Consider the following 54,946-nt stretch of genomic DNA (forward strand, 5'->3'; position numbering starts at 1 on the left):
ACAAACAATTATCGTCGCTGATGATCACCCCCTGTTTCGCGCAGCACTCAAGCAGGCGGTCAATCAGGCAGTGCCGGGTGCGGAGACCGTGGAGGTCGACAGCATCAAGTCACTGCAGGCGGCGGTGGAGTCGCACCCCGATGCGGACCTGATCCTGCTGGATCTGAACATGCCGGGGGCCCACGGTTTTTCGGGGCTGGTGTTCATGCGTGGACAGTACCCCGGTCTGCCCGTGGTGGTTGTGTCGGGCTCCGAGGACTTGCAGGTGATGCGGCGTTCGATCGATTACGGGGCATCCGGCTTCATTCCGAAGTCGGCTCCCCTGCCGACCATTACCGAAGCGATCCAGGCGGTCCTGGAAGGGGATGTCTGGCTGCCGGAGGGCGTGGCCGAAAAAATCGAGCGCATGCAGTCTGAGGCCACCGACTTCTCCGAACGGCTGGCGTCGCTGACGCCCCAGCAGTTCCGGGTGTTGGGCATGCTGGCGGAGGGACTGCTGAACAAGCAGATCGCTTACGACCTGGATGTCTCCGAGGCGACCATCAAGGCGCACATCACCGCGGTGTTCCGGAAACTGGGGGTCCGCAACCGGACCCAGGCCGTCATCGCCATCAAGCAAATGGAAATCGACCCGTCGGGGCAGTCGCTGTCCGGTGGCTGAAAAGGCCGGTGCGGCATGGATTGAACGAACAGGGGCAGCTCTCGGGCTGCCCCTGTTCGTATCCGTGACCGGCCTCAACGCTCGCCTGCATATCCGAGCCGTTTGTCCACGACGTTAAACAGGGGGCGACCCCGGTGCCAGTGGTCGAAGTTGTCCAGGAACTGATCGGTCAGTGCCCGTCGCCAGCCAATGACATCGCCGGCCATGTGTGCGGTCATGATGACGGTGTCCAGGTCCCACAGGGGGTGATCCGCCGGCAGGGGTTCCTCCTCGAATACATCCAGGGCGGCTCCGGCGATCTCGCCGGCTTCCAAGGCGGCCACCAGGGCCTGGGTATCGACGATGGGGCCCCGGCCAATGTTGATCAAACGCGCGCTCCGGCGCATGGCCCGGAAGGCATCGGCGTTGAACAGGCCCCGGGTCTGGGGGGTAAGGGGCGCGGCGATCACCACATAGTCGAAGTGACCAAGCAGGTCCAGTAACTGATCGTTGCCATGAACCGCGACGAAGTCCGGATCGTCCCGGCGCGGGGTCCGGGCCACGCCGTGGGGCTCCATGCCGATGGCCCGGACCAGACGGGCGATTTCCCGGCCAATGGAGCCGGCGCCCACCACCAGAACCTGTCGGCCCTCGACGCGCTCGGTCTCCCGGTGGCGCCACTCGTGGCGCTGCTGCAGGCGGATCGATGTCGGAAAATCCTTGGCAAACATCAGCAGCGTGCAGAGCACGTATTCGGCAATGGCACGATCGAAGATGCCCTTGGCATTGGTGACCACCACGTCGCTTTCGATGAGGGCGGGAAACATCAGGGCGTCCACGCCGGCACTGGTGGCGTGAATCCACTGCAGCCGATCCGCCGCCGGCCAGGCCGCTGCCAGGGCTTCGGTCCGGAAATCGGTCACCATCAAAACGTCGGTGCCGGGCAGGGTGGCGCGCAGGGTCTGCTCGTCGCAGGCAAAGCGCACCTGGGCGCGGGCCCTCAGGCTGTCAATGCCGGGCGGCTCGGGCTCCCCCGGCGCGGTCAGTACCGTGACGACGGGCTGGGTGTTCTCGGTCATGGCTCCTCCGCTGGGTGGTGACTGACAACCGGCCCCGGCCGGTTGGCGCTTGTTACAGTCTGGTGGGCGGCGATGACCGGGTCAACCCGGAGGGGTTTACCTTGTAGCCCCGGTTTTTCGTGTCTACCCTGCAAGGGAGGTCCTTGTCATCCAGACCCGAAGGAGGGATTTATGGCCGATGTTCCCAACCGCGACAGCACGCCTGAAAAGCCCCGCAAGGTGAAGTACCGCAAGGCCAAGGCGAGCTGGAATCCGGCGATGCAGGCGGTTCCGGTCTCGGGAATTCGCCGGCTGGTGAATATGGCGGCCACCATGAAGGATGTGATCCATCTGTCCATTGGCCAGCCGGATCAGCCGACCCCCAGGCACATCGTCGACGCCTACATCGATGCCCTCAACGCCGGCCAGACCGGCTATACCATGGACGCCGGGCTGCCGGAGCTGCTGGTGGCCCTGCGCGACTACTACGGGCGCCGTTACAACCGCAAGCTCACCCGGGACAATATTCTGATCACCAGCGGCGCCACCGAAGCCATGTACCTGGCGCTGTCGGCGACCTCGGCGCCGGGCCGGCAGTTCATTGTCACCGACCCGTCGTTCCTGCTGTATGCGCCCCTGATCCGCATGAACGGCGGCGAGGTGAAGTATGTGCCCACCCGGGCCGAGAATCAGCATCAGTTGGACCCGGACGAGGTGATCCGGGCCATGGGGCCACGCACGTTCGCGCTGGTGCTGAACAACCCCAACAACCCCACCGGCGCCGTGTACCCCCGCAGCACGGTGGAAACCATTCTGGAGGAATGCGCCTACCGTGGCATCCAGGTGTACGCGGACGAGGTTTACGACCACCTTATTTTCGATGACGACGATTTTGCCAGTGTCCTGAACTGCTCGGTCGACCTGGACAACATCATGTGTATCAGCAGCTTCTCCAAGACCTACAGCATGGCCGGGCTGCGGGTGGGCTGGGTCATCTCCAGCCAGGCGGCGATCAAGTCACTGCGCCGCTATCACATGTTTACCACATCGGTGGCCAATACCCCGGCCCAGTATGCCGGCGTCGCCGCGCTCACCGGCGATCAGCAGTGCGTGCGGGACATGGTGAATGTGTATCGGGAGCGGCGGGACAAGGTGGTGGAGCTGATTGACCAGACACCGTACCTGACCGGCTACAAACCCGGGGGCGCCTTCTTCGCGTTTCCGGATCTGCCGCCGAACGTGGACGGCTCCGACCTGGCCCTGCGCATGCTCAAGGAAACGGGCGTGTGTGTGGTGCCCGGCGATGCCTTCGGGGAAGCCTGTACCAACGCCCTGCGGATCAGTTTTTCAACCACCTGCGAGCGGCTGGAAGACGCGTTTGACCGCATCATTCCCTGGATGGCCAAGCAGCCCTTCTGACGGCGAATCCTGTCCATTCCGTAACCCCGGGCAGGCTTGTTCGCCGGCGCCGGCTGGCGCAGGATAGGGGTGTCCCCAGAAGGAATCGACCGACTATGAAACGACTTCAGCCCCTTGGCCTGTGGCTGCTGCTGGCGTGCCTGTCCGCGCTGGCCGGCGGCTGTGCCAGCTTCTCCCCCTACAGCATTTCCGAACGCGAACTGGAGCGCCATCTGCAGGATGTGGTGGCGGATTTCGACCGGCAGCAGCTGCAAAGCGGCTCGCCCCTTAGCGTCAGCCTGGACGATGCCGACATCACCCTGGGCCCCGATGGTCGTGAGGTGGCGGTGATCGAGGTCCGCGGTCAGGTGGCGCTCAACGCCCTGATGACCCGGTTGCCGGTGGATATCGAGCTGAAAGTGGAGGGGGCTCCGGTGTACGACCGGGAGCAGAAAGCCATTTACATCCGCCGCCTGCGGTTGCTCAACAGCCGCGTCGATTCGCCGCTGTTCTCCGGTGACTTGGCGCCGGTCACCGACAATGTCATGCGACTGGTGGCGCAGATGCTGGAGACCATGCCCGTGTACCGGCTGGATGACAGCAGTCTGGCGCAGCGGATGCTGGGCATGGCTCCGGTGGCGGTCCGGGTGGCGCCCGGTCGCCTGGAGCTGGTGATGGACGACCAATGACGGCAGGCCCGGTGGGGCCTGCCCCGGGGCCTCATCAGGCGGTGGCTTTCAGCGCCTCTTCGAAAATGCCGGTGGCCTCGTCGATCTGTTGCTGGTTGACGATCAGCGGCGGCAGCCAGCGGATGATTTCCTGGTAGGCACCGCAGCGCAGCATCAGCAGTCCCCGTTGTTCGCATGCCTTGAGGATCCTGCCGGCCCGGTCGCCATCGGGATGGCCATCCCGGTGCATGACCACCCCCTGCATCAGTCCCTTGCCCCGAACGTCCGCCATTTCCGGGTAGTCTTTCTTCAGGGCATGCAGGTTATCCCGCAGCCGCCGGCCCATGGTCTCGGCGTTTGCCACCAGGCCTTCCTCCCGGATCACCTCGATGGTGGCGATGGCCGCGGCCGCCGCCACTGCGTTGCCACCGTAGGTGCCACCCTGGGAGCCGGGCCAGCCTTTCGCCATGGTCTCTTCGGCGGCGGCCAGGGCTGAGATCGGGAAGCCGCTGGCGAGCCCCTTGGCGATCATGATGGCGTCCGGGGTCACGCCGAAATGCTGGTGGGCCCAGAATTTGCCAGAGCGGCCGAAGCCCGCCTGGACCTCATCGAACACCAGAAGAATGCCATGGGCGTCGCAGCGCTCCCGCAGCCCCTGCATGAACCGGGTGTTCGCGGGCACATAGCCGCCTTCGCCTTGGATCGGTTCGATCAGCATGGCGGCGGTTTCCTTGGGCGCGGAGTAGGTTACGAAAATCCGGTCCAGTTCCTTCAGGCAGAAATCGGTCGCCTCGTCCTCGCTCCAGCCGTAATGGAATGCATTGGGAAAGGGGGCCACCACCACCCCGCCCATCATCGGGCTGACACCGGCGCGCAGGCCGACACTGGAGGTGGTCAGGGACAGCGAGCCCATGGTACGGCCGTGGAAGCCGCCGTGGAACACGATCAGATTGGGCCGCCCGGTGGCTTGACGCACCAGCCGGATGGCGGCTTCCGCCACCTCGGTGCCGGCATTGGAGAAAAAGAAGGCGTCCAGCGGGTCAGGGGTCAGTTCTCCCAGTTTTTCGGCCAGCTCCGGCAGGCGCGGGTTCATCACCGTGGTGGCCTGGGCATGGATCATGGTGGCCACCTGTTTCTGGGCGGCGGCCACCACTTTCGGATGACAATGGCCAGTACTGGTCACGCCGATGCCGGAGGTGAAATCCAGATAACGGTTGCCCTGGGGGTCGAGAATGTAGGCACCTTCGCCTTTGGCGGCGGTAATGCCGGTGGCCTGCTTGAGCAGGGGGGACAGTTTTCCCTTGTGGTCGGTCACGATGCACCTCCCGAGGTGAGTGAATGGCTCCTCCCCAGCCTAGTCATGGCTGCAGGCGTTTACAAATGGCCTCGCCGATGTCGTGGGTGCCCCGGGGGGTGCCGCCGTGTTGTTCCAGATCGGCCGCTACGGCATCGAACAGCTCTCGGCCGGCACTGGCGAGGGCCGGGTCCTTGCGGGCAAGCCATTCCAGCATGCGGGCGGTGGTCAGCAGCATGGCGGTGGGATCGGCGATGCCCTGTCCGGCAATGTCCGGCGCGCTGCCGTGCGTGGGTTCGAACATGGAGGGGACGGTCGGATCGGTGGGATTGAGATTGCAGGACGGCGCGACGCCCATGCCGCCGGACAACACCGCCGCCAGGTCGGTCAGGATATCGCCCTGAAGATTGCTGGCCACCACCACGTCGAAACGCCACGGACTCTGAACGAATTTCATGCAGGCGGCATCCACCAGCTCATGGTGCGTGGCGACGTCCGGATACTCCCGGGCCACCGTTTCGAACACCTCGGTGTACAGGTCGCCCCAGTGGCCCAGGGCATTGCGTTTGGTGATCAGGCAGACCTGGCTTTCACACACCCGGCCGTCGTGGGTCTGGAAGGTCCGGGTCCGCGACTGCCGAACCCGGTCCTCGGCGCGCAGGCGAGCCTGCTCGAAGCCATAGCGAATGATCCGCTCGGTGGCCCGGTAGGTGAACACTTCCACCTGGGTCGCCACTTCATCGGGCGTCCCCTTGCGCAGGCGGCCACCCTGGCCGACGTACTCGCCCTCGCTGTTCTCGCGAATCACCAGCATGTCGACGTCCCGGGCCCGGTCATCGGCCAAGTACTGGCGAGCGCCCTTGAGCAGCCGGGCCGGGCGTTCGCACACCCACTGGTCGAAGCCCTTACGCAGCGCCAGCAGCGGCGCCAGGGACTCACTGTCCGGCAACAGATAACGTTCCGGATCATCCGCCGGTCCGGGGTCACCGAGGGCGCCGAGCAGGATGGCGTCGAACTCACGGAGCTGGTCGAGGGCATCCTGGGGCCAGCAGACTCCGTGTTCCTGATGCCAGGCATGGGACGGCCAGGGAAAGCGGGTCCATTCCAGATTCAGCCGATGCTTTGCCCGCAGGACTTCGAGGCAACGGATGGCTTCGGCCATCACTTCCGGGCCGATGCCGTCGCCTGGGGTAACCGCGATGCGGGTGGGGTGCGCCATGGCGGGGACTCCTCTTTCAGTGAAACAGCCGGTCAACAACACACCCAGTGTAGTTGCGTGTCCGTGAGTTGCCAGCCGGGCCGGTGCCCCGTGCCGGGTATTTTACCGGCGCCTCCCGGGCAGCTATAGTCAGGGGCAGACGGCCGGCCTTGCCCGGGGGCCCGTATGTGTTGACGACCTGTTGGAGGAACGCGTGAGTCGACCCACCGCACTGTTCGATGAGTCCCACTGCGACAGCTGCGCCTGTGGTGACGGGCTCGATTTTTCCTTCAGCTTTGCGTTCCAGCCGATCGTCGATGTCTCCACCGCTTCGGTGTATGCCTATGAAGCCCTGGTTCGGGGGCCGGCGGGGGAGCCGGCGTCGACGGTTCTGGCCCGGGTCGACGATGGCAACCGCTATGCCTTCGATCAGGTTTGCCGGGTCAAGGCCGTCAAACTGGCCGCTCGGCTGGGAATGTCAGCGAAACTCAGCATCAACTTCATGCCGAACGCGGTGTACCGGGCCGAGTACTGCATTCGTACCACACTGGCCGCAGCCAGAACCTACCACTTTGATACCCGGCAGATTATTTTCGAAATCGTCGAGAGCGAGGAGCTGTCGTCCGTTGACCATTTGGTGGACATCGTAGAAACCTACCAGAACATGGGGTTCCTGACGGCGATCGACGATTTTGGCGCGGGATACTCCCGTTTCAACCTTCTGGTTGCCCGGCCCCCGGACCTAGTGAAGCTGGACATGGCGCTGATTCGTAACATCGACCGTGACCCGAATAAGCAAGCGGTGGTTGCGGGCATGATCACGATGATGACGGCGCTGGGGGGTGATATCATCGCCGAAGGCGTGGAAACCCGGGAAGAGTATGCTTGGCTGCGTGCCCGGGGGATCCACCTGTTCCAGGGATACCTGTTCGCCAAGCCGGGCTTTGAGTCGCTGCCGGAACCGGTCATCCCCGACCAACCCTCCATTTGACCTGCACAGGACATTGCCTTGCTGTACCGCATCATCACCGTTATCGGTGCCCTGGTTTTCGTCATTGCGCTGTTTGCGCTGATCTGGTTCTTCTGCCGAAAATTCCTGGAGCATCACGGCGTCACCGACCAGGTGTCCGACCGGGCCACGGTGCTGGCAACCTGGACGTTCGCCGGCGTCAGTGTCGGTTTGGTGTTCGCAGTGGTGGGGGCCTTCGTGCTCGGCCCTTGGGCGTTCTACCGGACCCTGCGAGGGCATGACGTGGACGTATCCGATGGCGCGGCGATCTGGTGGGGCTTCGGCATTGTCGCCGCCGCCCTGGGACTCACGGCCGCCGGTTTCCTGGGATTCCTGAAGCTGGTGGGTGCTTACTGACTGATGGCCTTGAGCTGGTCCCGGAACCAGACCAGCGCCGGTTCCCGCTCATAGGCCATGTGCCAGTAGAGATGAACGTCGATGGCCGGCAGTTCCGCCGGGGGCGCCATGATGGCGATCCGGGCGTGTTCCGACAGCAGGCGGGCGTAGGTTTCCGGCATGGTCAGCAGCAGGTCGGTTTCCTCGATGACCCGACAGGCGGCGAAATAGTGCTGGCAGCGCAGCCGGATGTCACGGTGTACTCCGAGCCGTGACAGCTCGAAGTCCTCAAGGCCCGGCCCTTCGGTACGTGACGACACCAGCACGTGGCGGGCGGCCAGATACCCTTCCATATCCAGCCCCTGCCTGGCCAGGGGGTGATCCTGTCGCGCCAGCACCACCAGCCGGTCCCGGCGCAGCCGTTCATGACCGGTCTGGCTGCTGACCGGCAACAGCACATCCACCGCGAAATCCAACTTGCCGGCCGCCAGTTGGGTTTCCATCTCGCGACGGGCAACGCGCTGGGAAACGATGTCCAGTTCCGGGTAGGGCGCCAGCCGCTTCATCAGCTGGGGCAGGAACGTGGATTCCAGAATGTCACGCAGCCCCAGCGAATAGGTCTTGCGCTGGGTGGCCGGATCGAAGGCATGAAACTGGTTCACCGCGCTCTGGATCTGGGTCAGTCCCGGGCGCATGGACTCCAGAAACCGCCGCGCCAGCGGTGTCGGAACCATGCGGTTGCCCTGGCGGGTGAACAGTGGGTCGTTGAAATGCTCGCGCAGCCGGGCCAGCGAGTGGCTGACTGCCGGCTGGGTCAGGTGCAGTGCCTTGGCGGCCCGGGTCAGGCTGCCTTCCCGGTAAATGGTGTCGAATACGTGCAGCAGGTTCAGGTCCAGGCGGTTCGTAGCCATGGCATTGCACCTCTATGGATAAGTACAGCTTATGATAAACGATAAGAATAATTCAGTCGCGTAATAACTGTGTCCCCCCTAGACTGGGACCATTCTTGTGGCGGTTCACGATCAGCGAGGTTCGGTATGGATTTCAACATGTCTGACAGGGGGCAGGACTACCTGGGACGGGTCAAACGGTTCATGAAGGAGGAAATCCTTCCGGTGGAGGAGGCGTATCACCGGGAACTGGCGTCCCTCGAGAACCGCTGGGTGGTGCTTCCGGTTATTCGCGAACTCAAGGCAAAAGCCAAGGCCCAGGGCCTTTGGAACCTGTTCTTCCCGGACGACACCTACGGCTGCGGTCTGCTCAATTCCGATTACGCCCTGATTGCCGAGGAAACCGGACGCAGCTTCATCGCCCCGGAAATCTTCAACTGCAACGCGCCGGACACCGGCAACATGGAAGTGCTGATCCACTACGGCTCCGAGCAGCAGAAAGAACAGTGGCTCAAACCGCTGCTGGCCGGCGAGATTCGATCCGCCTTTTGCATGACTGAACCGGAGGTGGCGTCCTCCGACGCCACCAACATGAAAGCCACCGCTCTCATCGACGGCGACGAGGTCGTCCTCAACGGCCGCAAGTGGTGGAGTACCGGTATCGGCCATCCGGACTGCAAGGTGGCGATCTTCATGGGCCTGACCGACCCTGACGCCCCCAAGCATCGCCGCCATTCCATGGTTCTGGTACCGCTGGACACCCCGGGCGTCAGGATTGAACGCATGTTGCCGGTGTTTGGTGCCTACGATGAACCTTACGGCCACGGCGTGGTGTCGTTCGAAGACGTCCGTCTGCCCAAGAGCGCCATCATTGCCGGCCCCGGCCGCGGGTTCGAAATCGCCCAGGGCCGCCTCGGCCCGGGGCGGGTGCACCATTGCATGCGGGCGATCGGCGCGGCGGAGCGCGCCTTGGAACTGATGATCAAACGCGGCAACAGCCGCGAGGCGTTTGGCCGTCCGATCGCCAAACTGGGCGGCAATCCCGACATCATCGCCAACGCCCGGATGAGCATCGAGCAGGCGCGCCTGCTGACCCTCAAGTGCGCCTGGCTGTTGGACACCCAAGGCATCATGGGCGCGCTGCAGGAGGTTTCCATGATCAAGGCGGTGATCCCGCAGATGCTGCAAACCATTGTCGATCAAGCCATCCAGATCCACGGCGGGGGCGGTGTCAGCGACGACGATTTCCCGCTGACAGCCTTGTTTGCCTATGCTCGGGTATTGCGGCTGGCGGATGGCCCGGATGAAGTGCACCGGGCGATGGTGGCGCGGCTGGAGCTTCGTAAGTACCAAAATTGAGTGGAAGTGGATGGCGCTTCCGGCGTCCGCTCTTGCACAAAAATGACGTGACACGAAACGGTGACCACACGATGACACAACGAATCTTTATCACGGGCGGCGCCTCAGGGCTCGGACGTGCCCTGGCGCTGCGCTACGCCAAAGACGGCGCGAAGGTCTGCATCGGCGACATTAACCCGGAGCAGGGCGCAGCGGTCGCGCAGGAAATCGGCAACGCCGGTGGTGAAGGCTATTTTGTCGAATGCGACGTTCGCCGCCTGACCGACTTTGAACGGGTGAGGGACGACCTCGTTCAGAAATGGGGCGGCGTGGATGTCGTGGTCAACAACGCCGGCGTTGCCTCCGCCGGTGCCATTGAAGACACCACCATGGCCGACTGGGAGTGGATTCTGGACATCAACGTTCTGGGGGTCGTCCGGGGCTGCAAAGCCTTTACCCCCTTGTTTAAGGCCCAGGGGGCAGGCAGTTTCGTGAACATCGCCTCCATGGCCGGCCTGATGTTGGCCCCGCTGATGGCCAGCTATAACGTGTCCAAGGCCGGTGTGATCGCTCTGTCCGAGACCCTGAGCCAGGAGCTTCGGGATAACGGCATCCACGTCTGCTGCGTCTGCCCGGCGTTTTTCCAGACCAACCTGACCCGCTCCATGCGCTCGGACATCCCCGGTGTCCAGCAGAACGTCAACAAACTGATGAAGCGCTCCAGCATCACCGCCGACGACGTCGCCGAGGACATTTATCGGGCCGTGCGGGATCGGGCTTTCTGGGTGCTGCCCCACGCCCGGGAGCGGCGCCTGTGGCGACTCAAGCGCCACGCGCCCCGGGCATTTGACTGGTTGATGCACCAGGAAAGCAAACGCTGGATGAGCAAAATGGGCAAGGCGCGGGCCTGAGCACCGGACTGACCACAGGAGACAGACCATGACGCACATCGATCAGGCCACCGACATCCGCGATGGCGAGGCGCTGGACTTGGCGGCGGTTGACCGGTTCATGAAACAGGCCGTTCCTGGCCTGAAGGGTCAGCCCACCCTGCGCCAGTACCCCGGGGGTGCTTCTAACCTCACCTACCAGGTGGACTACGGTGAGCGCTCGTTCGTGCTGCGCCGGCCGCCGTTCGGACAGATTGCCCGGTCCGCCCATGACATGCTGCGGGAGGCTCGGGTGATGCAGGCCCTCAAGCCGGTTTATCCCTACGTGCCCACCATCGTCGCCACCTGCGATGATCCGGCGGTGCTGGGCTGCGACTTCTATGTCATGGAACGGCTCGAGGGCATCATCCTGCGTCAGGACTTTCCCGAGGGCTTCAACCTGGACGAGGCGGGCACCCGCACGCTGTGCCTGAACGTGATCGACAAGCTGGTGGACCTGCACACCGTGGATGCCCGAGCCGCCGGCCTGGACACCCTGGGCAAGGGGCCCGGCTACGTGCAGCGCCAGATCCGTGGCTGGAGCGACCGCTTCCGTCGTGCCCGTACCGAGGATGTGGGAGATTTCGACGCGGTGATGGGCTGGCTGGCGGACAAAATGCCCGAGGACAGGGCCCAAGTGATCATCCACAACGACTACCGTTTCGACAACGTGGTGCTGAATCCGGACAACCCGCTTGAGGTGATCGGCGTGCTGGACTGGGAAATGGCCACCATCGGCGACCCGCTGATGGACTTGGGCAACAGCCTGGCGTACTGGGTCCAGGCCGATGACGAGCCGCCGTTCCAGATGCTCCGGCGCCAGCCCACCCATCGCCCGGGCATGCTCACCCGACAGCAGGTGGTGGACTACTACATGGAGCGCTCCGGTTTTCACGCCGACAATTTCGATTTCTACGAAATCTACGGCCTGTTCCGGTTGGCGGTGATCATTCAACAGATTTACTACCGCTACTACCATGGCCAGACCCGGGACAAACGGTTCGCCATCTTTGGTCAGGCCGCGAACTATCTGGAGCAGCGCTGTCAGCGGCGGATCCGGGAGAGCCGGCTGTAATGGCCACGTTGTATCTGATCCGTCACGGCCAGGCCAGCTTCGGCCAGCACAACTATGATCAGCTGTCGCCCCTTGGTTGGAAGCAGGGCCGGATTCTGGGGCGCTGGCTGGCAGACCGGGTGCGGCCGGGGCTGGTGGTGGGGGGCGGCCTACGGCGTCACCGGGAAACGGTGGAAGCCATCGCCACCGGTTACGGTCAGGCCCTGCCGGATATGCAGGTGCTGGCCGGGCTGGACGAGTTCGATCATCTGGAAGTCGTGGAACGGCTGCGCCCGGCGTGGGCGGACCGGGCCGTCATGGCCCGCGACCTGGCCAGTTTCCCGAAGCCGGCCCGGGCGTTCCAGCAGACCTTCGAGCAGGCCATGGCGCGCTGGCTGGGCGGTGACCACGACCACGAGTACCGGGAAACCTGGCCAGCCTTCCGGGCCCGGGTGTTGGCGGCGCTGGATACCCTGATCGAGCGGGCGGATGGCGCCGATGTGCTGGTGTCCACCTCCGGTGGACCCATCGCGGTGATCGCCCAGCACCTGCTGGCCCTGTCCGATGCCAAGACCCTGGAGGTGAACAACGTCATCGCCAACACCAGCGTCTCGCGGGTGCTTTACTCCGGCCCCCGGCGTACCCTGGCGGTGTTCAACAACTACAGTCACCTGGAAGCGGAAGACCCCGCCCTGGTGACCTACCGATAAGCAGCGAGGGATCTATGAGCAACAAAAACCTGTTCGACCTGTCCGGTAAGGTGGCCCTGATCACCGGGGCCAGCCGGGGCATCGGCGAGAGCATCGCCCGCCTGCTGGCCCAGTACGGGGCTCATGTCATCGTCAGCAGCCGCAAGATCGACGGCTGCGAGCGGGTTGCCGCCAGCATCCGCGACGCCGGCGGCCGTGCCGAGGCCGTGGCCTGCCACATTGGCGAGATGGACCAGATCGACGCGCTCTGGGCTCACATCGACCGGGTGCACGGCCGGATCGACATCCTGGTCAACAACGCCGCCGCCAACCCCTACTTCGGGCCGGTGGAGGACACGGACCCCGGCGCTTTCCAGAAGACCGTCGATGTGAATATCCGGGGGTACTTCTTCATGTCCGCCCAGGCGGCGCGGCGTATGAAGCCGACCGGAGGCGGTGCCATCGTCAACGTGGCCTCGGTCAACGGCGTGAACCCGGGTCATTTCCAGGGCATCTATTCGGTGACCAAGGCTGCGGTCATTGCCATGACCAAGTCCTTTGCCATGGAGCTGGGGCCCCGGAACATCCGGGTCAACGCACTGCTGCCGGGATTGACTGACACCAAGTTTGCCAGTGCACTGACCACCAACGAGTCCATCAAAAAGCAGGCGCTCGCGCACATTCCGATGAAACGGGTGGCGGACCCGGATGAAATGGCCGGTACCGTGCTGTACCTGGTGTCCGATGCCTCCAGCTACACCACCGGTGCCTGCATCAACGCCGACGGCGGCTACCTCACGGTGTGATGACCGGGAGACGGTATGTCCAAGCAGCGTCGGGCGCGTGTGCGCCAGTTCATTTTTGCGTTTTACATGTCGGGCATCATGTCGATGATGATGTCGGGGGTGATCACGGTGATCAACACCGGCCTGGCCGCCGGTTTTTTCGCGCGTTGGGGGTCCGCTTTTCTGGTGGCTTGGGGCGTGGCCTTTCCGCTGGTGATCTTCGTGGCGCCCCTGGCGGGCCGGCTTACGGAAAAGACCCTGGCCCGTCTGCTGGGTGACGGCTAGACGGCCCCGGCGCCGTCACTGGATAGCGCGGTCCGGGCCGGACTCCGGGCTCGCCTTGGATATGGCGGTGCCGGTGGGCGGCCGGAAGTGCAGGGAGTACAGGACCCGGTCAAGTACCGCCTGGCCATTCCAGGCCGGGTCATTGTTGACCATGCCCACCACGGCCCAGGTGGTGTCGTTCTCGTCCCGGGTGAAACCGGCGATGGAACGGACGTTCTCCAGGTAGCCGGTCTTGATACGCCCCAGGCCGTCCAGGCCGGTATTCCTCAACCGGCGAGCCATGGTGCCGTCCATGGCGATGATCGGCATGGAGGCCATCAGGTCCGCCGCGTAGGGACTGTTCCAGGCGTGCTGCAGGATCTGGATGCCCTGGCGCGCGGTCAGACGGCCGTGGCGGCTCAGACCGGCACCGTTGTCGATGACCATGCCGGCGGTGTTGATCCCCTTCCGTTCCAGCCACTGGTAGATGACCCGGATGCCGGTGACCCGGTCATCGTGTTCCCCCTCCTCGCGATGTTCCGCGCCCAGGGTCAGCAGCAGCTGCCGGGCCATCACATTGCTGCTCCACTTGTTGATGTCACGCACCATGGTCACCAGGTCCGGCGAGGTGGTCCGGGTCAGCAGCCGAGCATCCTCGGGGGTCGGACCGGTCATGCCGGCTCCGGTCAGGGTGATGCCGATCTCCGACAGCACCGAGCGGATCAGCGAGGTGCTGTACTGTTCATGGGGCAGCAAGGACAGGTAGGTGGTGGTACGACAGCCTTGGGGCAGCTCTCCGGTCACCCGCACCGTGACATTCTGATCGCCATGGAACAGCGGGGTCCATTCAAACCGGCTGCGGCCAGGGCAGGGACCTTCGGGCAGGGCGGTGACCCGGTTGTCGATCCGGATCTCCGGCAGCGCCGGGGTGACCCAGGCCTGGGTGCCCCGCTCATCGGCCCGCACCTGGAAGTGCAACAGGTTCAGATTGGTCAGGTAGGCGGAGGGCTCCACCAGAAAGGGGGCGTAGGGATTGTCGCCGTTGTCCTCGAACGGCGGAAAGCCCTCCAGCTGAAAATAGCGGCCATCCAGAACCAGGTGACCGTCGACCCGGGTAATGCCCATGCCGCGCAGTTCCCGCAGGGTGGACCAGAGTCGTTCCAGGGTCAGCTTGGGATCGCCGCCAAAGCGTACGTAAAGGTTGCCCTTGAGGGTGTCGCCGAGAATCTGGCCGTCGGTCAGGACGTCGGTGTCCCAGCGGTGGGTCGGGCCGAGAATCTCCAGGGCGGCGTAGGTGGTGACCAGTTTCATGATGGAGCCGGGGCTCATGGGCTGGTCGGCGTTGACGTACTGTTCGATCCCTGGTCCGTTCAGGGGAACGGCCGCCACGCTCAGGGCATGGTCGTCCTTGAGGGACCGGGCGGCGTAGTCGCGCATCTCATGGCTCCAAGGACGGCCCGGGTTGTCGGCCGCCAGCGCGCCGGGGGCGAGCAGGCACGCCAGCATCGTCGTGCCAAGGGCACGGGCCAGCTGGCCGAAGGTCCGGTGTCGATTGCGGTCGTGTGTCGCCCCGAAAGTCATGATGCCCGCCCCTGTGAGTCCATGGGATAAAACATAGCCTATCTGCGCCGGATGTACTATGCAGAATAGCTCTACATGACGTTAAAAAAAGCCAGTAGTTTCCTGGTTTCTCTTGACTTTTTGTGACGCGATGTAAGTGCCCTTTGGAATCAGCTGGTTATCGGGGCAGGGCCGGGCCGGGGCTGTCAATGACTCCAGACACTTTTTTTGCGGGACCGTGCCGGCATTTCGGTCATGGCATCGGCGGGCAAATCGGCGTCTCCTAGAAAGGTGAGCTGACGGACAACAACAACAGGAGGTCGCCATGATCGGTATTCCGCTGGGGCTCATCACCGCCAACGCCGTGGAATGGGTGTTTCACAAGCAGATCCTGCACGGGCTGGGGCGCAACCGCGACAGCTTTTGGGCGTTCCACTGGCATGACCATCACCGGAATGTTCGCAGGAACGGCTTTCTCGACGAGGACTACCGCAACGCGTTGCTGGCGTGGAACGCCCAGTCCAAGGAAGTGCTGGCGCTGGTGGCCGGCGCGGCGGTGGTGACCCCGTTGCTGCCGGTGGCGCCGTTTTTCGTCGGTACCCTCTATTACAGTGCCTGGAACTACTATCGCGTACACAAGCGTGCGCATCTGGATCCGGAGTGGGCCCGGACGCACCTGCCATGGCACTATGACCACCACATGGGCGCGAATCCCAACGCCAACTGGTGCGTGACCCGCCCCTGGTTCGACCACATCATGGGCACGCGGGAGGCCATGGCCGACCGCACGTTGTCCGGATCGTCCCGCCAGGCTCCTTCGTCAACAAAGGATATGCCATGTTCAAAGCCCTGAAGCACAACGTCCACGTGCTGGAATCGGTTGCCACCTCCTCGCTCGCTGCCTGGCGGGGCTGTCTCGTGGTTGCGGTGGCGACGCCCCCGGCCAAGCCGCTGGTGCTCTACGAATTCGAGGCCTGCCCCTATTGCCGACGGGTGCGGGAGGCACTTACGGCCTTGCACCTGGATGTGGAGATCCGGCCCTGCCCCAAGGGCGGGCGGGTCTTTCGTCCGGAGGCCGAAGCCCTGGGAGGCAAAGCCCAGTTCCCGCTGCTGGTGGACCCGAATACCAATCAGACCCTGTACGAGTCGGCGGCCATTGTCGAACATCTGTTCCGGCATTATGCCGGCCAGCCGGTGCCTGCCTCCTACCGCGCCCGGGCCTGGCAGATACCCATGGGCGTGCTGGCGACCGGTGCCAGTGGCATGCGGGGCATGACAGCGCGGCCGTCCCGGCGCCCGGAGCAGCCGTTGCATCTCTGGAGTTTCGAAGGCAGCCCCTTCTCGCGCCTGGTGCGGGAAACCCTGTGCGAGCTGGAGCTTCCCTATACCCTGCATAACCTCGGCAAGGAACACTGGAGCGAGATCGGGCCTGCCCGGCAACGGCTCAAACCCGGGCCGTACCGACCCCGGCCGGGCGGCAAACGGGAGGCGTTCTTCCTCAAGCATGGGCGGGTCCAGGTCCCCTATCTGGAGGACCCGAACACCGGTACTGCCCTGTTCGAGTCCGCCGCGATCGTAGCGTACCTGGAATCCCGCTACGCCGGCTGAGTCAGTCCCAATCCGGGGCGAACCCCGGGTTGGCCAGCCGTTCGCCCCGGTCGAGGGCGTCGATGGCCCGGATGTCCTCTTCCGACAGGGTGAGGTTCAACGCTTCCAGATTGGCCTTCTGGTGCGAGGGACGGGTTGAGGAGGGAATCGGCACCACCCCTCGGGCCACTGACCAGGCAATGGCGATCTGGGCCGGCGTAGCGTTGTGCTCGAGGGCAATACGCTGGAGAGTCGGGTCGTCCATCACTTTGCCGACCGCCAGGGGCATGTAGCCGGTGACCGTCATGCCCAGCCGTTGGGCGTGGGCCACCACCTGGCGGTTGGCCAGGAACGGGTGGACTTCCACCTGGTTCGTGAGGATCGGCGCGTCACCGAGGATCGCCTTTGCCCGCTCCATCTGGGCGCAGGTGAAGTTGGATAGGCCGATGTGTTCGGTGAGCCCTTCCCGCTGGGCGTCCCGGAGGGCCCCCAGGTATTCTTCCATGGGCACCTCGTCGCCGGGCGACGGCCAGTGGATCAGAGCCAGGTTCACGTGGTCGGTTTTGAGCCGCGCCAGACTGTCGTGCAGGCTGTGGATCAGATCATCCGCCCGCAGCCGATCGTGCCAGATCTTGGTGGTCAGGAAGATTTCCCGGCGGGGGATACCGCTGGAGGTGATGCCATCGCCCACTTCCGCCTCATTGTTGTACATCTGGGCGGTATCGATGTGGCGATAGCCCAGCGACAGGGCGCTTTTGACGGCGTCTCGGGCATCGTCTCCCCTGAGGCGAAACGTTCCCATCCCGATGCGTGGCAATGTGGTAAACGACATAAGCTCCTCCTGTGAATCAGGGTGTAGGGGGACGGTAGTCCCCGGGCACTGGTTCTTCAAGAGGGGCGTCGGTATTATCGCCCCGTGCCCGTCCCCACGTGTTGAATGTGCCCATCAGTGAATGTGAGACAGTTCATGTATACCGGTCAGTGCCTTTGCGGCGACATCACCTTCCAGTACGACGGCCCGCTCGGCCCCATTGCCCTGTGTCATTGCAGCCAGTGTCGGCTCGGGCACGGCAGCGCTTTCTCGGCCAGTGCGCCGGTGCAGCGTGTCCGGTTCCGGTTCCTTACCGGCGAGGACAAGGTCAGCGAGTACCAGACCAGCCCCGGCAGGCACCGGGCCTTTTGCAGTCATTGCGGCAGCCCCCTCTACAACCGCTCCGATGCCATTCCGGGCATCCTGAGGCTGCGGGTAAGCCTGATTCGCGAGCCGCTGGATAAGGGGCCCGCGCAGCACATCCATGTGGCTTCCAAGGCGGATTGGTACGAGATTACCGACGATCTGCCCCGGTTCGACAAAACCGAGCGGACCCACGACCCTCACTGAACCGGCTGTAGTCGGTAGACCTTGCCCCGGGGCGCGTCGGTGAGCAGCCAGAGCGCGCCGTCCGGCCCCATGCGGACATCCCGGATGCGCGCTCCCAACCCGGTCAGCAGATCCTCCTGCTCAAGCACCCGGCCGTCGCGGATGTCCAGGCGCACCAGTTTGCGCATTTTCAGAGCACCGACGAACAACTGGCCCCGCCACAACGGGAAGGCGTCGCTGCTGTAAAAGGCCATGCCGGACGGCGCGATGGATGGGTCCCAGTAATGCAAGGGTTGGGCCATGCCTTCCTTTTCCGTGACCAGGGAAATGGGCAGGCCGGAGTAGTCGATGCCGTAAGTGATCTCCGGCCAGCCGTAATTGGTGCCGGCGCGGAGGATGTTGATTTCGTCGCCGCCCCGGGGGCCGTGTTCGTGGCTCCAGATCTCACCGGTGTCGGGGTGCCGGGTCATGCCTTGGATGTTGCGGTTGCCGTAGGTAAAGAACGTCTCGCGGGCTCCGGTGTCGGCCAGGAACGGGTTACCGGGCGCCGGGTCGCCGTTGACGGTGATGCGATGCACGCCGCCGGCATCGTCGCTCAGGTCCTGGGCGCGCGCCATGTCACCCCGGTCGCCCACGGCCACGTACAGATAACCCTCCCGGTCGAACGCCATGCGCCCCGCGAAGTGGCGGTGGGTGTCGGAACGGGGCAGAGCCTCGAAAATGACCGCCACGTCGCGCAGCCGTTCGCCATCGAAGTGGGCCCGGGCGACCCGGGTGGTCAATCCGTGCGCGTTACCGTGAGCGTAGCTCAGGAACAGCTGCCGGTTACGTTCAAAATCCGGGTGCAGCACCACGTCCAGCAGTCCGCCCTGGCCCGATACCGTCAGCTCGGGTACGCCCGGAATGGGAGCTGGCAGCAACCGTCCATCCCGGATCAGGCGCAACCGGCCCGCCCGTTCCGTCACCAGTTGCTCACCGTTTGGCAGAAAGGCCAGGCTCCAGGGGTGTTCAAGGTCCTCGGCCACCGTCACCAGCTGGAATCGGGCCAGACGGGATGTATGGACCGGACTGGCGGCCAGCGGTATGGCCAAGGCAAGCAGCCAGAAAGTCAGTCCTATCCGGAAATGGTGATGGTTCATCGGGGAATCCTCCGTTCTCTAGGGTAGCAGGTGACCGGAAGGTTCGCCGTTGAAATTCCTGTTTTAAATGATAATGATTTGCATTAGTATAAATGGAGACGCCATTAACGACATCGGGGAGGCACAGAATCATGACACCGGAACAGGAAATGATCGAGGGGTTGAAGCTGGCGGCGGGCGCAGGGGCGTTTATTGGCCTGGTTGCCATTGCCCTGGTGCTCGGCTCCGCGTTTGGCGGCTGAGTGCAGCCAGCCGATCCTTACGGTAAATGCCGCAGGTGCCGCAGTAACCGCCCTCGGGCAGCAGGTATTTCAGGCAACAGCCCCGGCGCTGGGGGATGGCGCAGGACTGTCCGTTGAAGGTGAGCGGTATCCAGTCGAGGTGGCGGCCGACCTCGTTCCCGAAACCGGCCAGCCAGGCATTGGCCTGCTCGCATAGCGGGGCCGGCTCAGCCAGATTCCATACCGCCGAAAAGGGGGCGCCCAGCCCCAGGCCCATGCTGCTCCAGTAGGCACCCGGGCTGATGCCCAACCGGTGCCGAAAGACGGCGTACCACTCCTCCAACCGTTTCCCCGTTTCCTGAACGAAGGTGGCCACTGTCACCGTGGGCTGATCCGGAGCCAGAAACCAGCGGGCTTGCATCGGTGGGGTGCCGGCTTCCGGCCGTGGGGGCGCCAGGAAGATCCGGTCCGGCTCCGGCAGCGGCGCCTGGCCGTCCCGAAACAGCCTCAGTGTCAGTGGTGCGATGACCTGCAGGGCCAAGTCCTGCTGCAGTACCGAGAGATAGGCCCGCTGCAGTCTGGGGGTGGTGGCATCGGGCTGCTCTTCCCGAAGCTGCTGGTGCAACTGCTCCGGTTGCGCCAGGTACTGTGCCAGCGATCGCAGGGCGGGGCGAGGCGCCTCGAAGGGCGCCAGGGCTCCGGACAGCACCTGCCGGGCATCCAGTCCGGTGGACCGGAGCAGCTGGTGGTAGCGCTCGGGCCCGTCAGTCCCGGCCATGACGGCTCAGCCCCCAGAGGAAATACACGCCTCCGACCAAGGCCGCCAGGAGTCCGGCGGGCAGCTGGCTCGGATAGATCACGATGCGGGCCAGGTAGTCCGCCACCGCCAGCAGTGCCGCCCCGACCATCGCCGCGACCAGCAGCTGCCGCCCCACGGTCTGCTGACCGAGCACCCGGGCCAGGTGCGGAGCCACCAGGCCGATGAAGCTCAGGGGGCCGATCACCACGGTGGCCGCCGCTGTCAGCAGGGCGGCCAGCAGCAGCAGGGCAAGCCGCGCCGGCGCCACCGCCAGACCGAGCGCGGAGGCGGCGGTTTCGCCCAGCGGCAAAATCGTCAGTGGCCGAAGAATGGCCAGCAGCGCCAGGCCGACCGCCAGCAGCACCAGCAACAGGGCCACCGCCTCGGTTTCGGACACCAGCCAGGTGGCGCCGTACATCCAGGTCAGTAGCTTGGTTGCCTGGGTGCCGCCGGAGGCCACGACCAGGCGCAGGCCGGCATCCATGAATACATACAGTGCCAGACCGCCCAGCAGCAGCTGATTGCCCGCGAACCGGTGCCGGCGGGCCAGCAGGATCAGCAGGCCCAGCGCTACCGCGGCCCCGAGGGTGGCCGCAGCCAGCTGGCCGCCACGGCCGACGTCCAGCCCGGCCAGGGTCACCACCACCATGGCCAGGGCGGCGCCGCCGCTGACCCCCAGCATTTCCGGGCTGCCCATGGGGTTGCGGGTCATTCTCTGGACCAGGGTGCCGGCAAGGCCGAGGGCGACCCCCGCCAGGCAGGCCGCCAGCAGTCTCGGCCCCCGCCAGACCCAGGCCTCGCCCCACTGCGCCACCGGTGTCCAGTGCCAGCCCGACAGGCCCGGTGACCAGCCCATGGCCAGGGCCAGCAGCGCGATCAGCAACGCGCCCAGTCCAACCGCGGTCCCGGTCAGTGACCGGCGCGCGGGCAGGAAGCCGGACGGACCGGAGTCCTGGCCCGGCATGTGGTGAGTGTTGCGGATGCGCTGCAGCGCCAGCAGGATCACCGGACCGCCGATCAGGGCGGTGGTGGTTCCGGTGGGCACCAGGGAGCCGTCACCCAGGTCGGATACCCAGGCGGCCAGGGCATCGGCAAGCAGCAGCAGACCGCTGCCGATCAGTGTGCTCCAGATCAGCCGCTGGCGCAGGGTCCGGGCGCCCAGGAGGCGAGCGAGCACCGGCGCCGCGAGGCCGGTGAAGCCGATCACACCGACGCGGCTGACCACGTTGGCACACAGCAGGACCACCAGCAGCAAAGCCGCGCCCCGCAGCCAAGTGACCCGGGCGCCGAGGGCACTGGCGGAGGCATCGCCCAGTTGCAACAGCTGCAGTGGCCGGATCAACGCCACCATCAGCAGGCTCAGTACCAGCACCCGAGGCCAGAGTTCCGAGAACGGCTGCCAGTTGCTTTGTACCAGCGAGCCGGCGCCCCAGATGTAGAGGTTGCCCAGCCACTCCCCCTTGAGCAGCAGAAAGGCCATGTTGACCGCGCCCAGGAAGAAGCTGATCACCAGGCCCGCCAGGATGACCGTGACCGGGGAAAAGCCCAGGCGCCAGGTCAGCAATGCCACCAGGCCGATGGCCAGAAGACCGCCGGCGATGGCGGGCAGGTCCGGGCTCAGTGCCAGCAGCCCCGGCAGGAACAGGGACGCGAGGGTAATGCCAAACTGGCTACCAGCCGCGACCCCGAGGGTGGTGGGGGAGGCCAGGGGGTTGCCCAGAATCTGCTGGGTGACCGCACCGGCCACGCCAAAGGCCGCGCCGATCAGTACCGCCATGGCAACCCGGGGGGCCCAGCTGAAGTGGGCGAGCACCGAGGCGTAGATCTCCGGGTCGTAGGTCCAGAACGCGGAAAGCAAATGTGTCAGCGGCAGTTCCCCGGCCCAGGGCAGGGTCGTGGCCAGCAGCGCTGTCAGCCAGAGCACCACGGTGGCGGTGGCAAGGCGCGCCGGCAGAGCCGGGCGAGCCCGGGATGGCGCGGTGGATTCAGCGTACACGGTCGGATCCCCCCGCCAGCAGGTTGTCGGTGATTAGCGTGGCCAACCGTTTGATCGGGTAGACGCCGCCAAATGGCCAGACCGTGTCGATCTGGTAGACCTGCTGCCGACGCACCGCCGGAAGATGGGTCCAGAACGGGCTGTCGGCCAGGCGCTCCGCCAGCCCCGGCGGTGTCGGGGAGAGTACGATCAGGCGAGCGTCCGGATATTCGGCAATGGCCTCCAGCCCCACCAGCGAAAAGCCCCAGAAACTGCCCGGGGTCGGCCAGGCATTGCTCAGGCCCAGGCCGTCCAGGGCCTTCTGAAACAGGCCGTTCGGGGTGTAGAGGCGGACATGCCGGTCATCCATGAAGCTGACCAGAAGCACCGGGCGATCGGTCAGGCCCGCACGCTCCAGGCGGGCTCGCTGGCTGGCCAGGGTCTGCTCGATATCGTCCAGCACCGCTTGGGCCCGGTCCTCGCGATCCAGGATCTGCCCCAGGGTCAGCAACTGCGTGCGCGCGGTTTCGTAAGGCTGCGAACCGTCCCGGTAGACGCTGATGACATAGGTGGGGGCGATCCGTTCCAGCAGTTCGGCGGCAGGGGCCAGCTCGGTGCTGGTCACGATCAGGTCCGGTTTCAGCTCGGCGATGGCCTCCAGGCTGGGTGCCATCCGCAGACCCACGTTGAAGACGCCCGACTCGGGCAGCGGGGGCTCCTTCACCCAGTAGCCGTAGCCGTCCATGTTGGCGACCCCGACCGGGGTGACGCCCAGCAGCAGGACGGCCTCGGTGGCCGCCCAGTTCAGGGTGACAATGCGCCGTGGCGTGCCGTCGAGGGTGAGGGTTCCCAGTTCGTGGCGCCAGGTTCCGGCCAGGGCCGGCACCGCCATCAGCAGGGCCAGGGCCGCGACCAGGCCGCGTCGGGCTCGGTCAATGGACATAGGACACCCACTGCCCGGGGGCCCGCTCCATCACCCCCATGGGCACGCCGTAGATGGCTTCCAGTGTGCTGGTGTCCATGATCTCCCTGGGGCTGCCGTCGGCGATCAGCTGACCGCCTTTCAAGGCCACCAACCGGTCGCAGAAGCGGGCCGCCAAGTCGACGTCATGGAGGACCACGATCACCGTCAGTTCACGCTGCTCCGCCAGGCGGTGTACCAGGCGCAAGGTTTCCACCTGGTGCTTGACGTCCAGCGCTGAAATGGGCTCATCCAGCAGCAGGCAGCGGGTTTGCTGGGCCAGCAGCATGGCGATCCAGGCCCGCTGGCGTTCGCCCCCGGACAGGGTGTCCACGGCCCGGTGCTGAAATCCCCCCAGGCCAGTGTCGGCGATGGCCTGATCAATCAGTGTCTGGTCCTCGGTGGTGTAGCGCCCCAGCGGCCCGCGCCAGGGATAGCGTCCCAGGGCCACCAGCTCGCGAACCGTCAGGCCGTCGGTGCCCGGGGGGTGTTGGGGGAGGTAGCCCACGGTGCGGGCGAACTCCCGGGCCCCAGTGTGCCGGAAGGACGTGCCCTGGAGGCTGACGTTGCCGGTGCTGGGCTTGTGCTGCCGCGCCAGAATCTTGAGCAGGGTGGACTTGCCGGAACCGTTGTGGCCGAGCAGGGCGGTGACTTCGCCCTCCCGGAAACTGAGATTGATATCGCGCAAAATGGTGGTGTCGCCGATCCGGACACTCAGGTTGCTGACTTCGAAAAATGCCGACATTCGGACTCCCCCTGGGCTGAGAGCCCGCAGGGTAATCTAAATGCGAATAACTATCAATGGATTTGTCGGAAGGGCCAGGCTCAGGCCTGGCCGGTCTGTACCCGCCACTGGGCACTGTAGGCGCCCTGCCGCGCCAGCAGCTCGGCGTGGGTTCCCTGCTCGACAACCTGGCCGTGCTCGATGACGGCAATGGTGTCCGCGTCCACGATGGTGGACAGCCGGTGCGCAATCATGATGACCGTGCGGTTGTGCCCGATCCGCCGCAGCGAACGCTGAATGGCCGCTTCCGTTTCGTTATCCACGGCGCTGGTGGCCTCATCCAGCACCAAGATAGGTGGATTCTTGAGCAGGGCCCGGGCCAAGGACAGGCGCTGGCGCTGGCCGCCGGACAGGCGCGCGCCCCGTTCGCCCACCGGGGTGTCCAGGCCCTCGGGCAGGGTTTCGATGAACGACCAGGCCTCGGCGGTCCGGGCGGCCTCGATGATTTCCTCGTCGGTGGCGTCCGGTTTGCCGTAGGCGAGGTTTTCCCGGATCGTCCCGTCAAACAGGTAGACATCCTGGCTGACCAGACCAATGGCCTGGCGCAGGGACGACAGGCTCAGTTCCCGGATCGGCTGGCCGTCGATGCGGATCTCCCCGGACACCGGATCGTAGAAGCGCAGCAGCAGCTTGATCAGGGTGGACTTGCCGGAGCCGGTGGCTCCCACGAGGGCCAGGGTATGCCCCGCCGGCACCGACAGGCTGATGTCCTGAATGCCGCCGCCGCTGCCTGGGTACCGGAAGGTCACGTGACGGAACTCCACCTCGCCCCGCACCGGCTGTGCCAGGGCCTTGCCACCCTGGTCGTGAACCCGCACCGGCTCCGCCAGCAGGTTGAGAATGCGGCGGGTGCTGGCCATGGCCCGCTCGAACTGGTCGATCACCTCCGCCAGCGCGGTCAGGGGCCAGAGCAGGCGCTGGGTCAAGAACACCAGGACCCCGTAGGCCCCCACATTCAGGGTGCCGTTCAGGGCCATCATACCGCCGACGGTGAAGGTGGCCAGGAAACCGGCGAGGATGGCCATGCGGATCACCGGAATGAACGCCGAGCTGATGCGGATCGCCTTGCGGTTGGCGTCCACGTAGGCTTCGCTGCTTTCCCGCAGCCGCGCCGCCTCCCGCTGCTCGGCGGTGAAGCTCTTGATGGTGGCGATGCCGGCCAGGTTGTTGGCCAGCCGGCTGGCCAGGTCACCGACTTTTTCCCGGACATCCGCGTACAGGGGGCCAGCCTTGCGCTGGAAGTAGAAGGCGCCCCAGATGATCAGCGGAATCGGGGTGAACGCCAGCAGGGCCACCAGGGGCGACAGGATGAAGAACACCGCGCCCACGGCGACCACCGTGACCAGCACCTGGATCATGGCGTTGGCTCCGCCGTCCAGGAAACGCTCGAGCTGGTTCACATCGTCGTTCATGGTGGCCACCAGCTGGCCGGAGCTGCGGGACTCGAAGAAGCTCATGTCCAGACGCTGGGCATGCTCGTAGGCGTCCTGGCGCAGGTCCGACTGCAGGCGCTGGGCCAGGTTGCGCCAGAGTATCTGGAACAGGTACTCGAACAGCGACTCGCCGGCCCAGACCACGAAGGTCAGCACGGCCAGGATGGTGATCTGCTGCTGCGCCGTCTCGAAACCGAGACCGGCGACGAAACTTGCTTCCTTATTGACCACGACATCGATGGCAATCCCGATGAGGATTTCCGGGGCGATGTCGAACAGCTTGTTGATGATCGAGCAGGTGGTTGCCGCGATGATCTGTCGCCGATAACCCCGGGCATAACGGAGCAGACGGATCAGCGCGGCGACGCTGCTTTCGGCGCGTGGGTGTGAAATGGACATGCAATCTCCCGTGCCTAGAGAAAAGCGCCAAGGGTAGCGGCAAACGCCCGGGAAAGAAACAGAATCATTCTCGCCCCTGATCGGACGGCTGGGGCCGCTCATGGTGCCGCTGCAGCCAACGGTCGAGCTGGTCGGCGAAGGTTTTCCGGTCGGCCTGGCCAAACGGCGGCGGACCGCCGGTGACCTGTCCGGCATTGCGCAGCTCCTCCAGGAAATTGCGCATGGCCAGGCGCTGGCGGATGTTGTCCCGGGTAAAGGCCTGGCCGCGCGGATTGAACGCGTCGGCACCCCGGGCGATGGCTTCCGCGGCCAGAGGAATGTCCTGGGTGATGACCAGATCGCCGGGATGAATCTCACCGATGATCTCGTTGTCGGCGACATCGAAGCCCTGGGCGACCTGGCGCCGTCTGATGTAGGGGCTGGGCGGCAGGGCGATGGGGTGATTGGCGATGAACGTGGTCTCGACCCGCCAGCGGCTGGCGGCTCGGCAGAGGATGTCCCGTACCGGGACGGGACAGGCGTCGGCGTCGACCCAGATGGCCATGGTGTGCTCCCGTGTTGGCGTATGCAGCGGCCAGTGTAACCCGTGTCGCGGCCGGGGTGTCGGTGGTATCATTCAATTCCCATTGGATTAACAGGAAATGATAATGTCACAACTCCCTCCCTGCCCGCAGTGCCAATCCGGGTACACCTACGAGGATGGCGTGCAACTGGTGTGTCCCGAGTGCGGGCATGAATGGTCCGAGGCCGAGCAGGCGGCCGCCGAGACCGGCAAGGTGGTGCGCGATGCCAACGGGAATCCGCTCCAGGACGGCGACACCGTCACCGTGATCAAGGACCTCAAGGTCAAGGGCTCCAGCTCGGTGGTGAAAGTGGGCACCAAGGTCAAGAACATCCGCCTGGTGGACGGCGACCACGACATCGATTGCCGGATCGATGGCTTCGGCGCCATGAAGCTCAAGTCCGAGTTCGTCAAGAAAGCCTGAATTGAGAAATCCCCCTCCGTCGTCTAAAACTTAATCACAGGGCGCCTCCGGGCGCCCGACAGTCCCAGGCTCGTGTAACCCACGACAACAACAAGACGTTCCCCAGAGCTGCCCGTGCCAGTCACAAGCCGGCCCGGTGCCGCGGGCTTCCACCCGAAGCCGGGGGTAAGGAGGATGGGATGAGACAACGCCATGAGTTCCATGTGGATAGCGTCCGCTATCTGGATGAACACGGCCACCCCCTGGACGACCTGCCGTCCCAGGCCAGCGATACCGAACGGGTGCTGGCCGCCTACCGCAACATGGTGCTGACCCGCACGTTCGACGCCAAAGCCATCGCTCTGCAACGCACCGGCAAGTGCGGGACCTATCCGTCGGCCCTGGGCCACGAGGTGATCGGCACCGCCATTGGCCAGGCCCTGGCGGCCAGCGACGTGTTCGTGCCCTACTACCGGGATCAGGCCACCCACCTTTTGCGCGGTGTCACGCTTCAGGAAATGCTGCTGTACTGGGGGGGCGACGAGCGCGGCAGCGCCTGGCAGGCCTGTCCCCAGGATCTGCCGGTGGCGGTGCCCATCGCCACCCAGTGCTGCCACGCCGTGGGCGTGGCGTCCGCGTTTCGCATCCGCGGCGAGGCGCGGGCGGTGCTCTGTTGCGTCGGCGATGGCGGCACCTCCAAAGGCGACTTTCTGGAAAGCCTGAACCTTGCCGGTGCCTGGCACCTGCCGGTGGTGTTCGTCGCCATCAACAACCAGTGGGCCATCTCCACCCCCCGGCGGTTGCAGACCGGGGCTGAAACCATTGCCCAAAAAGCGATCGGGGCGGGCCTTCCCGGCCACGTGGTCGACGGCAATGACTATTTCGCCTCGGTGGACGTGCTGGATGCCGCCCTGGCGCGGGCCCACGCCGGCAAGGGCGCGACCCTGATCGAGGCGGTCACCTATCGGCTGGGGGACCACACCACCGCCGATGACGCCACCCGGTACCGGGACGCCGAGGAACTCCGGCGGGCCTGGGACCGGGATGGGGTCAAGCGCCTGCGGCTCTGGCTGCATGATCAGGGGCTCTGGAACGCGGATCTGGAGCAGCAATGGCAGGCCGAGTGCAAGGAACGGGTAGAACAGGCGGTGAACGCCTATCTCGCCACCGAGCCGGAGCCGGCCACCGCCATGCTGGACTCTCTGTTCGAGACCCTGCCGGCGGCCCTGGCCGGCCAACGGGAACGGCTGGCGTCCCGGTCGGGGGGAGGTGAGTCATGAGCGGACCCGACCTTCGCGCCGTGACCCTGGTGGAGGCCGTCAACCTGGCCCTGCACTGGGAAATGGCCCATGACGAGAATGTGGTGGTGTTGGGCGAGGACATTGCCACCAATGGCGGTGTGTTCCGTGCCACCGTGGGACTGAAGGAGGCGTTCGGCTACAAGCGGGTGATGGACACGCCGCTGGCGGAAAATCTGATCGCCGGTACCGCCATTGGCATGGCCACCCAGGGCCTGCGGCCGGTGGCTGAATTCCAGTTTATGGGCTTCATCTACGCCGGCATGGAGCAGATCGTCAGTCACGCCGCGCGCATGCGCAACCGTACCCGGGGCCGGCTGCACTGCCCGCTGGTGTATCGGGCGCCGTTTGGTGGCGGCATCCACGCCCCCGAGCACCACTCTGAAAGCACCGAGGCCCTGTTCGCCCATATTCCGGGCCTGCGGGTGGTGATCCCCAGCTCGCCGCAGCGGGCCTACGGCTTGCTGCTGGCGGCCATCCGCAACCCGGACCCGGTGCTGTTCCTGGAACCCAAGCGCATCTACCGGGCGGTGACCCAGCAGGTGGACAACAATGGCGAGGCCCTGCCGCTGGATACCTGCTTCACCCTGCGCGAGGGTGAGGACGTCACCTTGATTACCTGGGGCGCCTGCGTGCTGGAAACCTTGCAGGCGGCGGACCGGCTGGCGGCGCAGGGCATCACCTGCGAGGTGATCGATGTGGCCACGGTGTCGCCGCTGGACCGGGATACGCTGCTGTGCTCGGTGGCCAAGACCGGGCGAGCGGTGATTGTGCACGAGGCCTGCCGGAACGGCGGCGTCGGCGCCGAGGTGGCCGCCTCCATTGCCGAAGGGGCGTTTCTGGATCTCCAGGCTCCGGTGGTCCGGGTGACCGGGTACGACACCGTGATGCCGTACTACCGCAATGAACAGGCCTACCTGCCCCAGGTCGGGGATATCGTGGAGGCCGTCGAACAGGTGATTGCGCTATGAAACACTTCAAGCTGCCGGATCTCGGGGAAGGGTTGCCCGAGGCCGAAATCGTCGAGTGGCACGTCAAGGTCGGGGACACCGTATCGGTGGATCAGGTGCTGGTCAGCGTTGAAACCGCCAAGGCCATTGTCGAGGTGCCATCGCCCGAGGCGGGCACCATCGCCAAGCTCTACGGCGAGCCGGGTGACATCATCCACACCGGCGAGCCGCTGGTGGCGTTCGAGGGAGAGGGCGGTGACCGCGGTACGGTGGTGGGAGAACTCAAGTCCGGGGAGCCGTCCGCCGGCGGTCCGTCCGCGGACACGTTCATCATCGGCGCCGCCGCCTCCAGCCGGCGCGCCCGGGCCAACCGGGCAACCCCGGGGGTGCGGGCGCTGGCCGAGCGGCTCGGGGTGAGTCTGGAGCAGATCAAGGGCAGTGGTCCCGGCGGCCTGATCACCAACGACGACGTGCACCGGCACGCCAGCCACCAGAAACAGCTGGTGGACGCCGAGCCCCTGCGGGGTACCCGGCGCACCATGGCCAAGAACATGGCCCTGTCCCATGCCCAGGTGGTGCCGGTGTCCATTTTCGAGGATGCGGACATCAGCGACTGGCCGCCGGGCACCGACATCACCATGCGCCTGGTCCAGGCCATCGGTGTGGCCTGCGAGGTGTCGCCGGCCCTGAACTGCTGGTTCGACGGCGACAACCTCAGCCGCCGGTTGCTCCGGGAGGTGCATGTGGGCATTGCCGTGGATACGCCCGAGGGGTTGTTCGTGCCGGTGTTGAGGGACATCACCCATCGCAGCCTGAAGGATCTGCGCCAGGGGCTGGAAAACCTGCGCGAGGCGGTGGCCACCCGCACGATTCCGCCCGGGGAAATGCAGGGCGCCACCATCACCCTGTCCAATTTCGGCACCCTCGCCGGGCAATACGCCAACCCGGTGGTTACGCCACCCCAGGTGGCCATCGTCGGGGCCGGGCGTATCCGGGACAAGGTGCTTCCGGTGAACGGCGAACCCGCGGTCCGGCGGGTCCTGCCCTTGTCGCTGACGTTCGATCACCGGGCCGCCACCGGTGGCGAGGCGGCGCGATTCCTGGGTGCCATGGTGCAGTTCTTGAGGGAGACTTGAGCTCCGTCAAGGAAACGACAATTATTGACGGATGCAAGCCGGGTCCGGGGCGTGATGTGTTGGAACGCTACCTATAATACGGAGCCGTTTGTGTGATCGCTGTTTCAACAAACTCCGGAAACCCGGTTTGGCCATTATAAAACGCAACATTTGGGCCTTGTTCGTGCTGGTCTTGCTGGGCGGCGCGGCGGTCCTGTCCGTATCGCTGGCCGCCCGCTGGCAAACGATCCTGTCCGACGAGCAGGCCTATCAGGCGGCCCGGGCCGAGCTGGTGGGGCAGGCGGTGGAAAGTCTGCTACGCACCCAGGAGCTGGTGCTGGACGTGATCGGCCGGGAGCTGCTTCGTCGGGAGGAGGGCCTGCTCGATGCCAGCCGTCAGATCCCTCTGCTCGACAGCATTCTCGAGGTGGACCCCATTCTGCGGGGGTTCGGGCTGGCTCGTCCCGACGGCCAGCTGGTCCGGGTCAGCACCAATCTGGACCTGGACCGCCTGCCCAACCTGCTGACGCATCCGGCCACCCGGCAAAGCTTCCTCCAGGCGCTCGACTCGCCGGCCATGGTGGTGGGGCGGACCTACTACGTCGAAGCCATGGATGCCTGGGCCATTCCCATCCGCAAAGCGCTGCGCACGGAAACGGACGAGGTGAAGGCTGTCATGACCGCCGGCCTCAGACTGGGCTCCGGTGCCACGGTGTTCGATCAAGTCCTGCACGACGGCGACAGCGATGGCGTGATTCTCTATCGGGAAAACGACGGCTACGTGCAGTTCATGTCTCGGGAAGGGGTGGGCCCGGAACAGTATTCCCAGGTGTTCCGGCCCGAGTCGGTGCGTCAGCAGGACCGGCGGCTTCTGGAGGAACAGCTGGGTATCCCGGTGGAAGAGGTCAAGGCCCGGGGACGTGCGGTGGTTCTGAGCACCCAGCGCCAGGGGCAGTCCTTCGTGACCGCGGCACAGTTTATCGGCCGCTACGGACTCTGGGCCATATCGGAAACCAGCATGGCGCCCCTGTACCGCCAGTTTGGCGCCTATCTCTCCGGCTATCTGCTGGTGTTCGTGGTGCTGGCGACGGTGCTGTTCTGGCTGTTCCGCATCATCGACGGGGCCGAGCGCTACCGGCGTGCCGAGCTGTTGCACCTGTCACGGCACGACGAGCTCACCGGCCTGCGTAACCGGCCCGGCCTGCTGGACCGCCTGGACGAGCTGATGGCCCAGGGCACGGCGTTCAGTCTGGTGGTGGTCAACATCGACAACTTCAAGGGCATCAACGACCGCTTCGGTCAGGAATCCGGCGATGAGGTCCTGGCGGCCTTTGGCCGGCGCCTGCGCTCCCTGGTTGCCAAGACCGATGACCTTGCACGCCTGGGCAGCGACGAATTTGCCGTGCTGACACCGAGTGCCGAGCCGAGTGCCGTCGAGCACGCCTGTCGTGACCTGGCCCGGGAGCTGGCGGAAACCTTCCAGGCCGGCCGCCTGCGTCTGCAGCTGACCGCCAGCATCGGCGTGGCGATCTACCCCGGCCACGCGGACTCCCCGAACAAGCTGATCCGAAGCGCCCACGTGGCCCTGTACGAGGCCAAGCAGAGCCGGAACGCGGTGTGTGTGTACCGGCAGGACATGGATCTTGAGTACCTGCGCCGGCTCCAGGTGGAACAGCGCCTGCGTTACGGCTTGGCGGCGGGGGCCCTGCACATGGTGTATCAGCCGCAGGTGGATGCCGAGGGCACCCCGGTGGGCTTGGAGGCCCTGGTGCGCTGGCACGACGAAGAACTGGGGGATGTTGCGCCGTCCGAGTTCGTGGAGGTGGCGGAAAAAAGCGGGCTAATGGTGCCGCTGGGGGACTGGGTGCTGGAGACCAGCATGCGTGAGTACAGCGAACTCCGCCGTGCCCTGGGCGCGGCCTTAGGCTTGGCCATCAATATCTCCGTCATCCAGTTCCGGCAGCCGGACTTCGTGGCCCGGGTCATGGCGACGCTGGCGCGGTACGGAGTGGCTCCCCAGGAGCTGGTGCTGGAAATCACCGAGACCCTGTTCATGTCCTCCTTTGCCCAGGTGGTGGAGAAACTGACTCAACTGCGGGCGGAGGGTATCCGCATTTCCATGGACGACTTCGGCACCGGCTACTCCTCTCTCAGCCTGCTGCGCAAGCTGCCCATCGACGAGCTGAAAATCGACAAAAGCTTCGTCGATAACATTCTGGACGACGAGAAGGCCCACAACATGATCGAGAGCATCGTCGCCATCGCCACCAGCCACCACATGGAGCTGGTGGCCGAGGGGGTGGAGCAGAAGGGGCAGGCCGAAACCCTGGTGCGGCTGGGCTGCCGGCGCTTCCAGGGCTACTACTTCGGGCGGCCGATGAGCATGGCCGAGTTCCGTGAGCGGCTGTTGCAGCCGGACGGCTGCGACCATTAGCCGCAGCTGTCCGCTTGGCATGGCACCGGTACCCTCACTATGCTGCGGGCACGGTATCAACGATCAGAGGAATCCTGTCGATGAAAACAAGACTGATGGCCCTGTGCCTGCTGTTCGCTGCCATGGTGCCCGTGGCCCATGCCCATCATTACCGCCACGGCGACCTCACCATCGACCACCCCTGGAGCCGGCCGACGCCGCCCGGCACGCCGATGGGGGTCGGCTACATGCGCATTACCAACGACGGCACCGGGGATGCGGTCCTGGTGAGCGCACACACCCCCCGGGCCGGACACGTCTCCATTCACGAAACGGTGATGCACGACGGCGTGATGCGGATGCAGTCGGTCGACGGCGGACTGGTGATTCCCGCCGGCCAGACGGTGGAACTCAAGCCCCACGGTTACCACCTGATGCTGGAACAGCTCCAGGAGCCCCTGCGGGAGGGCGAGCGCATTCCTCTGACCCTGCAGTTCCGGGGCATGGCGCCGCTCGAGGTGGAGCTGGCGGTGCAGCCGCTGGATGACGGTGGCGACGAGGCGCACGAGGGCATGAATCACGACATGCACTCGATGGATCACTGATGCGGGACACGCTCCCCGACGCGCGCGACGGCCTGACCCGGATCGAGCGCGTTATCCTCCACGTCCTGAACGAGACCCGGCGGGAGCTGGGCGGGCGGGACGTGCCCACCGCCATGCTGTACGGCCGGGTGCTGGAATACGTCAACCTCAGCGAGGCGGAGTTGCAGATGTATCTGACACGGCTGGGGGCGATGGGTCACCCGCCTGGGTGCAGCGGGTCGAACCGGTAGAAGCCGAGCAGGGCCTGATAAACGTCCGGCTGCGCCTGCCGCAGGTGCGCGGGCTCCTGGAAAAAGGCTTCCGTAAGAACCGCGAAGAACTCGGCGGGCTCGGTGGCACCGTAAGGATCGAGCCAGGGCCGGTGATGGTGGGCCAGGGCCTGGTGCAGGTCGTCCCAGGCGTCGGTCATGATCCGGTGCCAGGCTTCGGCTTGCGATCCCGGCAGCGGAGGTGCCCCGTCGGCGGCGCCGTCCAGATAGTCCAGCTGATGGGCGAACTCGTGCAGGATCACATTGTGCGGGCAGTGGGGATCGGTGGCGGCCTCCTCGCATTCGCTCCAGGCCAGCACCACTTGGCCGTAGCCTGAAGCCTCCCCGGCCCGGATTTCCTCGCCTTCGTGCACCACCAAGTCATGTTCCCAGGCGTGCTGCACCCGGAACACCTCCGGATACACCAGGATGCTGCGGATATCGTCGTAATCCGAGAAATGCCGCCCAAGAAGCAGCAGGCAGGCATGACCGGCGATGGTCAGCCGGACCCGGTCGTCCACCTCGAAACCGTCGCAGCCGTAGAACGCCTTCTCCGAGAGGAACAGTTGCACCCGCTGCTCCAGGCGCCGCTGCCGCGCTTTGGAGAGCCGACGATAGAGCGGCACCTGATGCCACAGCAGGCGCCGCCAGGCGTCCGGGAAGGGCTTGCGCAGCGTCCGGCGGCGGCGCCAGTCACGGTAGCAGAACAGGTAGAACACCGAGCCCGCGATCAGGGCAATGGCGAAAAGGGCAAACAGCAGGGGCGGTGACACGCGAAGTCTTCTTTTGTCTGTGGCTGGATGGCACATGATACCGCGATGGCGACAGCGCCGGCACGGGGGGGCTAGAGTCAGGAAAGATACCGGCGTCCGCCGGTGTCGGATGCACGCCGCGAGGGCGGCAAGGAGACTGTTGTGGAAAAACTGCCGTTGGCCAAGGCATTCCTGCTGATTGAGCCCGGGCCCGTGCTCTGGGTCACCACCCGCGGCGCCGATGGGCGTAACAACCTGATGACGGCGACCTGGCACATGGTGATGGCGTTTGGCGAGGCGCCCCGCTTCGCGTTGCTGACCGGGCCCTGGAACTATTCCTGCCAGGCCCTGCTGGAAACCCGTGAGTGCGTGCTGGCGATACCGACCGTCGACCTGGCGCATACCGTTGTCGACGTGGGCATGTGCAGCGGCCAGGAGACCGACAAATTCGAGCGTTTCGGGCTGACACCGCGGGCGGCGGAACAGGTGACCGCGCCCCTGGTGGCGGAGTGTCTAGGCAATATCGAATGCCGGGTGGTGGAGCACATTGCCCGGCATGACCTGTTCATTCTGGACGGCGTACAGGCTTGGCACGACCCGGGCCGGAGTGAGCGCCGCACCCTGCACGCCGTCGGTGACGGCCGGTTCGTGGTGGACGGGGAAACCCTGGACCTGCGCGCGCGGATGGCGGCGAAGATCCCACCGGGTGTCTGAGCCCTATCCGGCTACGGCGGGGGCTGGATTCCGGCATCGGGGCGGGTTCTGCCCCGGCCCGCTGGCGGCGTGACATCGCGGAGGGTCAGGTCTTTCTCCAGGCGGAAGGTGGCCAAGTCCCGGGCCAGCACCAGGTTGCCCCGGTACCACTGGCGGGCTTCCGCCTCGAGTTCGCCGATGTGCGGCCGGGCCCCCGGCCGGTCCTGGTAGCGGGAGCTGAAGTGGGTCAGCACCAGGTTGGGCAGCGCAGCCGACTGAGCGAACCGGGCCACCTGTGCCGCCGAACTGTGCTGCGGCCAGGAACCGACCCGGTCCGCCACCGCCTGGGTGTAGGTGGCTTCGTGCACCAGCACCTGCGCGCCTGTGCAGGCGGCGGCGAGCCGTTCCGGCGAGTCGTTGTCGCCGCCCACCACGATTTTCCTGGCAGGACGGGCGATCTCTGTGTAGTCGTCGCTGTACAGCACCCGGCCGTCGTCCAGCACCAGGTCCCGTCCCCGCTGCAGCTCGCCCCAGGCCGGACCGGGCTCGATGCCGTCGGCGATCAGCCGTGCCTGGCACAGCCGGCGCTCCGGGTTTCTTTCGGTGAATACGAAGGCGTGACAGGGCACCCGGTGCGACAGCGGCACGGCGGTGACCGACACAGCGTCGTCCTGCCACTGGAACCCGGGCGCCTCCGAATCCTGGTGCACCAGGTCATAGCCCAGGGTGGAGTCGGAATTGGCCAGGGCCGCCGCCACGAACGCCTGAACCGGCCGCGGTGCCACCAGGTGCAGGGGCTCGGTGCGCCCCAGCATGGAGGCGCTGGTGAGCAGCCCCGGCAGACCGAAGGTATGGTCGCCGTGCACATGGGTGATGAAAATGGCCCGCAGTTGCATCACCGACAGGGGCGTGTGCAGCAAACGGTGCTGTGTGCCTTCGCCGCAGTCGATCAGGTACCACTGCCGGGGGCGGCCATGGGCCAGGGCCAGGCCGGTCACGTTGCGGGTTTTGGTCGGCGTGCCGCCGGAGGTGCCGAGAAAGGTCAGGTCCATGGGTTCCGTCCTGGGCGGTAGATCGGTATATTCCCAGTGTTTCACGGAAAATCATAAGAAAACAGCGCCAAGTTGCCGCGTATTTCCCATTGCCCGAGTCACCGGATGGAGTCAAATCGTGACGGACCCCTTTTCCTATCAGAGTTTTGCCGTGGATGTGAACCATCACATCGCCCACGTCCAGTTCAAGCGGCCGGATGCCCTCAATACCATGAACAAAGCCTTCTGGCTGGAGCTGCCCCGCTGCATGCAGGCGATCGAGACGCAGACGGATGCCCGGGTCATCGTGATCTCGTCCACCGGCAAGCATTTCTCGGCCGGTATGGACCTGGGGGTGTTCACCGATCCCAAGTCGGTGCCCATGTCGGGGGACCCGGGGCGCATGGCGGAAAACCTGCGCCGGGTGGTCATGCAGTTGCAGGATACCGTCACGTCCTTGGAGCACGTGCGCCTGCCGGTCCTGGCGGCGATCCAGGGCGGCTGCATCGGTGGCGCCCTGGACCTGGTCTGCGCCGCCGACAGCCGGTACTGCACTCGGGACGCCTACTTCACCATCAAGGAAACTGAACTGGGTATGACCGCCGACGTGGGCACGCTCCAGCGCCTGCCCAAGCTGATGCCGGCAGGGGTGGTCCGCGAGCTGGCGTACACCGGCCGCAAGTTCGGTGCCGAGGAGGCACACCGGTTGGGCTTCGTGAACAACGTCTATGACAGCCACGAAGCCCTGATCGAGGGCGTCATGGCCATCGCCGCGACCATTGCCGGCAACTCGCCACTGGCGGTGACCGGCTGCAAGGAAATGCTCAACTACAGTCGGGACCATTCGGTGGCTGACAGCCTGAAGTACATGGCCACCTGGCAGGCCGGCATGTTCCGGCCCAATGACATGATGAAGACCTTCCAGGCCAAGGGGCAGAACAAGGCGCCCGAATACGATGACCTGTTCCCGGTGAAGGGTCTGTTCGAACAGTAAACCATGGCGAGACGAGGCCGTCCCGGGTTGTCTTCCGGTGCTGCGCTGGCGTTCCAGGCGGGCATCGGCGGACTTGGCGTACTGGTCATCTGGCTGGCCGGTATCCCGGTTGCCTGGCACGGCCTGGGACTGCCAGCACAGCTGGTGCTGGGTGCCCTGGGTGCCGGCGTCACCTACCTGGCCTTGCTGGCGCTCACGCTGGTACCGGGCGTGTTTCCGGACAGTTTGGAGCGCCAGATGCAGGGCCTCTATGACTTCGCCTCGGGTTACCCGCGCTGGGTTCTGGTGGCGTTGTCACTGCTGGCCGGGGTGGGGGAGGAGCTGCTGTTCCGGGGCGCGGTGCAGGGCTGGCTGAGCCTGCATCTCGGCCCCGGGCCGGCGCTGCTGCTGGCGTCACTGCTGTTCGGGCTGGTGCATTTTGTATCCCTGGCCTACTGCGTGGTGGCGACCGGCCTCGGCGTGGTGCTGGGCACGGCCTACCTCTGGTCCGGAAGCCTTGGCCTGGTGATGGCCTGGCACGCCCTGTACGATCTGCTCGCCCTGTACTGCCTGCTGCGTTTTCCCCATGTGTTCGGAGTCCATCGCCGCTGACGTCACGTCCTCGGGTTACCAGGTGCCGGAGTCGATTCTCTGGCTGGCCCGAACCGGGCGATTGTACAGGTAGACCCAGCACGGCCCGAAGCGCGTCGCCACCCGCTGGCGCAGGTACAGACTCTGCTCCGGCCGGTCGGGGAAACAGTCCTCCAGCTCGTCCAGAGCACGCAGGGTCCGGTCGTCGACCGCGTAGGCCTCGACGCTGACGCCGGAGGAAGGTTCGAGGCGGGCGCCGGGGTAGGGGCCGAGATTGTACAGAGTCAGGCCGGTCAGGCGGTCTTCGCCGAGAAACCGGGCGCGGGCCAGCAGGTGGTGGTTGTCGTGGCCCCGTTTCAGGGTGCCGTAAACGATCACTTGGTGTTTCATGGTCGCGGGAAGCTGCCGGTGGTCGGGGCGGTTGCGGCGTTCAAGTATAGCGTGCGGTCATGTCCGGCGCGCCGGTTTTCAGGAGAGAGGTGTGATCGAAAGTTACCTGACGGGGTTGGCGGTGGGTGGCGGCATTATCGTTGCCATCGGGGCCCAGAATGCCTATGTGCTCAGTCAGGCCATCCGGCGGGAGCACCACGGGTGGGTGGCGGGCATCTGCATGACCGCCGACGTGGTGCTGTTTACGCTGGGCATGTTCGGGGTCAGCGCGGCGCTGATGGCGATGCCCCAGGCGCTGGTGCTTCTGCGCTGGCTGGGTGTGGCCTTCCTGGCCTGGCTGGCGGTTCACGCCTGGGTGCGGGCGGTGCGGGGGCGGGCCGCCCTGGCAGCGGGGGACGCCAAGCCCCGCAGTCTCCGGGGTGTGGTGCTGACCACCCTGGCGGTGACCCTGCTCAACCCCCACGTGTATCTGGATACGCTGGTGCTGGTGCCCTCTGTCGGCGCGCAGCAGGACGATGTGACCAGCTTCGTGGTGGGGGCCGGCAGCGCCTCAATCCTCTGGTTCGGTTCTCTGGCCTGGGCCGGCTCCGCGCTGGCCCCGGTGCTGTCCCGGCCCGGGGCTTGGCGAATCATCGACGGGGTGATTGGCACCATGATGGCCGTCATCGCGCTGCAGCTGGCGGCAGGCAACTAGCGCTCCAGCAGCCGGAAGAACTGGGCAAGCCAGGCCGGGTGGGCGGGCCAGGCCGGCGCGGTGACCAGGTTGCCGTCGGTAACCGCCTGATCGACGGCGATGCTGGCGTATTCTCCACCGGCCAGTTCCACTTCCGGCTGGCACGCCGGGTAGGCAGAGCACCTGCGCCCCTTCAGTACACCGGCGGCGGCCAGCAGCTGGGCTCCGTGGCAAATGGCGGCGACCGGCTTGCCGGTGTTGAAGAAATGGCGGACCAGCCCCTGCACGGCTTTGTTCAGGCGCAGGTATTCCGGCGCGCGGCCGCCGGGGACCACCAGGGCGTCATAGTCTTCCGGGTTCACCTTGTCGAAATCGGCGTTCAGGCTGAACCGGTGCCCGGGTTTTTCGCTGTAGGTCTGGTCGCCCTCGAAATCATGGATGGCGGTGGCCACGGTATCGCCGGCTTTTTTGTCCGGACACACGGCGTCGACGCTGTGGCCCACCGCCTGCAGTGCCTGGAACGGGACCATGGTTTCGTAATCTTCCGTGAAATCACCGGTAATCATCAGAATGCGTTTGCCGCTCATGCGGGCTTCCTCCCTTGTTGGTGTGATCCTTTGAGGTTCCCTATCAAAGTAGCAGCGATCCTGGAAACGGGGTAACGCGCGGCCTAGTTTCGGCGCCCCCGGGCTCCGGTGGTCGCCTCCACCCGCGCCAGAAAATCCCGGATGTCCTCGAAGGCGGCTTCCGCCTCCGGCAGCAGGTCGACGAAAATGTGCCAGACATGCACCATGCCCGCCCAGGTGTGCAGTTCCACCGGTGAGCCTTCCTCCCGTGCCTTGGCGGCGTACCGCCGGGCATTGTCCAGTAGCATCTCCGTGCTGCTGGCATGGATCAGAGTGGGGGGCAGGTGAGCCAGGCTGCCGCGCAGGGGGGAGGCCACGGGGCTGGTGGGGGGCACCCGGAAGGCCGCCCAGGTTCCCCACCAGAGCACCGGCAGCGGAATCTTGGCCAGGCCACCGAACACCGGACCAAGCAATGGATCGGTGGCGATGTTGTCCCGGTTGCTGGGGGCGGTCAGGGTCAGGTCGGTGGAGGGAGACAGGGCGACGGCGGCGTCCGCCTGGCGGAGACCGGTGTCCCGGGCCCAGGCCAGCAGGGCCAGGGTATGGCTGCCGCCCGCAGAGTCCCCTGCCACCACCATGAACTCCGCCCGGGCCGGGCCGTCCGGGCCATGCTCCAGCAGCCAGGTGTAGGCGCGGCGACAATCGCGCACGCCATCCATGAACCGGTGTTCCGGCATCAGTCGGTAGTCCACGGCGAAGACCGCCGCGTTGGCGATGCGGGAGAAGCGGTCGGTGATGGCGCGGTGACTTCTGGGGCTGCCCGCCACCCAGGCACCGCCATGGATGTAGAGCACCCGGCGGCGGTGGTCGACACCGGGCGCCAGGACCCACTCGCCCCGGGGCGCGTCGTTGTGCCGGAACTCGGAGGCAAGCGTCAGACCCTCGCTCAGGCCGTCCATGTGCCGGCGCAGGGCCAGCAACCGCGCCTTGCCCTTCAGGCCACGGGCGGATTCCCCCAGTTCCCGGAGCCGGCCCAGTACCCGTTGCTGACCGTCCCCGGGCACGGCCGGGCGCACCGGGTAGTCGCCCTGGTCCAGCCGGGACAGGTCCTCGATGCGAAACACCAGAACGGTGGCGGCGACCACCAGCAGTACGAAGGCGAGCAGAATCCAGACAGCTTCCACGGCGTATCCTTGAATGGCCCCCGCAGTCGGGGCGGTCTATGCTGAAGACAGGTCCGGGGCGCGCCGGCGCCCCGTCGTTGAATGTCACAGAAGGAGCCGAGCTTTGCAAATCGCCTATCGGGCCCGTGACATTACCGAGGCTTATATCGTGGCCGGACTTCTGGAGGCCAACGGCATCGACGCCTACGTCGGTGGCCACTACCTGCAGGGCGCCCTGGGGGAAATCGGCGTGGCCGGGTTCAGCAATGTGCACGTCGAGGATGGGGACTATGCCCGGGCCCGGGTGCTGGTGCGGGAGTATGAGTCCAGCCATGCCCATGACTCCGAACCGGCGCGGGACGACACGCCGGATCGCTACGCCCGCTGGTTTCTGCTGGCGCTGGTGGTTACAGTGTGGCTCCTGATCCAGTTCAACTGACTCATCCTGAACGATTTTCAGACACGGAGGAAGCATGCCCGAATCACGCGTGGTTCTGGTGACCGGTGGTGCCCGGGGGATTGGTCGTGGTCTGGTGGAGCATCTGGCCGGTGCCGGCTGGCGCGTGGTGTTCTGCGACCTCGATCAGGACCCGGGGCAACGGCTGCAGCAGCGGTTGGGTGACACGGTCCGTTATGTCCAAGCGGATGTGTCCCGGGAGCTGGAAGTCCGCAATCTGGTCGCCGAGGCGATCGCAGCCTTTGGCCGGCTGGACGCGGTGATCAACAATGCCGGCCTGGCCGGCCCCCACACCGGCCCGGTGGAGGCACTGGATCTGGCCACTTGGCAACGGCGGCTGGACGTGAACCTGACCGGCCCCTTCCTCGTGACCAAGCATGCCGTGCCCCATCTGCGCCGGAGCGGTGGGGCCATCGTCAACATCGCGTCCACCCGGGCCCTGCAGTCAGAGCCGAACTCCGAAGCTTACGCCGCCACCAAGGGCGGGTTGGTGGCCTTGACTCACGCCCTTGCCATCAGCCTGGGACCGGACATCCGGGTCAACTGCATCAGCCCCGGCTGGATCGATACCCGCGCCTGGCAGGGCGACGACACCGAGGTGCCGCCGCTGCCGCCCCATGACCACGCCCAGCATCCGGTCGGCCGGGTCGGCCAGCCCCGGGATATCGCCAGCCTGGCCGCCTTCCTGATTTCCCCCGAGGCGGGATTCATCACCGGCCAGAATTGTGTGGTCGACGGCGGCATGACCCGCAAGATGATTTATCAGGAGTGACCGGTGCCACGGCTGTTCTTCGGGCTGGAGCTTCCGGCCAATCTCAAGCAGCAACTGTTGCGGCTGCGGGTCCCCGTGACCGGCGCCCGCTGGCAGAGCCGGCATCAGCTGCACCTGACCCTGGTGTTTTTGGGCCAGGTGCCGGCGCCGGCACTGCCCGCGCTGCTGGCTGCCGCCGCCGGGGTGCGGGGGGCGCCGTTCGAGCTGGAGGTCCGGGGGCTGGGCACTTTTGGTCCGCCGGAACAGCCGCGCAACCTCTGGGCCGGCGTGGTGCCCGAGACGCCGGTGGCGGAGTTGCACCACCGGCTGGTCACGGCGATGGGCGCGGCCGGCGTTGCCACCGAGTCGCGCCGGTTCCGGCCACACATCACCCTGGCCCGCTTTGCCAGGCCGGCCGGCTCCGTGGTGCCGCTGCTGGCGGCCCGGGCCGACACCGGTTTCGGACGCTGGCCGGTTTCCGAATTCGTGCTGTTCGACAGCACCCCCGGCGCCGGGGGGTCGGTGTACACCGTGCGGCGCCGCTTTCCCCTGATGGCTTGAGCGGAAGATTCATGGAGCACCTTGGCCTGTATCTGGATCATGTGTCGGTGGGGGGCCTGAGCGCCGTTTCCCTGACGGTACCGCCGGGGGCGGTGGTGTGCCTGTCCGGCCCCTCCGGCAGTGGCAAGAGCCGATTGTTGCGGGCGGTGGCGGATCTGGAACCGCACGGAGGGCAGGTACACCTCGGCGACGAGGCCCAGGCGTCCTGCCCGGCGCATCAGTGGCGTCAGCGGGTGATGCTGGTGCCGGCGGACAGCCAGTGGTGGTTCGAGGCGGTGGCCGCTCACTTTCCGGACCGGGCTCGGGGGCCCGTGCCGTCGGCGCTTGGCCTGCCCCCGGAGGTGATGGCCTGGCCGATCAGCCGCCTGTCCTCGGGAGAACGCCAGCGTCTGGCGCTGTACCGTGCCCTGGTCCGGGAGCCCCAGGCCCTGCTGCTGGACGAGCCGACCGCCAATCTCGATGGCGACAGCACCCGCGCGGTGGAGCAGTGGTTGCTGGCGGAAATCCGGCGCCGGTCGCTGGCGGTGCTGTGGGTGGCCCATGACCCGGAGCAGATTCGACGGGTGGCGGATGCCCACTACCGGATCCGGGGGGCGGAGCTGGAGCGTGCCGATGACCGTGATTGACCTGGCCTGGTGGAAACTCGGGGTGGCGGCACTGCTGGTGCTGGCCCTGGCCGCGGCGAGCCTGTGGCAGCGGCTCGGGATTGCCCACAGCCTGCTGCTGGCCAGTGTCCGTACCTGCGTCCAGCTGGCGCTGATCGGCCTGGTGCTGGAAGCCCTGTTCGCGTCGGCCCACCTGTACTGGATTGTCCTGCTGGCCCTGGTGATGCTGCTGGTGGCCGGCAGGGAAGTGGTGGCGCGACAGCCGCGACGGTTGCGCGGGCCCTGGGCCTTTGGCATCGGTACCGGCGCCATGTTCGTCTCCTCTTTCTCGGTCACGGCATTGACGCTCCTTGTGATCATCGGCCCCTCGCCCTGGTACGAACCCCAGTATGCCATTCCCCTGCTGGGCATGATGCTGGGCAACACCATGACCGGCATCGCCCTGAGCCTGGACCGGCTGAACGACACCGTGTGGCGTCAGCGCACGGTGATCGAGAACCGCCTGATGCTGGGACAGCCCTGGCGCGAGGCGGTGGAGGACATTCGGCGGGAGGCGATGCGCAGCGGCATGATGCCGTCGATCAATGCCATGGCGGCGGCGGGTATCGTCAGCCTGCCCGGCATGATGACCGGACAGATCCTGGCGGGCAGCCCGCCGACGGTGGCGGTGAAGTATCAGATCCTGGTCATGCTGACCTTCACCGTGGGCACCGGTTTTGGCACCGTGCTGGCGGTGTCCTGGGGTAGCCGGCGCCTGTTTGACGAGCGCGAACGCTTGCGTCTGGACCGGTTGGAGGCAGCCCGGCCATGACTCAAACAGAGTGTTCAGCCGGGGCCTGCCCGGTTTGCCTGGCGGGGCGTCTGCACCGGTTCCGTGAGCTGGGCCCGCAGAGATACCTCCGCTGCCCGGTGTGCGAAGCCACGGTCATGGCGCCCGAGAGCCGGCTGGACGCGGCCGCGGAGCGGCAGGTGTACGAACTGCACAACAACGACCCGGAGGATCCCGGCTACCGGCGCTTCCTGGCACGTCTGGCGGAACCGCTGACGGCACGCCTGGCCCCCGGCAGCCAGGGCCTGGATTTCGGATGCGGGCCGGGCCCCGCCCTGGCCCGCATGCTGGAGGCGGCGGGGTTCACCATGCGCCTGTACGACCCGTTCTTTCATCCGGATGCCGATGCCCTGGCCCAGACCTACGATTTTATCACCTGCACCGAGGTGGTGGAGCACCTGCATCAGCCGGCCCAGGTGTTCGCCCGACTTGACCGGTTGCTGAAGCCGGGCGGCTGGCTTGGCGTCATGACCTGTTTCCAGACCGATGATGACCGCTTCGACCACTGGCACTATCGCCGGGATCCGACCCACGTGGTGTTCTACCGGGAAGCCACCTTTGCCTGGCTGGCTCGGCGTTTTGGCTGGGCCCTGGAGGTGCCCCGCAAGGATGTGGCGTTGATGCGCAAGCCCGGGCCGGGCCTAGGGTGAGGTAGCCGGGCAGGCCGGTACCGTCGGGCAGGGGAGCGTGGGCGTGGCCGGCGAGCCGCCTTCCAGGCGGGCCGATCCGAACCGTTCCGGATCAAGCCGGGCGGCGCAGGCCAGCGCGGCGCTTGCCGCCGTCCGGCAGCCCAGGCGTTCGAGAGTGAAGCCCAGGTTGTTCCAGCCGCTGGCGTAGTCCGGGAAGCGCCGGGCCAGGTCGATCAGCTGCCTGGCGGCGTCCCGCCATTGCGCTTGGGCAAAGGCTAGGTTGGCCAGGGCCAGGCCCGGCTCCGGCCGTTCCGGCCAGCGTTCGGCCGCACCCTGGTAGGCGCGACGGGCCGCTTGCGGGTGGCCGGTGCTTTCCAGATCGTGGGCGGCACGCAGGTAATCAAGGGGGCGGGCGGTGGCTGGCAACTGTCCCGGTGGCAGCACCACCACCGCCCAGCGTTCGGCCCGGCCCCAGGTGGCCAGGAAGGCCGGGTAGGGCATGGCATAGTGCTCACGGGTGTCGGTGTTGAGAATCACGGTTTCCTGTGCGGCGTCGTAGCCCACCACGACCGCGAAGTGCCACTGGGGCCACCAGTCGAACATCAGGTTCTGCAGCACCAGCACCGGGTGGCCGGCGTCCAGTTCCGCAAGGATGGCATCGAAGCGCGCCGCCAGCGGGTACACCACCATGTCGTGGGCCCGAGCCGCGGCCACCATTTCCACCTGCAGTGAACCCTGGCGTCCGGGCAGGTACACCAGCGCCTTGAGCCGGTCCGGATCGGTGCGCAGTCCCTGGCTGTTGAGCATCATCGCCAGGGATGCCGGGCCACACTGGTAGCGTTCCTGGGGGTAGAAGGGAACCTGGTCCAGCAGCACCCGGCCGGACGGGGCGGATGCCGGCCGGTCCGGCCAGGGCGGCGCGGTGGCGCAGCCGGCCAGCAACAGCACCCCGAGGAGGGCGAGCCGCCGGCCGGCCCGAAGCAGTGTCTGGGGCACGGGGCCGATCAGCGCAGGCAGTGGACGAACGAGAACAGGTCCGTGGCGCAGAGCATGTCAGTGACGATGAACACCAGCAGGAACAGCACGATAATGCCGACCACATCCTGCCCCGCCGGGGCTTCCGCCAGCTGTTGCTGGAAGTCCGCCAGTTCCTGTGGCGTCAGGTTCTGGATGCGTTCGGCTACCTGGGCCTGACTCACCCCCAGGTCGGCCAGCTTGTCCTGGACGGCCTGCTGGTCGAGCATCTCCAGCAGTTGCTGACGATCCAGTTCGGTCTGCTGTTGCTGGAGCATTTCGGCGGTACCCACCATGCCCGCCTGAGCCGTTGCCGAGAACAGGGTTGCGATGGCCAGCAGCATGGCCATGATTGTGGCAACGGGTTTCCGGTAGCTGCGAATCTCGGACATTCCTGACTCCTTGTTTTCTGTCTTTTTGGCGTCCCCAAAAGGGTAGGCCGGCACGCCCGGCGGATCAACATAACAATCTGTCATGCGGCCCGGGCGGTGCCGGCGGGCGGCCGTGTCGGATCAGCGCTGGTGTGTCAGCAGGTAGTCGGAAAAACGGGGCAGCAGCTGGCTGGCCTGGGGAGCGGGGCGAACGTCGGCCAGGAGCCGGTCCGGTGCCAGTCCCTCGCGGACCAGTTCCGGTGCCTGGACCTCCAGGTAGGCGCGCATCACGGCGTCGGTGAATTCCGGGTGGAACTGAACACCCCAGGCGCAGGGCCCGACCCGGAAGGCCTGATGCGGCTCGAACGCCGAGCGCCCGAGCAGGATCGCCTCCGGTGGCAGCCGCAGCACCGACTGCCGGTGGGTGAGCTGGGCGGGGAACCGCCGGGGCAAGGCGCCAAACAGCGGGTCTTCCGCGGCTGCGGCGGTCAGCTCCACTTCCCGGGTGCCGGTTTCCCGGCCCTGCGGATGGTAGCCCACCTCGCCCCCGAGGGCGTGGGCCAGCAGCTGGTGGCCATAGCACACGCCGAGGACCGGAACACGGGCGTCCACGGCCCGGGCCAACCAGCGGGCCGCGGCCTCGCTCCAGGATTCCCGGTCGCTGACCATGGCCGGCGAGCCGGTAACCACCACGCCGTCCCAATCCGCGGGTTCGCCCGGCAGGTCGTTTGCGGTTACGTCCGTCACCGTGGTGTCCAGCGCCGGCGACAGCCCCCGCAAGAACCAGTCGTCGAAATCACCGAAACGTTCCCGGATGCTCGGGTAGGTGGTGCCGGTCTTGAGGATCACGACCCGGGGGTGGCGCTGGCGGCTGGTCATGGCCAATCTCCGTGGGGCTCAGGATGCCTGGGGCAGTTCGGCGTTGTGGTAGACGTTCTGGACGTCGTCCAGGTCGTTCAGCATATCGAGGAATTTCTCGAACAACGCCACGTCGTCGCCCTGCACCTGGGTGGTGGTCTTGGGCAGAAACTGGATCTCGTCGACGTCGAACTCAATGCCTGCGAAGGCGTCTTCCAGAGCCTGCTTGGCCTTGGCGTATTCGGTGTTGGGGGTGAACACGGTGATGCGGCCGTCCTCATTCTCGATGTCGGTGACGTCCACGTCTGCCTCCATCAACGCTTCCAGCACGGCATCCTCGTCGTCACCCTTGAAGGCGAAGATGGCGCAATGATCGAACATATGGGCGACCGCGCCCGGTGTGCCGATCTTGCACTTGGTCTTGGTGAAGGCCAGGCGTACATCGCCAAAGGTACGGTTCGGGTTGTCGGTCAGGCAGTCGACGATCACCATGCAGTTCCCGGGACCGTAGCCCTCGTAGCGGGCGGGGGAGTAGTCCTCGCCGGCGCCACCCCGGGCCTTTTCCAGGGCCTTTTCGATGACGTGGGACGGTACTTGGTCTTTCTTGGCCCGCTCGATCAGCCCCCGAAGAGACAGGTTGGCGTGCGGGTCGACACCGCCCGATTTGGCGCACATGTAGATTTCACGGCCGTACTTGCTGTAGACCTTGGTTTTCTGAGCGGCCGTCTTGGCCATGGATTCTTTGCGGTTCTGGTAGGCTCTGCCCATCTGACCTGCCTCTGCTTGCGGTTCTGGGAAAGGCCGGATTTTACTCAACAAACGGGTTCGGGGACAGGTTTTCGGAGCACCGGGGCGCATAGGCCCGGTGCCCGGGCTCAGATGTATTCGACGGGGCGGGTGTAGTTTTCCTGAGTCAGCAGGTCGATACCGCAGGGCAGTTCGGATACCCAGTTCAGGAACCGCTCGATCATTTCCGGGCCCTCGAAGCGCTTGCCATGCTGGGGCACGATCATGTCCACCTCCAGTTCCCGCACCATGTTGGCCCAGAACTGGCAGACCTTCCGCGAGGCGATGTAGCGACGGTGGAAGCCGATCATGCTCGGGACGTGGCGGTCGAAATCCTGCACCGGCAGGTGGTCGTCCTCGCCGCCGAGGGAGGCGCCGAGGTCACCGGAGAAGAGAATCCGGGCGACCGGATCGTAGAACTGAAGGTTGCCCACCGAGTGCATGAAGTGGGCCGGCAGGCACATGATGTAACTGTCGCCCAGCTTCACGTGGGCACCGGCGTCGGGGATGCTGATGATCCGGTCGTACACGCTGCCGGTGAGCTGGCTGGTGACATAGTTGGAGACCAGGTGGGGCAGAAACCGGGCCCAGAGGCGGGAGGTGACGACCTTGGCGCGGGTATGGACGATCCAGCGGTCGATGGCGCCGATGATGTCCGGATCCTGATGCGACGCGAACACGTAGCTCATGTTCTGGAGGTTCATGTAGCGGGAGGCGGCGACCGAAAGGGGGGTGTAGGTGAGGTCACCGCCGGGGTCGATCAGCGCTTCGTGCTTGCCGTCCACGATCAGGAACTGGTTGGACTGGACGCCCTCGCCAGTGACCAGGGAATCGAACATCAGGCATTTGTGGTGTCCGTTATCGAACAGGACGATGGGTTCGGCGGCCATCTTTGTCTCCCGCTGGGTTGGTCTTCGGCACGCTAGCCGGATATTGCAAACCAGCGGGAGGTTACAGAATTGGCCAAAATCGGCTCTTGCGCCAAATCAATTTCCCGGGCGTCCCAACGTAACGGTTTGTTGCCGGGACCGGTTTCAGGCCATCTCCGGCACCTTCCGGATACCCCGGCGGATGCCCTGCTCCAGCGCCCGCGCCAGCAGTTTGCCGGTCCCCGGGATGCGGTCCTCGAAGGTGATGGTGTAGTGCAGGTGGGTCCGGCCATCGGGGGTGTCGGCGAAACGGATGCGGCCATGGTGATTGCGGATCGGGCTCAGGCTGCTGATGCTGTATTCGATCAGGGTGTCCGGTTCGAAATTGAGCACGGTTTCTTCCAGCCCGATCGGGCCCAGGCCGATCTTGCGTACCGAGCCGATGCCGTTGGGGTCCGCCTGCACGCTGTCGCGGATGCGCCGGACCGGCGCGCCCAGCAGGCGCCCGAAACGTTGATGGTCGGCAAACAGGGCAAACACCCGGCTGCGGGGAACGTCGAAGGTTTCCTGGATCTCAATGGTATGTCGAGCCATGGAGTTATCTCTTGTTGTTGGTTGTTGCGCTCAAGATTAGCGACTTCGGGCGGTCAACAAAAGTGGCCGGAGGCGCGTCAGGTCGGCCTGGCCTTCAATGCCGCGCGGTGTGCCGGTAGTCCCGGGGGGACTGCCCCATGATCTTCTTGAACAGCCGGGAAAAATAGTAGGCATCGTCATAGCCCAGGCGGCGGCTGATTTCGGCGAAGCTCAGTTCGGTGGTGTCCAGCATTTGGCAGGCCCGCTCCACTTTCAGGTGCAGGAAGTGCTGGATCGGTGCGGTGCCGGTCTGCTCCCGGTAGCGGGTGGCGAAGTGGGCCGGCGACAGCCCCGCCAGGTCTGCCAGCTGCTCCAGGGCCAGGCGCTCGTCCAGATGTTCGCGCATATAGCCGTGGATCGTGTCCAGGTCCAGGGTGCGATCCGGCCGTACCTCCTCCGGACTCAGGGGAATGGCGGCCAGCAGCTGGCGTAACCGGTTGGCGGCGTGAACCAGTCCGCGCATGCGAAATCCGGTCTGGCGCACCGACAGCAGGCCGTTGAAATCCACCAGTAGCCGTGGCTGCCGGCCCACGGAGCGGATGCGGGTCTGTTCGTCGAAGCCGAGATAGGCATGAAATTCCGGAGCCAGGGGACCGGTGTAGTGGACCCAGTGGATGGTCCAGGGGTTGTCCGGGTCGGCGGTGTAGCGGTGGCTGGCGCCGGCGGGCAACAGCACCAGGTCGCCGGCCTCCACGGTATGGGGCGTACCGGCGACATTGAGGAACGCCCGGCCGTCGGTGCAGTAGATCAAAAGATTGTCGTGGTGATGCTCTCGGTGCATGTGGTGCCCGGCTGCTTTCCGGTAATGGCCAAAGGCCAGGGGATACAGTTCCCGGGTCAACGGGTGACTGGACAGCAAGCGAACAATGGGCTCCGGTACCACATAGCGGACGCTGTCCGGGGGCACCGGCCACTGTGAGGTTTGCGCGGCTTTTTTGGGGGGAGCGGTCAGGGTCATCGAAAAATAATCCATCATGACCGAAATTTAGTCAATCACACCCGGGCCGGGGCCATGCTAGTCTCTGGTGCACATCGTGACCCGGACCCGCTGTCCGGGTCGTTTTCCCGCATAACAACAAACAGGGATACCCACATGAAACACGTTCCCCAGTACATCGGTGGTGACTTCGTTCAGAGCGAGACCCGCGACTGGATCGACGTCACCAATCCCGCCACCAACGAAGTGATCGCACGCGTGCCCTGTGCCACCGAGGCGGAGATGCGCCGCGCCATCGACCATGCCGGTGAGGTGTTCCGGACCTGGAAGGAAGTGCCGGTCTCCGAGCGGGCTCGGGTGATGCTGCGTTACCAGGCTCTGCTCAAAGAGCACCACGATGAGATCGCCGAAATCCTGTCCCAAGAAACCGGTAAAACGTTTGATGACGCCAAGGGCGACGTCTGGCGGGGGATCGAGGTGGTTGAGCACGCGGCCAATGTGGCGTCACTGATGATGGGCGAAACCGTCGAGAACGTGGCCCGGGAGGTGGATACCCACTCCTGGATCCAGCCGCTGGGCGTGTGCGCCGGCATCACCCCGTTCAACTTCCCGGCGATGATCCCGCTGTGGATGTTCCCCATGGCCATCGCCTGCGGCAACACCTTCGTGCTCAAGCCCTCCGAACAGGATCCGCTGACCCCGATGCGCCTGGCCGAGCTGTTCGAACAGGCCGGCGCGCCCAAGGGCGTGCTGCAGGTGGTGCACGGAGCCAAGGCCCAGGTGGATACGTTGTTGACCGACCCGGCCATCAAGGCGATCTCCTTCGTCGGTTCGGTGCCGGTCGGCCGTTACATCTATGAAACCGGCACCCGCCACATGAAGCGCGTCCAGAGCTTTGCCGGGGCCAAGAACCACATGGTGATCATGCCGGACGCCGACAAGCAGCAGGTCATCAATGCCCTGGTGGGCGCTTCCGTCGGCGCCGCCGGCCAGCGCTGCATGGCGATTTCCGTGGCGGTGTTCGTGGGCGAGGCCCAGCAGTGGATTCCGGAACTGAAGGAAGCCATGGCCAAAGTGCGTCCGGGAGCCTGGAACGACCCGGGCGCCAGCTACGGCCCGGTGATCAGCGCCAAGGCGAAAGAGCGCATCGAGACCCTGATCGCCCGTGGTGAGGCCCAGGGGGCCAAGCTGCTGCTCGATGGCCGGGGTTGCACCGTGGATGGATTCCCGGACGGCAACTGGGTAGGGCCGACCCTGTTCTCGGAAGTCACTCCGGACATGGACATTTACAAGGAGGAGATCTTCGGCCCGGTCCTGTCCTGCATGCACGTGGACTCCCTAGGCGAGGCCATCGATCTGATCAACCGGAGCCCCTACGGCAACGGTACCTCCATCTTCACCAATTCCGGTGGCGCGGCCCGGCGTTTCCAGCACGAGATCGACGTGGGCCAGGTGGGCGTCAACATTCCCATCCCGGTGCCGCTGCCGTTCTTCTCCTTCACCGGCTGGAAGGGGTCGTTCTACGGCGACCAGCACGCCTACGGCAAGCAGGCGGTGCGCTTCTACACCGAGACCAAAACCGTGACGTCCCGTTGGTTCTCCAGCGAGGCCATATCCACGGAAGCCAACTTCTCCATCCAGCTTCGTTGACCGCGTTGAGGGTGAAATCTGGGGCCGGGAGCGACCGGCCCCCTGTCTCCGTGCTTGCACGCACCCTCGAAACACAGGAGCCAGGCAATGGACTTCAATCTCACTGACGATCAGCTCGCGTTCCGCGAGGCGGCCCGTGCCTTCGCCGAGAAATCCATAGCGCCGCACGCCGCCCGCTGGGACGAGGAGCACATCTTTCCGGTGGACGTGCTGCGTGAGGCCGGCGAGATGGGATTCATGGGCATGTACACCCCGGAAGCCCTGGGCGGCATGGGGCTGTCCCGACTCGACACCTCGGTGATCGTCGAGGAACTGGCCGCCGCCTGTCCCTCGACCGCCGCTTTCATCACCATCCACAACATGGCGACCTGGATGGTGGCCAGTTTCGCCTCCGACGACCTGCGCCAGGAAATCGTCCCGAAACTGGCCTCCGGACAATGGCTGGCCTCCTACTGCTTGACCGAGCCCGGTGCCGGTTCCGACGCCGCCAGCCTGCGGACCCGAGCGGTCCGGGACGGCGACCGCTACGTCATCAATGGCAGCAAGATGTTCATCTCCGGTGCCGGCAGCACCGACATTCTGGTGCTGATGGCCCGCACCGGCGATGCCGACAGCGGGGCCCGGGGCATTTCCACCTTCGTGATCCCGGCCGACGCCGAAGGGATTTCCTACGGCAAGAACGAGGACAAAATGGGCTGGCACAGCCAGCCGACCCGGCTGGTTACCCTGGAGGACGTGCGCATTCCCGCCAGCAACCGGGTGGGCGAGGAGGGCCAGGGGTTTGCCATCGCCATGAAAGGACTGGATGGCGGCCGGCTCAACATCGCTACCTGCTCGTTGGGCGGTGCCCGCTCGGCCCTGCTGAGGGCCCGCAACTACCTGCACGAACGGCAGCAGTTTGGCAAGCCACTGGCGGCCTTTCAGGCGCTGCAGTTCAAGCTGGCGGACATGGCCACCAACCTGGTGGCGGCACGTCAGATGGTGCGCCTGGGGGCTTTCAAGCTCGACAGCGGCGACCCCGAGGCGACGCTGTTTTGCGCCATGGCCAAGCGTTTCGCCACCGACGCCTGCTTCGAGGTAGCGAACGAGGCGCTGCAGCTGCACGGTGGCTACGGCTACATCCGAGAGTACCCGCTCGAGCGTTACCTACGGGACCTGCGGGTACACCAGATCCTTGAAGGAACCAACGAAATCATGCGCCTGATCGTGGCGCGTCGTGTGCTGGAGGCCGGTGTGGCCGAGGCCATGAATTAACCGCAAGAGACAGGAGACCCCCATGAGCGAACCGATTCAGCTCGAAAAACGCGGACACATTGCGGTACTGACCATCAATAACCCGCCGGCGAACACCTGGACGGCGGAGTCGCTGGCGGCGCTGATCCGGACCGTGGAAACCCTTGACGCTGACGACAACATCTTTGCCCTGGTGGTGACCGGGCAGGGTGAAAAGTTCTTCTCCGCCGGCGCCGATCTGAAAACGTTTGCCGACGGGGACAAGGCCCGCGCCAACGAGATGGCGCGCCTGTTTGGTGACGCCTTCGCCACCCTGACGGCCTTCCGGGGCGTGTCCATTGCCGCCATCAACGGATATGCCATGGGCGGGGGCCTGGAGTGCGCCATGGCCTGTGATATCCGGATCGCCGAGGCCCATGCCCAGATGGCCCTGCCGGAGGCTTCCGTGGGACTGCTGCCCTGTGCCGGCGGCACCCAGAACCTGCCCTGGCTGGTCGGCGAGGGCTGGGCCAAGCGCATGATCCTGTGCGGTGAGCGGGTCGATGCCGAGACCGCCTTGCGCATTGGTCTGGTCGAGGAGGTTGTACCCAGCGGCGAGGGGCTGGCCAAGGCCCTGGCCCTGGCCGAGGGCGCTTGTCGCCAGAGCCCGTCCGCCGTAGCCCGGTGCAAGACCCTGGTGATGAGTGCGCGGGACGGCCGCAGCCACAGCGACGGCTGGCGCATGGAGCGGGAGCTGTTCGTGGAGCTGTTCTCCACCGAGGACCAGAAAGAGGGTGTGAACGCCTTTCTGGAAAAACGCAGCCCACAGTGGAAAAACCGCTGAGGCGGGGGAGAGGGTGTGATGAGCGACCAACCTCTGGTGTTCGAAGAGTGGCCGGCGGGTGATGCGTCGGTCATTGCCGCGGTCCGGATCCATTCCCCGCGTAATCTCAACTCCCTGTCACTGGACATGATCCGACTGCTGCGGCCCCGCCTGGAGGCGTGGGCCGAGGATGAACGGGTGGTTGCGGTCTGGCTGGAGGCGGAAGGCGACAAGGCATTCTGCGCCGGCGGCGACATTGTGTCCCTGTACCGGAGCATGACTGAGCCCGGCGGCTCCGACCTGGGCGAGGCCTTCTTCCGGGAGGAATACCAGCTCGACCACCAGATTCACGAATTTCCCAAGCCGGTGATCTGCTGGGGGCACGGCATCGTCATGGGCGGCGGCATCGGCCTGATGGTAGGCGCCTCGCACCGGGTGGTAACGGAAGCCTCTCGCCTGGCCATGCCGGAGGTGAACATCGGCCTCTACCCGGACGTGGGGGCCGGCTGGTTCCTGAACCGGATGCCGGGCCGGCTGGGGCTGTTTCTGGGCCTGACCGGGGCCCGCATGAACGCCGCCGATGCGTTATACACGGGCATGGCCGACCGCTTCATCCAGCATGCCTTCAAGAGCCAGGTGATCGACACCCTGCGGGGCGAGCGCTGGCAGGGACGGGACGCCCACGGGGTGATCGGCAGCGTGCTGCGTCAGTTCGAGGCTCGTAGCCGAGAAGCACTGCCGGAGTCGCCGCTGCGCCGGCATTACGACGACATCCAGAGGGCCACAGACGCCGATACGCTGGTGGACACGGTAGCCCAGCTGCAGGAGCTGGCGGGCCGTGACGACTGGCTCGGCAAGAGCGTGCGCGGTCTGACCAACGCTTCGCCCACCTCGTTGGCGCTGACCTGGCGGCACCTGCGCTCCTGCCGGCTGGAGGGCTTGCGGGCGGTGCTGGATAAGGAACGGGTGCTGTCGGTCAACTGCTTGCACAAGGGCGAATTCGCGGAGGGAGTCCGGGCGCTGCTGATCGACAAGGACCTGCAGCCGCGTTGGCGATACCCCTCCCTGGTCGATCTGGACACCGACTGGATCGAGGATTTCTTCCGGGAACACGACAACAACAAGAGGTAGGAGAATCGACATGGCGAAGATAACGTTTATCGGCCTTGGCAACATGGGGGGGCCCATGGCGGCCAATCTGCTCAAGGCCGGCCATCAGGTCACTGTATTCGATCTGTCCCAGGCCGCCGTCGAGGCCCTGGTGGCCGACGGGGCCCGTACCGCCGGCTCCGCCCGGGACGCCGCCGTGGGCGCCGAGTGTGTCATCACCATGCTGCCGGCGGGGCAGCACGTGGAAGCGGTGTATCTGGGGGAGGACGGGCTGCTGGCGGCGTTGCCCCAGGGTACCCTGGTCATCGACTCCTCCACCATTGCGCCGGAAACCGCCCGTGATGTGGCCGAGGCCGCCAGGGCCCGGGGGCTGGCGTTCATGGATGCGCCGGTCTCCGGTGGCGTGGGGGGCGCGCGGGCGGGCACACTCACCTTCATCTGCGGCGGCGAGGCCGACACCTTCGAGCGGGTCCGTCCGATCCTCGAAGGCATGGGCAAGAACATTTTCCACGCTGGCCCCCACGGCTCCGGCCAGGTGGCAAAAATCTGCAACAACATGCTGCTGGCGATCCTGATGACGGGGACCAGCGAGGCCCTGGCTCTGGGGGTCAGGAATGGCCTGGATCCGGCGGTGCTCTCGGAAATCATGAAGCAGAG

The 54,946-nt window shown here is 65.7% G+C and carries 61 protein-coding genes (2 of these 61 running past the window's edge); 36 read left to right on the forward strand and 25 right to left on the reverse strand.

What is annotated here, in order from left to right:
* On the forward strand, positions 1–661 hold the 3' portion of the coding sequence (locus BTO32_RS14415; RefSeq protein WP_076725337.1) for a response regulator. Its footprint begins 5 nt before the window's first position; only the last 661 of its 666 coding nucleotides appear in the window; the start codon falls outside the window, past its left edge; its stop codon occupies positions 659–661.
* A 74-nt stretch (positions 662–735) separates the two neighbouring features.
* Here the strand turns inward: BTO32_RS14415 and BTO32_RS14420 are convergent, their stop codons facing one another.
* Positions 736–1,719 (reverse strand): D-2-hydroxyacid dehydrogenase, encoded by a 984-nt coding sequence (locus tag BTO32_RS14420; protein ID WP_076725338.1) that lies wholly within the window; start codon positions 1,717–1,719, stop codon positions 736–738.
* Positions 1,720–1,890: 171 nt separating this feature from the next.
* Here BTO32_RS14420 and BTO32_RS14425 point away from each other — a divergent pair, with 171 nt between their 5' ends.
* Both BTO32_RS14425 and BTO32_RS14430 read left to right on the forward strand, forming a co-directional pair.
* Positions 1,891–3,117, forward strand: coding sequence for a pyridoxal phosphate-dependent aminotransferase (locus tag BTO32_RS14425; protein WP_076725339.1), 1,227 nt, complete (start codon positions 1,891–1,893; stop codon positions 3,115–3,117).
* 95 nt (positions 3,118–3,212) lie between these two features.
* Positions 3,213–3,785, forward strand: a complete 573-nt coding sequence (locus tag BTO32_RS14430; RefSeq protein ID WP_076725340.1) for a YceB family lipoprotein — start codon at positions 3,213–3,215, stop codon at positions 3,783–3,785.
* A 34-nt stretch (positions 3,786–3,819) separates the two neighbouring features.
* On the opposite strand, the gene BTO32_RS14435 is transcribed toward BTO32_RS14430, so the two are convergent.
* Together BTO32_RS14435 and BTO32_RS14440 are read right to left on the reverse strand one after the other, a co-directional pair.
* On the reverse strand, positions 3,820–5,079 hold the full coding sequence (locus BTO32_RS14435; RefSeq protein ID WP_076725341.1) for an aspartate aminotransferase family protein: 1,260 nt from the start codon (positions 5,077–5,079) through the stop codon (positions 3,820–3,822).
* Between the two features lie 43 nt (positions 5,080–5,122).
* The gene (locus tag BTO32_RS14440; RefSeq protein ID WP_076725342.1) at positions 5,123–6,277 is read right to left on the reverse strand and encodes an isocitrate/isopropylmalate dehydrogenase family protein; all 1,155 of its coding nucleotides are present in this window, start codon (positions 6,275–6,277) and stop codon (positions 5,123–5,125) included.
* 193 nt (positions 6,278–6,470) lie between these two features.
* Here BTO32_RS14440 and BTO32_RS14445 point away from each other — a divergent pair, with 193 nt between their 5' ends.
* A complete protein-coding gene (locus tag BTO32_RS14445; RefSeq protein WP_084206860.1) occupies positions 6,471–7,247 on the forward strand; it encodes an EAL domain-containing protein in 777 nt (258 codons plus the stop codon).
* 18 nt (positions 7,248–7,265) lie between these two features.
* Complete coding sequence (locus BTO32_RS14450) at positions 7,266–7,622, forward strand: hypothetical protein (protein WP_076725343.1); 357 nt, start codon at positions 7,266–7,268, stop codon at positions 7,620–7,622.
* On the opposite strand, the gene BTO32_RS14455 is transcribed toward BTO32_RS14450, so the two are convergent.
* On the reverse strand, positions 7,616–8,512 hold the full coding sequence (locus BTO32_RS14455) for a LysR family transcriptional regulator (protein WP_076725344.1): 897 nt from the start codon (positions 8,510–8,512) through the stop codon (positions 7,616–7,618). The genes BTO32_RS14450 and BTO32_RS14455 overlap by 7 nt on opposite strands.
* A 126-nt stretch (positions 8,513–8,638) precedes the next feature.
* On the opposite strand from BTO32_RS14455, the gene BTO32_RS14460 reads away from it, so the two are divergent.
* The 6 genes from BTO32_RS14460 (at position 8,639) to BTO32_RS14485 (ending at position 13,571) form a co-directional block, all read left to right on the forward strand.
* Entirely contained in the window at positions 8,639–9,850 is a 1,212-nt protein-coding gene (locus tag BTO32_RS14460; protein WP_076725345.1) for an acyl-CoA dehydrogenase family protein, read from the forward strand.
* 71 nt (positions 9,851–9,921) lie between these two features.
* A complete protein-coding gene (locus tag BTO32_RS14465) occupies positions 9,922–10,740 on the forward strand; it encodes an SDR family oxidoreductase (RefSeq protein WP_076725346.1) in 819 nt (272 codons plus the stop codon).
* A 28-nt stretch (positions 10,741–10,768) separates the two neighbouring features.
* Entirely contained in the window at positions 10,769–11,833 is a 1,065-nt protein-coding gene (locus BTO32_RS14470; protein ID WP_076725347.1) for a phosphotransferase family protein, read from the forward strand.
* Complete coding sequence (locus BTO32_RS14475; RefSeq protein ID WP_076725348.1) at positions 11,833–12,522, forward strand: histidine phosphatase family protein; 690 nt, start codon at positions 11,833–11,835, stop codon at positions 12,520–12,522. Before BTO32_RS14470 ends, BTO32_RS14475 begins: the two co-directional genes overlap by 1 nt.
* A 14-nt stretch (positions 12,523–12,536) precedes the next feature.
* Complete coding sequence (locus BTO32_RS14480) at positions 12,537–13,307, forward strand: SDR family oxidoreductase (protein WP_076725349.1); 771 nt, start codon at positions 12,537–12,539, stop codon at positions 13,305–13,307.
* Positions 13,308–13,322: 15 nt separating this feature from the next.
* Entirely contained in the window at positions 13,323–13,571 is a 249-nt protein-coding gene (locus BTO32_RS14485) for a DUF2798 domain-containing protein (protein WP_076725350.1), read from the forward strand.
* Positions 13,572–13,586: 15 nt separating this feature from the next.
* Here the strand turns inward: BTO32_RS14485 and dacB are convergent, their stop codons facing one another.
* Positions 13,587–15,131 carry a D-alanyl-D-alanine carboxypeptidase/D-alanyl-D-alanine endopeptidase gene (gene dacB / locus BTO32_RS14490; RefSeq protein WP_139339072.1) on the reverse strand — a complete coding sequence of 515 codons (1,545 nt, stop codon included), beginning with the start codon at positions 15,129–15,131 and terminating at the stop codon, positions 13,587–13,589.
* Positions 15,132–15,435: 304 nt separating this feature from the next.
* On the opposite strand from dacB, the gene BTO32_RS14495 reads away from it, so the two are divergent.
* Positions 15,436–15,963, forward strand: a complete 528-nt coding sequence (locus tag BTO32_RS14495) for a sterol desaturase family protein (RefSeq protein ID WP_076725351.1) — start codon at positions 15,436–15,438, stop codon at positions 15,961–15,963.
* On the forward strand, positions 15,948–16,718 hold the full coding sequence (locus BTO32_RS14500; protein WP_076725352.1) for a glutathione S-transferase N-terminal domain-containing protein: 771 nt from the start codon (positions 15,948–15,950) through the stop codon (positions 16,716–16,718). The genes BTO32_RS14495 and BTO32_RS14500 overlap by 16 nt, the downstream gene beginning before the upstream one ends.
* A 1-nt stretch (position 16,719) precedes the next feature.
* Here BTO32_RS14500 and dkgB read toward each other — a convergent pair whose 3' ends face one another.
* Positions 16,720–17,529 (reverse strand): 2,5-didehydrogluconate reductase DkgB, encoded by an 810-nt coding sequence (dkgB, locus tag BTO32_RS14505; protein WP_076725353.1) that lies wholly within the window; start codon positions 17,527–17,529, stop codon positions 16,720–16,722.
* Positions 17,530–17,664: 135 nt separating this feature from the next.
* Here dkgB and BTO32_RS14510 point away from each other — a divergent pair, with 135 nt between their 5' ends.
* Positions 17,665–18,078, forward strand: coding sequence for a GFA family protein (locus BTO32_RS14510; protein ID WP_076725354.1), 414 nt, complete (start codon positions 17,665–17,667; stop codon positions 18,076–18,078).
* On the opposite strand, the gene BTO32_RS14515 is transcribed toward BTO32_RS14510, so the two are convergent.
* The 7 genes from BTO32_RS14515 to BTO32_RS14545 form a co-directional block, all read right to left on the reverse strand.
* Positions 18,072–19,196, reverse strand: a complete 1,125-nt coding sequence (locus BTO32_RS14515; RefSeq protein WP_076725355.1) for a PQQ-dependent sugar dehydrogenase — start codon at positions 19,194–19,196, stop codon at positions 18,072–18,074. The two genes, BTO32_RS14510 and BTO32_RS14515, sit on opposite strands and share 7 nt — an antisense overlap.
* A gap of 189 nt (positions 19,197–19,385) precedes the next feature.
* Positions 19,386–20,195 (reverse strand): (2Fe-2S)-binding protein, encoded by an 810-nt coding sequence (locus BTO32_RS14520; RefSeq protein ID WP_076725356.1) that lies wholly within the window; start codon positions 20,193–20,195, stop codon positions 19,386–19,388.
* On the reverse strand, positions 20,182–22,212 hold the full coding sequence (fhuB, locus tag BTO32_RS14525) for a Fe(3+)-hydroxamate ABC transporter permease FhuB (RefSeq protein WP_076725357.1): 2,031 nt from the start codon (positions 22,210–22,212) through the stop codon (positions 20,182–20,184). Before fhuB ends, BTO32_RS14520 begins: the two co-directional genes overlap by 14 nt.
* Positions 22,202–23,134, reverse strand: a complete 933-nt coding sequence (locus BTO32_RS14530; RefSeq protein ID WP_076725358.1) for an iron-siderophore ABC transporter substrate-binding protein — start codon at positions 23,132–23,134, stop codon at positions 22,202–22,204. The genes fhuB and BTO32_RS14530 overlap by 11 nt, the downstream gene beginning before the upstream one ends.
* The gene (locus tag BTO32_RS14535; RefSeq protein WP_076725359.1) at positions 23,124–23,897 is read right to left on the reverse strand and encodes an ABC transporter ATP-binding protein; all 774 of its coding nucleotides are present in this window, start codon (positions 23,895–23,897) and stop codon (positions 23,124–23,126) included. Before BTO32_RS14535 ends, BTO32_RS14530 begins: the two co-directional genes overlap by 11 nt.
* An 80-nt stretch (positions 23,898–23,977) precedes the next feature.
* Positions 23,978–25,768: an ABC transporter ATP-binding protein gene (locus BTO32_RS14540; protein ID WP_076725360.1), complete on the reverse strand. Its 1,791-nt coding sequence runs from the start codon at positions 25,766–25,768 to the stop codon at positions 23,978–23,980.
* A 64-nt stretch (positions 25,769–25,832) separates the two neighbouring features.
* Complete coding sequence (locus BTO32_RS14545; RefSeq protein WP_076725361.1) at positions 25,833–26,312, reverse strand: YaiI/YqxD family protein; 480 nt, start codon at positions 26,310–26,312, stop codon at positions 25,833–25,835.
* A 103-nt stretch (positions 26,313–26,415) separates the two neighbouring features.
* Between BTO32_RS14545 and BTO32_RS14550 the strand changes: the two genes are divergently transcribed.
* The 7 genes from BTO32_RS14550 (at position 26,416) to BTO32_RS14580 (ending at position 33,344) form a co-directional block, all read left to right on the forward strand.
* Positions 26,416–26,754: a zinc ribbon domain-containing protein YjdM gene (locus tag BTO32_RS14550; protein WP_076725362.1), complete on the forward strand. Its 339-nt coding sequence runs from the start codon at positions 26,416–26,418 to the stop codon at positions 26,752–26,754.
* A gap of 179 nt (positions 26,755–26,933) precedes the next feature.
* On the forward strand, positions 26,934–28,013 hold the full coding sequence (pdhA, locus tag BTO32_RS14555) for a pyruvate dehydrogenase (acetyl-transferring) E1 component subunit alpha (RefSeq protein ID WP_076725363.1): 1,080 nt from the start codon (positions 26,934–26,936) through the stop codon (positions 28,011–28,013).
* On the forward strand, positions 28,010–29,002 hold the full coding sequence (locus BTO32_RS14560; RefSeq protein WP_076725364.1) for an alpha-ketoacid dehydrogenase subunit beta: 993 nt from the start codon (positions 28,010–28,012) through the stop codon (positions 29,000–29,002). Before pdhA ends, BTO32_RS14560 begins: the two co-directional genes overlap by 4 nt.
* Positions 28,999–30,117: a dihydrolipoamide acetyltransferase family protein gene (locus BTO32_RS14565; protein WP_076725365.1), complete on the forward strand. Its 1,119-nt coding sequence runs from the start codon at positions 28,999–29,001 to the stop codon at positions 30,115–30,117. The genes BTO32_RS14560 and BTO32_RS14565 overlap by 4 nt, the downstream gene beginning before the upstream one ends.
* 127 nt (positions 30,118–30,244) lie before the next feature.
* Positions 30,245–32,530, forward strand: coding sequence for a putative bifunctional diguanylate cyclase/phosphodiesterase (locus BTO32_RS14570; protein WP_076725366.1), 2,286 nt, complete (start codon positions 30,245–30,247; stop codon positions 32,528–32,530).
* 80 nt (positions 32,531–32,610) lie between these two features.
* Positions 32,611–33,114, forward strand: a complete 504-nt coding sequence (locus tag BTO32_RS14575; RefSeq protein ID WP_076725367.1) for a copper chaperone PCu(A)C — start codon at positions 32,611–32,613, stop codon at positions 33,112–33,114.
* Complete coding sequence (locus tag BTO32_RS14580) at positions 33,114–33,344, forward strand: hypothetical protein (protein ID WP_076725368.1); 231 nt, start codon at positions 33,114–33,116, stop codon at positions 33,342–33,344. The genes BTO32_RS14575 and BTO32_RS14580 overlap by 1 nt, the downstream gene beginning before the upstream one ends.
* On the opposite strand, the gene BTO32_RS14585 is transcribed toward BTO32_RS14580, so the two are convergent.
* Positions 33,311–34,135: a M90 family metallopeptidase gene (locus BTO32_RS14585; protein ID WP_076725369.1), complete on the reverse strand. Its 825-nt coding sequence runs from the start codon at positions 34,133–34,135 to the stop codon at positions 33,311–33,313. The two genes, BTO32_RS14580 and BTO32_RS14585, sit on opposite strands and share 34 nt — an antisense overlap.
* A gap of 141 nt (positions 34,136–34,276) precedes the next feature.
* On the opposite strand from BTO32_RS14585, the gene BTO32_RS14590 reads away from it, so the two are divergent.
* A complete protein-coding gene (locus BTO32_RS14590) occupies positions 34,277–34,828 on the forward strand; it encodes a flavin reductase family protein (protein WP_076725370.1) in 552 nt (183 codons plus the stop codon).
* 11 nt (positions 34,829–34,839) lie between these two features.
* Here the strand turns inward: BTO32_RS14590 and BTO32_RS14595 are convergent, their stop codons facing one another.
* Positions 34,840–35,859: a ribonuclease Z gene (locus BTO32_RS14595; protein ID WP_076725371.1), complete on the reverse strand. Its 1,020-nt coding sequence runs from the start codon at positions 35,857–35,859 to the stop codon at positions 34,840–34,842.
* A 118-nt stretch (positions 35,860–35,977) separates the two neighbouring features.
* On the opposite strand from BTO32_RS14595, the gene BTO32_RS14600 reads away from it, so the two are divergent.
* Positions 35,978–36,832, forward strand: a complete 855-nt coding sequence (locus BTO32_RS14600) for a crotonase/enoyl-CoA hydratase family protein (RefSeq protein WP_076725372.1) — start codon at positions 35,978–35,980, stop codon at positions 36,830–36,832.
* A 3-nt stretch (positions 36,833–36,835) separates the two neighbouring features.
* Entirely contained in the window at positions 36,836–37,423 is a 588-nt protein-coding gene (locus BTO32_RS14605) for a CPBP family intramembrane glutamic endopeptidase (protein WP_175618669.1), read from the forward strand.
* Between the two features lie 15 nt (positions 37,424–37,438).
* Here the strand turns inward: BTO32_RS14605 and BTO32_RS14610 are convergent, their stop codons facing one another.
* Positions 37,439–37,792: a gamma-glutamylcyclotransferase family protein gene (locus BTO32_RS14610; RefSeq protein WP_076725374.1), complete on the reverse strand. Its 354-nt coding sequence runs from the start codon at positions 37,790–37,792 to the stop codon at positions 37,439–37,441.
* A 91-nt stretch (positions 37,793–37,883) separates the two neighbouring features.
* Between BTO32_RS14610 and BTO32_RS14615 the strand changes: the two genes are divergently transcribed.
* Entirely contained in the window at positions 37,884–38,486 is a 603-nt protein-coding gene (locus BTO32_RS14615; RefSeq protein ID WP_076725375.1) for a LysE/ArgO family amino acid transporter, read from the forward strand.
* On the opposite strand, the gene BTO32_RS14620 is transcribed toward BTO32_RS14615, so the two are convergent.
* Together BTO32_RS14620 and BTO32_RS14625 are read right to left on the reverse strand one after the other, a co-directional pair.
* A complete protein-coding gene (locus tag BTO32_RS14620) occupies positions 38,483–39,052 on the reverse strand; it encodes a DJ-1/PfpI family protein (RefSeq protein WP_076725376.1) in 570 nt (189 codons plus the stop codon). The two genes, BTO32_RS14615 and BTO32_RS14620, sit on opposite strands and share 4 nt — an antisense overlap.
* A gap of 83 nt (positions 39,053–39,135) precedes the next feature.
* Complete coding sequence (locus BTO32_RS14625) at positions 39,136–40,215, reverse strand: alpha/beta hydrolase (protein WP_076725377.1); 1,080 nt, start codon at positions 40,213–40,215, stop codon at positions 39,136–39,138.
* Positions 40,216–40,318: 103 nt separating this feature from the next.
* On the opposite strand from BTO32_RS14625, the gene BTO32_RS14630 reads away from it, so the two are divergent.
* The 6 genes from BTO32_RS14630 to BTO32_RS14655 are packed head-to-tail and all read left to right on the forward strand — an operon-like array spanning position 40,319 to position 44,047.
* Positions 40,319–40,633 carry a putative signal transducing protein gene (locus BTO32_RS14630; protein WP_076725378.1) on the forward strand — a complete coding sequence of 105 codons (315 nt, stop codon included), beginning with the start codon at positions 40,319–40,321 and terminating at the stop codon, positions 40,631–40,633.
* Positions 40,634–40,667: 34 nt separating this feature from the next.
* Positions 40,668–41,423, forward strand: a complete 756-nt coding sequence (locus BTO32_RS14635; protein WP_076725379.1) for an SDR family oxidoreductase — start codon at positions 40,668–40,670, stop codon at positions 41,421–41,423.
* A gap of 3 nt (positions 41,424–41,426) precedes the next feature.
* On the forward strand, positions 41,427–41,963 hold the full coding sequence (thpR, locus tag BTO32_RS14640; RefSeq protein WP_076725380.1) for an RNA 2',3'-cyclic phosphodiesterase: 537 nt from the start codon (positions 41,427–41,429) through the stop codon (positions 41,961–41,963).
* A gap of 11 nt (positions 41,964–41,974) precedes the next feature.
* Positions 41,975–42,589, forward strand: coding sequence for an ABC transporter ATP-binding protein (locus BTO32_RS14645; protein ID WP_076725381.1), 615 nt, complete (start codon positions 41,975–41,977; stop codon positions 42,587–42,589).
* Entirely contained in the window at positions 42,576–43,379 is an 804-nt protein-coding gene (locus tag BTO32_RS14650) for an ABC transporter permease (protein ID WP_076725382.1), read from the forward strand. Before BTO32_RS14645 ends, BTO32_RS14650 begins: the two co-directional genes overlap by 14 nt.
* A complete protein-coding gene (locus BTO32_RS14655; RefSeq protein WP_076725383.1) occupies positions 43,376–44,047 on the forward strand; it encodes a class I SAM-dependent methyltransferase in 672 nt (223 codons plus the stop codon). The genes BTO32_RS14650 and BTO32_RS14655 overlap by 4 nt, the downstream gene beginning before the upstream one ends.
* Here the strand turns inward: BTO32_RS14655 and BTO32_RS14660 are convergent.
* From BTO32_RS14660 to BTO32_RS14690, 7 genes are all read right to left on the reverse strand, one after another.
* Positions 44,039–45,022, reverse strand: a complete 984-nt coding sequence (locus tag BTO32_RS14660) for a PA2778 family cysteine peptidase (RefSeq protein WP_076725384.1) — start codon at positions 45,020–45,022, stop codon at positions 44,039–44,041. The genes BTO32_RS14655 and BTO32_RS14660 overlap by 9 nt on opposite strands.
* 8 nt (positions 45,023–45,030) lie before the next feature.
* Complete coding sequence (locus tag BTO32_RS14665; RefSeq protein ID WP_076725385.1) at positions 45,031–45,432, reverse strand: PA2779 family protein; 402 nt, start codon at positions 45,430–45,432, stop codon at positions 45,031–45,033.
* A 120-nt stretch (positions 45,433–45,552) separates the two neighbouring features.
* Positions 45,553–46,290, reverse strand: a complete 738-nt coding sequence (locus BTO32_RS14670) for a glutamine amidotransferase (protein WP_076725386.1) — start codon at positions 46,288–46,290, stop codon at positions 45,553–45,555.
* Between the two features lie 18 nt (positions 46,291–46,308).
* Complete coding sequence (locus BTO32_RS14675; RefSeq protein WP_076725387.1) at positions 46,309–47,037, reverse strand: YebC/PmpR family DNA-binding transcriptional regulator; 729 nt, start codon at positions 47,035–47,037, stop codon at positions 46,309–46,311.
* A 107-nt stretch (positions 47,038–47,144) separates the two neighbouring features.
* Positions 47,145–47,945 (reverse strand): oxygen-binding di-iron domain-containing protein, encoded by an 801-nt coding sequence (locus tag BTO32_RS14680; protein WP_076725388.1) that lies wholly within the window; start codon positions 47,943–47,945, stop codon positions 47,145–47,147.
* A 144-nt stretch (positions 47,946–48,089) separates the two neighbouring features.
* Positions 48,090–48,518: an SRPBCC family protein gene (locus BTO32_RS14685; protein WP_076725389.1), complete on the reverse strand. Its 429-nt coding sequence runs from the start codon at positions 48,516–48,518 to the stop codon at positions 48,090–48,092.
* A 94-nt stretch (positions 48,519–48,612) separates the two neighbouring features.
* On the reverse strand, positions 48,613–49,515 hold the full coding sequence (locus BTO32_RS14690) for an AraC family transcriptional regulator (RefSeq protein WP_076725390.1): 903 nt from the start codon (positions 49,513–49,515) through the stop codon (positions 48,613–48,615).
* 135 nt (positions 49,516–49,650) lie between these two features.
* Between BTO32_RS14690 and BTO32_RS14695 the strand changes: the two genes are divergently transcribed.
* From BTO32_RS14695 to mmsB, 5 genes are all read left to right on the forward strand, one after another.
* Positions 49,651–51,144, forward strand: coding sequence for a CoA-acylating methylmalonate-semialdehyde dehydrogenase (locus BTO32_RS14695; protein WP_076725391.1), 1,494 nt, complete (start codon positions 49,651–49,653; stop codon positions 51,142–51,144).
* An 87-nt stretch (positions 51,145–51,231) separates the two neighbouring features.
* Positions 51,232–52,398, forward strand: coding sequence for an acyl-CoA dehydrogenase family protein (locus tag BTO32_RS14700; protein WP_076725392.1), 1,167 nt, complete (start codon positions 51,232–51,234; stop codon positions 52,396–52,398).
* Between the two features lie 22 nt (positions 52,399–52,420).
* The gene (locus tag BTO32_RS14705; protein WP_076725393.1) at positions 52,421–53,200 is read left to right on the forward strand and encodes an enoyl-CoA hydratase; all 780 of its coding nucleotides are present in this window, start codon (positions 52,421–52,423) and stop codon (positions 53,198–53,200) included.
* Between the two features lie 18 nt (positions 53,201–53,218).
* On the forward strand, positions 53,219–54,310 hold the full coding sequence (locus BTO32_RS14710; protein ID WP_076725394.1) for an enoyl-CoA hydratase/isomerase family protein: 1,092 nt from the start codon (positions 53,219–53,221) through the stop codon (positions 54,308–54,310).
* A gap of 10 nt (positions 54,311–54,320) precedes the next feature.
* Positions 54,321–54,946 carry the 5' portion of a 3-hydroxyisobutyrate dehydrogenase gene (gene mmsB, locus BTO32_RS14715; RefSeq protein WP_076725395.1) on the forward strand. The gene runs 271 nt beyond the window's last position, so only the first 626 of its 897 coding nucleotides appear in the window; the start codon lies at positions 54,321–54,323; the stop codon falls past the right edge of the window.

The organism is Marinobacter lutaoensis, assembly GCF_001981305.1.
Taxonomy (GTDB): domain Bacteria; phylum Pseudomonadota; class Gammaproteobacteria; order Pseudomonadales; family Oleiphilaceae; genus Marinobacter; species Marinobacter lutaoensis.

Bases quoted from the DNA above. Each gene is read 5' to 3' on its own strand.
- BTO32_RS14420 (WP_076725338.1), bottom strand. From the start codon at position 1,719: ATGACCGAGAACACCCAGCCCGTCGTCACGGTACTGACCGCGCCGGGG.
- BTO32_RS14425 (WP_076725339.1), top strand. From the start codon at position 1,891: ATGGCCGATGTTCCCAACCGCGACAGCACGCCTGAAAAGCCCCGCAAG.
- BTO32_RS14430 (WP_076725340.1), top strand. From the start codon at position 3,213: ATGAAACGACTTCAGCCCCTTGGCCTGTGGCTGCTGCTGGCGTGCCTG.
- BTO32_RS14440 (WP_076725342.1), bottom strand. From the start codon at position 6,277: ATGGCGCACCCCACCCGCATCGCGGTTACCCCAGGCGACGGCATCGGC.
- BTO32_RS14455 (WP_076725344.1), bottom strand. From the start codon at position 8,512: ATGGCTACGAACCGCCTGGACCTGAACCTGCTGCACGTATTCGACACC.
- BTO32_RS14460 (WP_076725345.1), top strand. From the start codon at position 8,639: ATGGATTTCAACATGTCTGACAGGGGGCAGGACTACCTGGGACGGGTC.
- BTO32_RS14465 (WP_076725346.1), top strand. From the start codon at position 9,922: ATGACACAACGAATCTTTATCACGGGCGGCGCCTCAGGGCTCGGACGT.
- BTO32_RS14470 (WP_076725347.1), top strand. From the start codon at position 10,769: ATGACGCACATCGATCAGGCCACCGACATCCGCGATGGCGAGGCGCTG.
- BTO32_RS14475 (WP_076725348.1), top strand. From the start codon at position 11,833: ATGGCCACGTTGTATCTGATCCGTCACGGCCAGGCCAGCTTCGGCCAG.
- BTO32_RS14480 (WP_076725349.1), top strand. From the start codon at position 12,537: ATGAGCAACAAAAACCTGTTCGACCTGTCCGGTAAGGTGGCCCTGATC.
- BTO32_RS14485 (WP_076725350.1), top strand. From the start codon at position 13,323: ATGTCCAAGCAGCGTCGGGCGCGTGTGCGCCAGTTCATTTTTGCGTTT.
- dacB (WP_139339072.1), bottom strand. From the start codon at position 15,131: ATGACTTTCGGGGCGACACACGACCGCAATCGACACCGGACCTTCGGC.
- BTO32_RS14495 (WP_076725351.1), top strand. From the start codon at position 15,436: ATGATCGGTATTCCGCTGGGGCTCATCACCGCCAACGCCGTGGAATGG.
- BTO32_RS14500 (WP_076725352.1), top strand. From the start codon at position 15,948: ATGTTCAAAGCCCTGAAGCACAACGTCCACGTGCTGGAATCGGTTGCC.
- dkgB (WP_076725353.1), bottom strand. From the start codon at position 17,529: ATGTCGTTTACCACATTGCCACGCATCGGGATGGGAACGTTTCGCCTC.
- BTO32_RS14510 (WP_076725354.1), top strand. From the start codon at position 17,665: ATGTATACCGGTCAGTGCCTTTGCGGCGACATCACCTTCCAGTACGAC.
- BTO32_RS14515 (WP_076725355.1), bottom strand. From the start codon at position 19,196: ATGAACCATCACCATTTCCGGATAGGACTGACTTTCTGGCTGCTTGCC.
- BTO32_RS14520 (WP_076725356.1), bottom strand. From the start codon at position 20,195: ATGGCCGGGACTGACGGGCCCGAGCGCTACCACCAGCTGCTCCGGTCC.
- BTO32_RS14530 (WP_076725358.1), bottom strand. From the start codon at position 23,134: ATGTCCATTGACCGAGCCCGACGCGGCCTGGTCGCGGCCCTGGCCCTG.
- BTO32_RS14535 (WP_076725359.1), bottom strand. From the start codon at position 23,897: ATGTCGGCATTTTTCGAAGTCAGCAACCTGAGTGTCCGGATCGGCGAC.
- BTO32_RS14540 (WP_076725360.1), bottom strand. From the start codon at position 25,768: ATGTCCATTTCACACCCACGCGCCGAAAGCAGCGTCGCCGCGCTGATC.
- BTO32_RS14545 (WP_076725361.1), bottom strand. From the start codon at position 26,312: ATGGCCATCTGGGTCGACGCCGACGCCTGTCCCGTCCCGGTACGGGAC.
- BTO32_RS14550 (WP_076725362.1), top strand. From the start codon at position 26,416: ATGTCACAACTCCCTCCCTGCCCGCAGTGCCAATCCGGGTACACCTAC.
- pdhA (WP_076725363.1), top strand. From the start codon at position 26,934: ATGAGACAACGCCATGAGTTCCATGTGGATAGCGTCCGCTATCTGGAT.
- BTO32_RS14560 (WP_076725364.1), top strand. From the start codon at position 28,010: ATGAGCGGACCCGACCTTCGCGCCGTGACCCTGGTGGAGGCCGTCAAC.
- BTO32_RS14565 (WP_076725365.1), top strand. From the start codon at position 28,999: ATGAAACACTTCAAGCTGCCGGATCTCGGGGAAGGGTTGCCCGAGGCC.
- BTO32_RS14575 (WP_076725367.1), top strand. From the start codon at position 32,611: ATGAAAACAAGACTGATGGCCCTGTGCCTGCTGTTCGCTGCCATGGTG.
- BTO32_RS14580 (WP_076725368.1), top strand. From the start codon at position 33,114: ATGCGGGACACGCTCCCCGACGCGCGCGACGGCCTGACCCGGATCGAG.
- BTO32_RS14595 (WP_076725371.1), bottom strand. From the start codon at position 35,859: ATGGACCTGACCTTTCTCGGCACCTCCGGCGGCACGCCGACCAAAACC.
- BTO32_RS14605 (WP_175618669.1), top strand. From the start codon at position 36,836: ATGGCGAGACGAGGCCGTCCCGGGTTGTCTTCCGGTGCTGCGCTGGCG.
- BTO32_RS14610 (WP_076725374.1), bottom strand. From the start codon at position 37,792: ATGAAACACCAAGTGATCGTTTACGGCACCCTGAAACGGGGCCACGAC.
- BTO32_RS14620 (WP_076725376.1), bottom strand. From the start codon at position 39,052: ATGAGCGGCAAACGCATTCTGATGATTACCGGTGATTTCACGGAAGAT.
- BTO32_RS14635 (WP_076725379.1), top strand. From the start codon at position 40,668: ATGCCCGAATCACGCGTGGTTCTGGTGACCGGTGGTGCCCGGGGGATT.
- BTO32_RS14645 (WP_076725381.1), top strand. From the start codon at position 41,975: ATGGAGCACCTTGGCCTGTATCTGGATCATGTGTCGGTGGGGGGCCTG.
- BTO32_RS14650 (WP_076725382.1), top strand. From the start codon at position 42,576: ATGACCGTGATTGACCTGGCCTGGTGGAAACTCGGGGTGGCGGCACTG.
- BTO32_RS14655 (WP_076725383.1), top strand. From the start codon at position 43,376: ATGACTCAAACAGAGTGTTCAGCCGGGGCCTGCCCGGTTTGCCTGGCG.
- BTO32_RS14665 (WP_076725385.1), bottom strand. From the start codon at position 45,432: ATGTCCGAGATTCGCAGCTACCGGAAACCCGTTGCCACAATCATGGCC.
- BTO32_RS14670 (WP_076725386.1), bottom strand. From the start codon at position 46,290: ATGACCAGCCGCCAGCGCCACCCCCGGGTCGTGATCCTCAAGACCGGC.
- BTO32_RS14675 (WP_076725387.1), bottom strand. From the start codon at position 47,037: ATGGGCAGAGCCTACCAGAACCGCAAAGAATCCATGGCCAAGACGGCC.
- BTO32_RS14680 (WP_076725388.1), bottom strand. From the start codon at position 47,945: ATGGCCGCCGAACCCATCGTCCTGTTCGATAACGGACACCACAAATGC.
- BTO32_RS14685 (WP_076725389.1), bottom strand. From the start codon at position 48,518: ATGGCTCGACATACCATTGAGATCCAGGAAACCTTCGACGTTCCCCGC.
- BTO32_RS14690 (WP_076725390.1), bottom strand. From the start codon at position 49,515: ATGACCCTGACCGCTCCCCCCAAAAAAGCCGCGCAAACCTCACAGTGG.
- BTO32_RS14695 (WP_076725391.1), top strand. From the start codon at position 49,651: ATGAAACACGTTCCCCAGTACATCGGTGGTGACTTCGTTCAGAGCGAG.
- BTO32_RS14700 (WP_076725392.1), top strand. From the start codon at position 51,232: ATGGACTTCAATCTCACTGACGATCAGCTCGCGTTCCGCGAGGCGGCC.
- BTO32_RS14705 (WP_076725393.1), top strand. From the start codon at position 52,421: ATGAGCGAACCGATTCAGCTCGAAAAACGCGGACACATTGCGGTACTG.
- BTO32_RS14710 (WP_076725394.1), top strand. From the start codon at position 53,219: ATGAGCGACCAACCTCTGGTGTTCGAAGAGTGGCCGGCGGGTGATGCG.